Source organism: Bradyrhizobium genomosp. I (2014) (genome assembly GCF_000261685.1).
Taxonomy (GTDB): domain Bacteria; phylum Pseudomonadota; class Alphaproteobacteria; order Rhizobiales; family Xanthobacteraceae; genus Bradyrhizobium.
Window position 1 is genome coordinate 1 of sequence record NZ_AJQE01000364.1, and the last position, 50,903, is coordinate 50,903.

Annotated in this window: 54 protein-coding genes and 1 tRNA gene; 24 read left to right on the plus strand and 31 right to left on the minus strand. The window is 65.3% G+C overall.

What is annotated here, in order from left to right:
• Positions 1 to 291: 291 nt before the first annotated feature.
• The 4 genes from IC50_RS31850 to IC50_RS31865 all read right to left on the minus strand — a co-directional run bounded on the left by IC50_RS31850 (position 292) and on the right by IC50_RS31865 (position 4,004).
• On the minus strand, positions 292 to 534 hold the full coding sequence (locus IC50_RS31850) for a response regulator transcription factor (RefSeq protein WP_244429688.1): 243 nt from the start codon (positions 532 to 534) through the stop codon (positions 292 to 294).
• Positions 535 to 637: 103 nt separating this feature from the next.
• Positions 638 to 1,861 carry an ABC transporter permease gene (locus IC50_RS31855; RefSeq protein ID WP_035714676.1) on the minus strand — a complete coding sequence of 408 codons (1,224 nt, stop codon included), beginning with the start codon at positions 1,859 to 1,861 and terminating at the stop codon, positions 638 to 640.
• A complete protein-coding gene (locus tag IC50_RS31860; protein WP_035714678.1) occupies positions 1,858 to 2,583 on the minus strand; it encodes an ABC transporter ATP-binding protein in 726 nt (241 codons plus the stop codon). Before IC50_RS31860 ends, IC50_RS31855 begins: the two co-directional genes overlap by 4 nt.
• On the minus strand, positions 2,580 to 4,004 hold the full coding sequence (locus tag IC50_RS31865) for an efflux RND transporter periplasmic adaptor subunit (RefSeq protein ID WP_035714680.1): 1,425 nt from the start codon (positions 4,002 to 4,004) through the stop codon (positions 2,580 to 2,582). The genes IC50_RS31860 and IC50_RS31865 overlap by 4 nt, the downstream gene beginning before the upstream one ends.
• A 596-nt stretch (positions 4,005 to 4,600) precedes the next feature.
• Here IC50_RS31865 and IC50_RS31870 point away from each other — a divergent pair.
• The 6 genes from IC50_RS31870 (at position 4,601) to IC50_RS31895 (ending at position 7,596) form a co-directional block, all read left to right on the plus strand.
• Positions 4,601 to 5,275 carry a response regulator transcription factor gene (locus IC50_RS31870; protein ID WP_035714681.1) on the plus strand — a complete coding sequence of 225 codons (675 nt, stop codon included), beginning with the start codon at positions 4,601 to 4,603 and terminating at the stop codon, positions 5,273 to 5,275.
• 150 nt (positions 5,276 to 5,425) lie between these two features.
• Positions 5,426 to 5,824, plus strand: a complete 399-nt coding sequence (locus IC50_RS31875; protein WP_035714683.1) for a hypothetical protein — start codon at positions 5,426 to 5,428, stop codon at positions 5,822 to 5,824.
• A gap of 141 nt (positions 5,825 to 5,965) precedes the next feature.
• Positions 5,966 to 6,346, plus strand: a complete 381-nt coding sequence (locus IC50_RS31880) for a curlin (protein WP_244429689.1) — start codon at positions 5,966 to 5,968, stop codon at positions 6,344 to 6,346.
• A 45-nt stretch (positions 6,347 to 6,391) separates the two neighbouring features.
• Positions 6,392 to 6,805, plus strand: coding sequence for a hypothetical protein (locus IC50_RS31885; RefSeq protein ID WP_035714688.1), 414 nt, complete (start codon positions 6,392 to 6,394; stop codon positions 6,803 to 6,805).
• A 47-nt stretch (positions 6,806 to 6,852) separates the two neighbouring features.
• Positions 6,853 to 7,302 (plus strand): minor curlin subunit, encoded by a 450-nt coding sequence (locus IC50_RS31890; protein ID WP_035714691.1) that lies wholly within the window; start codon positions 6,853 to 6,855, stop codon positions 7,300 to 7,302.
• A 12-nt stretch (positions 7,303 to 7,314) separates the two neighbouring features.
• Entirely contained in the window at positions 7,315 to 7,596 is a 282-nt protein-coding gene (locus IC50_RS31895) for a hypothetical protein (RefSeq protein WP_035714695.1), read from the plus strand.
• Between the two features lie 53 nt (positions 7,597 to 7,649).
• Here the strand turns inward: IC50_RS31895 and IC50_RS31900 are convergent, their stop codons facing one another.
• Positions 7,650 to 7,928: a hypothetical protein gene (locus tag IC50_RS31900; RefSeq protein WP_035714698.1), complete on the minus strand. Its 279-nt coding sequence runs from the start codon at positions 7,926 to 7,928 to the stop codon at positions 7,650 to 7,652.
• Positions 7,929 to 8,211: 283 nt separating this feature from the next.
• Here IC50_RS31900 and IC50_RS31905 point away from each other — a divergent pair, with 283 nt between their 5' ends.
• Positions 8,212 to 8,658 (plus strand): hypothetical protein, encoded by a 447-nt coding sequence (locus IC50_RS31905; RefSeq protein ID WP_035714701.1) that lies wholly within the window; start codon positions 8,212 to 8,214, stop codon positions 8,656 to 8,658.
• A 1-nt stretch (position 8,659) separates the two neighbouring features.
• Here the strand turns inward: IC50_RS31905 and IC50_RS31910 are convergent, their stop codons facing one another.
• Entirely contained in the window at positions 8,660 to 9,502 is an 843-nt protein-coding gene (locus IC50_RS31910) for a GNAT family N-acetyltransferase (RefSeq protein ID WP_035714821.1), read from the minus strand.
• A gap of 115 nt (positions 9,503 to 9,617) precedes the next feature.
• On the opposite strand from IC50_RS31910, the gene IC50_RS31915 reads away from it, so the two are divergent.
• The 3 genes from IC50_RS31915 (at position 9,618) to IC50_RS31925 (ending at position 11,291) form a co-directional block, all read left to right on the plus strand.
• The gene (locus IC50_RS31915) at positions 9,618 to 10,322 is read left to right on the plus strand and encodes an SDR family oxidoreductase (RefSeq protein WP_035714705.1); all 705 of its coding nucleotides are present in this window, start codon (positions 9,618 to 9,620) and stop codon (positions 10,320 to 10,322) included.
• Between the two features lie 88 nt (positions 10,323 to 10,410).
• Complete coding sequence (locus tag IC50_RS31920; RefSeq protein ID WP_035714708.1) at positions 10,411 to 10,800, plus strand: ArsR/SmtB family transcription factor; 390 nt, start codon at positions 10,411 to 10,413, stop codon at positions 10,798 to 10,800.
• Positions 10,800 to 11,291 carry an SRPBCC family protein gene (locus tag IC50_RS31925; protein ID WP_035714712.1) on the plus strand — a complete coding sequence of 164 codons (492 nt, stop codon included), beginning with the start codon at positions 10,800 to 10,802 and terminating at the stop codon, positions 11,289 to 11,291. The genes IC50_RS31920 and IC50_RS31925 overlap by 1 nt, the downstream gene beginning before the upstream one ends.
• Positions 11,292 to 11,564: 273 nt before the next feature.
• On the opposite strand, the gene IC50_RS41635 is transcribed toward IC50_RS31925, so the two are convergent.
• Genes IC50_RS41635 through IC50_RS31935 form a run of 3 tightly spaced genes read right to left on the minus strand, consistent with a single transcriptional unit; the run spans position 11,565 to position 13,378 of the window.
• Positions 11,565 to 11,873 carry a hypothetical protein gene (locus IC50_RS41635; protein WP_157461136.1) on the minus strand — a complete coding sequence of 103 codons (309 nt, stop codon included), beginning with the start codon at positions 11,871 to 11,873 and terminating at the stop codon, positions 11,565 to 11,567.
• 55 nt (positions 11,874 to 11,928) lie between these two features.
• Positions 11,929 to 12,777, minus strand: coding sequence for an MBL fold metallo-hydrolase (locus IC50_RS31930; protein ID WP_035714716.1), 849 nt, complete (start codon positions 12,775 to 12,777; stop codon positions 11,929 to 11,931).
• 34 nt (positions 12,778 to 12,811) lie between these two features.
• Positions 12,812 to 13,378, minus strand: a complete 567-nt coding sequence (locus IC50_RS31935) for a NuoB/complex I 20 kDa subunit family protein (RefSeq protein WP_035714719.1) — start codon at positions 13,376 to 13,378, stop codon at positions 12,812 to 12,814.
• A 395-nt stretch (positions 13,379 to 13,773) separates the two neighbouring features.
• Here IC50_RS31935 and IC50_RS31940 point away from each other — a divergent pair, with 395 nt between their 5' ends.
• On the plus strand, positions 13,774 to 14,040 hold the full coding sequence (locus tag IC50_RS31940) for a hypothetical protein (RefSeq protein WP_081492565.1): 267 nt from the start codon (positions 13,774 to 13,776) through the stop codon (positions 14,038 to 14,040).
• 28 nt (positions 14,041 to 14,068) lie between these two features.
• On the opposite strand, the gene IC50_RS31945 is transcribed toward IC50_RS31940, so the two are convergent.
• From IC50_RS31945 to IC50_RS31960, 4 genes are all read right to left on the minus strand, one after another.
• Entirely contained in the window at positions 14,069 to 15,289 is a 1,221-nt protein-coding gene (locus IC50_RS31945) for an ABC transporter substrate-binding protein (RefSeq protein ID WP_035714722.1), read from the minus strand.
• Between the two features lie 19 nt (positions 15,290 to 15,308).
• Positions 15,309 to 16,295 carry a Bug family tripartite tricarboxylate transporter substrate binding protein gene (locus tag IC50_RS31950; RefSeq protein WP_035714725.1) on the minus strand — a complete coding sequence of 329 codons (987 nt, stop codon included), beginning with the start codon at positions 16,293 to 16,295 and terminating at the stop codon, positions 15,309 to 15,311.
• A gap of 65 nt (positions 16,296 to 16,360) precedes the next feature.
• Complete coding sequence (locus IC50_RS31955) at positions 16,361 to 17,557, minus strand: CaiB/BaiF CoA transferase family protein (protein WP_035714728.1); 1,197 nt, start codon at positions 17,555 to 17,557, stop codon at positions 16,361 to 16,363.
• Position 17,558: 1 nt separating this feature from the next.
• Positions 17,559 to 18,446: an IclR family transcriptional regulator gene (locus IC50_RS31960; RefSeq protein WP_035714731.1), complete on the minus strand. Its 888-nt coding sequence runs from the start codon at positions 18,444 to 18,446 to the stop codon at positions 17,559 to 17,561.
• Between the two features lie 211 nt (positions 18,447 to 18,657).
• Here IC50_RS31960 and IC50_RS31965 point away from each other — a divergent pair, with 211 nt between their 5' ends.
• Positions 18,658 to 19,500: a hypothetical protein gene (locus tag IC50_RS31965; RefSeq protein WP_035714734.1), complete on the plus strand. Its 843-nt coding sequence runs from the start codon at positions 18,658 to 18,660 to the stop codon at positions 19,498 to 19,500.
• A 66-nt stretch (positions 19,501 to 19,566) separates the two neighbouring features.
• On the opposite strand, the gene IC50_RS31970 is transcribed toward IC50_RS31965, so the two are convergent.
• The 4 genes from IC50_RS31970 to IC50_RS31985 form a co-directional block, all read right to left on the minus strand.
• On the minus strand, positions 19,567 to 20,778 hold the full coding sequence (locus IC50_RS31970; RefSeq protein WP_035714737.1) for an ABC transporter substrate-binding protein: 1,212 nt from the start codon (positions 20,776 to 20,778) through the stop codon (positions 19,567 to 19,569).
• Positions 20,779 to 20,819: 41 nt separating this feature from the next.
• Positions 20,820 to 21,671: a fumarylacetoacetate hydrolase family protein gene (locus tag IC50_RS31975; RefSeq protein ID WP_035714741.1), complete on the minus strand. Its 852-nt coding sequence runs from the start codon at positions 21,669 to 21,671 to the stop codon at positions 20,820 to 20,822.
• Positions 21,672 to 21,696: 25 nt separating this feature from the next.
• The gene (gene mhpA / locus IC50_RS31980; protein WP_035714744.1) at positions 21,697 to 23,202 is read right to left on the minus strand and encodes a bifunctional 3-(3-hydroxy-phenyl)propionate/3-hydroxycinnamic acid hydroxylase MhpA; all 1,506 of its coding nucleotides are present in this window, start codon (positions 23,200 to 23,202) and stop codon (positions 21,697 to 21,699) included.
• 132 nt (positions 23,203 to 23,334) lie between these two features.
• Positions 23,335 to 24,126 (minus strand): DNA-binding transcriptional regulator, encoded by a 792-nt coding sequence (locus IC50_RS31985; protein ID WP_035714747.1) that lies wholly within the window; start codon positions 24,124 to 24,126, stop codon positions 23,335 to 23,337.
• Positions 24,127 to 24,271: 145 nt separating this feature from the next.
• On the opposite strand from IC50_RS31985, the gene IC50_RS31990 reads away from it, so the two are divergent.
• Positions 24,272 to 25,255, plus strand: a complete 984-nt coding sequence (locus tag IC50_RS31990) for a VOC family protein (protein ID WP_035714749.1) — start codon at positions 24,272 to 24,274, stop codon at positions 25,253 to 25,255.
• 37 nt (positions 25,256 to 25,292) lie between these two features.
• On the plus strand, positions 25,293 to 26,255 hold the full coding sequence (locus IC50_RS31995) for an MBL fold metallo-hydrolase (protein WP_035714751.1): 963 nt from the start codon (positions 25,293 to 25,295) through the stop codon (positions 26,253 to 26,255).
• An 11-nt stretch (positions 26,256 to 26,266) separates the two neighbouring features.
• On the opposite strand, the gene IC50_RS32000 is transcribed toward IC50_RS31995, so the two are convergent.
• A complete protein-coding gene (locus IC50_RS32000) occupies positions 26,267 to 26,914 on the minus strand; it encodes a response regulator (protein WP_035714755.1) in 648 nt (215 codons plus the stop codon).
• Complete coding sequence (locus IC50_RS32005) at positions 26,911 to 28,293, minus strand: sensor histidine kinase (RefSeq protein WP_035714758.1); 1,383 nt, start codon at positions 28,291 to 28,293, stop codon at positions 26,911 to 26,913. The genes IC50_RS32000 and IC50_RS32005 overlap by 4 nt, the downstream gene beginning before the upstream one ends.
• 190 nt (positions 28,294 to 28,483) lie before the next feature.
• Here IC50_RS32005 and IC50_RS32010 point away from each other — a divergent pair, with 190 nt between their 5' ends.
• A complete protein-coding gene (locus IC50_RS32010; protein WP_035714760.1) occupies positions 28,484 to 29,341 on the plus strand; it encodes a DUF3280 domain-containing protein in 858 nt (285 codons plus the stop codon).
• 6 nt (positions 29,342 to 29,347) lie between these two features.
• Here the strand turns inward: IC50_RS32010 and IC50_RS32015 are convergent, their stop codons facing one another.
• The 3 genes from IC50_RS32015 to IC50_RS32025 are packed head-to-tail and all read right to left on the minus strand — an operon-like array spanning position 29,348 to position 32,385.
• On the minus strand, positions 29,348 to 30,379 hold the full coding sequence (locus IC50_RS32015; protein ID WP_035714826.1) for an L-idonate 5-dehydrogenase: 1,032 nt from the start codon (positions 30,377 to 30,379) through the stop codon (positions 29,348 to 29,350).
• A 26-nt stretch (positions 30,380 to 30,405) separates the two neighbouring features.
• Complete coding sequence (locus IC50_RS32020; RefSeq protein ID WP_035714764.1) at positions 30,406 to 31,173, minus strand: SDR family oxidoreductase; 768 nt, start codon at positions 31,171 to 31,173, stop codon at positions 30,406 to 30,408.
• Between the two features lie 12 nt (positions 31,174 to 31,185).
• Complete coding sequence (locus IC50_RS32025; protein WP_035714768.1) at positions 31,186 to 32,385, minus strand: mandelate racemase/muconate lactonizing enzyme family protein; 1,200 nt, start codon at positions 32,383 to 32,385, stop codon at positions 31,186 to 31,188.
• A gap of 177 nt (positions 32,386 to 32,562) precedes the next feature.
• On the opposite strand from IC50_RS32025, the gene IC50_RS32030 reads away from it, so the two are divergent.
• Positions 32,563 to 33,330 (plus strand): GntR family transcriptional regulator, encoded by a 768-nt coding sequence (locus tag IC50_RS32030; protein WP_035714772.1) that lies wholly within the window; start codon positions 32,563 to 32,565, stop codon positions 33,328 to 33,330.
• Between the two features lie 27 nt (positions 33,331 to 33,357).
• A complete protein-coding gene (locus tag IC50_RS32035) occupies positions 33,358 to 34,722 on the plus strand; it encodes an MFS transporter (protein WP_035714776.1) in 1,365 nt (454 codons plus the stop codon).
• Between the two features lie 46 nt (positions 34,723 to 34,768).
• Here the strand turns inward: IC50_RS32035 and IC50_RS32040 are convergent, their stop codons facing one another.
• The 3 genes from IC50_RS32040 to IC50_RS32050 all read right to left on the minus strand — a co-directional run bounded on the left by IC50_RS32040 (position 34,769) and on the right by IC50_RS32050 (position 39,088).
• Positions 34,769 to 35,005: a hypothetical protein gene (locus tag IC50_RS32040; protein ID WP_035714827.1), complete on the minus strand. Its 237-nt coding sequence runs from the start codon at positions 35,003 to 35,005 to the stop codon at positions 34,769 to 34,771.
• A gap of 121 nt (positions 35,006 to 35,126) precedes the next feature.
• Positions 35,127 to 36,377 carry an arsenic transporter gene (locus IC50_RS32045; RefSeq protein ID WP_035714828.1) on the minus strand — a complete coding sequence of 417 codons (1,251 nt, stop codon included), beginning with the start codon at positions 36,375 to 36,377 and terminating at the stop codon, positions 35,127 to 35,129.
• Between the two features lie 233 nt (positions 36,378 to 36,610).
• Positions 36,611 to 39,088, minus strand: a complete 2,478-nt coding sequence (locus IC50_RS32050; RefSeq protein WP_035714830.1) for a PAS domain-containing hybrid sensor histidine kinase/response regulator — start codon at positions 39,086 to 39,088, stop codon at positions 36,611 to 36,613.
• A 215-nt stretch (positions 39,089 to 39,303) separates the two neighbouring features.
• On the opposite strand from IC50_RS32050, the gene IC50_RS32055 reads away from it, so the two are divergent.
• The 4 genes from IC50_RS32055 (at position 39,304) to IC50_RS32070 (ending at position 44,062) form a co-directional block, all read left to right on the plus strand.
• Positions 39,304 to 40,395 (plus strand): zinc-binding metallopeptidase family protein, encoded by a 1,092-nt coding sequence (locus IC50_RS32055; RefSeq protein WP_035714780.1) that lies wholly within the window; start codon positions 39,304 to 39,306, stop codon positions 40,393 to 40,395.
• A 266-nt stretch (positions 40,396 to 40,661) separates the two neighbouring features.
• Positions 40,662 to 42,677: an acetyl-CoA carboxylase biotin carboxylase subunit gene (locus tag IC50_RS32060; RefSeq protein ID WP_035714785.1), complete on the plus strand. Its 2,016-nt coding sequence runs from the start codon at positions 40,662 to 40,664 to the stop codon at positions 42,675 to 42,677.
• A 222-nt stretch (positions 42,678 to 42,899) separates the two neighbouring features.
• Positions 42,900 to 43,766, plus strand: a complete 867-nt coding sequence (locus IC50_RS32065) for an isocitrate lyase/PEP mutase family protein (RefSeq protein WP_035714790.1) — start codon at positions 42,900 to 42,902, stop codon at positions 43,764 to 43,766.
• The gene (locus tag IC50_RS32070; protein WP_035714793.1) at positions 43,763 to 44,062 is read left to right on the plus strand and encodes an acylphosphatase; all 300 of its coding nucleotides are present in this window, start codon (positions 43,763 to 43,765) and stop codon (positions 44,060 to 44,062) included. The genes IC50_RS32065 and IC50_RS32070 overlap by 4 nt, the downstream gene beginning before the upstream one ends.
• A 43-nt stretch (positions 44,063 to 44,105) precedes the next feature.
• Here IC50_RS32070 and IC50_RS32075 read toward each other — a convergent pair whose 3' ends face one another.
• On the minus strand, positions 44,106 to 45,623 hold the full coding sequence (locus tag IC50_RS32075) for a PAS domain-containing sensor histidine kinase (RefSeq protein ID WP_035714795.1): 1,518 nt from the start codon (positions 45,621 to 45,623) through the stop codon (positions 44,106 to 44,108).
• Between the two features lie 123 nt (positions 45,624 to 45,746).
• Entirely contained in the window at positions 45,747 to 46,622 is an 876-nt protein-coding gene (locus tag IC50_RS32080; RefSeq protein WP_035714799.1) for a LysR family transcriptional regulator, read from the minus strand.
• A 114-nt stretch (positions 46,623 to 46,736) separates the two neighbouring features.
• Here IC50_RS32080 and IC50_RS32085 point away from each other — a divergent pair, with 114 nt between their 5' ends.
• A complete protein-coding gene (locus tag IC50_RS32085) occupies positions 46,737 to 47,159 on the plus strand; it encodes a tautomerase family protein (RefSeq protein ID WP_035714804.1) in 423 nt (140 codons plus the stop codon).
• A 50-nt stretch (positions 47,160 to 47,209) separates the two neighbouring features.
• Here IC50_RS32085 and IC50_RS32090 read toward each other — a convergent pair whose 3' ends face one another.
• Both IC50_RS32090 and lipB read right to left on the minus strand, forming a co-directional pair.
• Positions 47,210 to 47,923: a DNA helicase gene (locus IC50_RS32090; protein ID WP_035714807.1), complete on the minus strand. Its 714-nt coding sequence runs from the start codon at positions 47,921 to 47,923 to the stop codon at positions 47,210 to 47,212.
• 186 nt (positions 47,924 to 48,109) lie between these two features.
• Positions 48,110 to 48,871, minus strand: coding sequence for a lipoyl(octanoyl) transferase LipB (gene lipB, locus IC50_RS32095; RefSeq protein WP_035714812.1), 762 nt, complete (start codon positions 48,869 to 48,871; stop codon positions 48,110 to 48,112).
• 68 nt (positions 48,872 to 48,939) lie between these two features.
• Between lipB and IC50_RS32100 the strand changes: the two genes are divergently transcribed.
• Together IC50_RS32100 and IC50_RS32105 are read left to right on the plus strand one after the other, a co-directional pair.
• Positions 48,940 to 49,182 (plus strand): FliM/FliN family flagellar motor switch protein, encoded by a 243-nt coding sequence (locus IC50_RS32100; protein WP_035714832.1) that lies wholly within the window; start codon positions 48,940 to 48,942, stop codon positions 49,180 to 49,182.
• A gap of 162 nt (positions 49,183 to 49,344) precedes the next feature.
• Positions 49,345 to 49,429 (plus strand) — tRNA-Leu (locus IC50_RS32105).
• A 210-nt stretch (positions 49,430 to 49,639) separates the two neighbouring features.
• Here IC50_RS32105 and IC50_RS32110 read toward each other — a convergent pair.
• Both IC50_RS32110 and IC50_RS32115 read right to left on the minus strand, forming a co-directional pair.
• Complete coding sequence (locus IC50_RS32110; RefSeq protein ID WP_035714816.1) at positions 49,640 to 50,614, minus strand: tripartite tricarboxylate transporter substrate-binding protein; 975 nt, start codon at positions 50,612 to 50,614, stop codon at positions 49,640 to 49,642.
• A gap of 24 nt (positions 50,615 to 50,638) precedes the next feature.
• A partial coding sequence (locus tag IC50_RS32115) for an FCD domain-containing protein (RefSeq protein ID WP_035714818.1) occupies positions 50,639 to 50,903 on the minus strand: 265 nt, incomplete at its 5' end.

Consider the following 50,903-nt stretch of genomic DNA (forward strand, 5'->3'; position numbering starts at 1 on the left):
CCAGGACCACACGATTTTGCCGTACGCAAACCACACCCGTCGCTGGCACGACGCGTCCGCTCACGGTTGCCCGCCCTGCGAAGCTGTTCGCGCCGGTGTGACCCACGTCCACCGCCGTCCGGCCCGCGTGTCGTGACGATCGCGATACGCCCCTCTTCCTTGGGCCGGGTTGTCGCGACATATACGACAATTCCGAAATTCGGCAAAGTGGAATATTTTCGCTACCGCGCGTTGACCTAGAGCTCGCGTGTTTTGCCCGTCGGGCAACGCAAGGGATTGTGACCGGAACACTCAATCCGGCGCGGTTAGCGCCCGTGGATTTTGTGTTGCCGTCGGATAACGTTCGGCCTTGGCGAGATCTCGGCGTAGCGACGACGGCGCCGCGTGCAGCGCAAACACGATCGCGATCTGCGTTCTGTTCTGAAGCCGGTATTTCCGCATGATGTTGCCGATGTGCGCCCGCACGGTGTTCTCCGAGATACTGAGCTCGTAGGCGATGTTCTTGTTCTGCATCCCCCGCGCGATCAGCATCATCAGCTCCCGCTCGCGCGGTGTCGGTGTGATCAAATCCCTTGGATCCGAGCTCATGGCTAGTGCCTCCCTGGCCTTTGCTTGATGCGAACATCCCAGCATGTCCTCACTCCGTCTTGAGCGCCTCGATCGGGCTCAGCTTTGATGCCTTATGGGCGGGATAAAAACCAAAGATGAGGCCAGTCGCGATGGAGAAGACGAGGGAAAGGCCGATCGCCTGGCCGTCGATCGAGGTGATCCACCCCGCCATGCGAGCCACCGTCATCGAGAGCGTGATGCCGCCGGCGACGCCGATGGCGCCGCCGAGCAGGCAGAGGACGAGCGCTTCACAGAGAAACTGCAGGCGGATGTCGCGCATTCGCCCGCCAAGCGCGCGGCGGATGCCGATCTCCCGCGTGCGTTCGGTGACCGACACGATCATGACGTTCATGATGCTGATGCCGCCGACGAGGAGCGAGACCGAGGCGATGGCAACGAGCAGCAGCGCGACGGTGCGGATCGCTCCCTGCTGCGCCTCCATGGCGGCGGCCGGGTCCTGGACCTTGAAATCGTCCTCCTGGCCGGCGGGGATACGATGGCGCTGCCGCAGCAGGTTTTCGATCTCCGATCGTGCCCCCGCCATCTGACCATCCGAAGCCACCTTGGCGATGATGTAGGCGACCGAGTCGCGGTTGATGTTGCTTGCGCTGCCCAGAAAGCGCAGCTTGGCCGTGGCGAGCGGCACGAAGGCGACGTCGTCCTGCGCCGGGCCCTTGCGGTCGAGAACGCCGACCACCTCGAGCGGCACCTTCATGATCCTGATCTGCGTGCCGATGGGATCGTCGCCTGGCGCGAACAGCTCGCGCGCAACCGTGCTTCCGAGGATCACGACCTTGCCGGCACCGGCCTCCTCGGTGGCGGAGAAATAGCGCCCGGTCGCCAGCTGCCAGTCTCGCACCATGAAGTGACCGGTCGTCGTGCCGTTGATCGTCGTGTTCCAGTTCTTGCCCTCGTGGATAACCTGCGCCGTCCCGGCGATGGAGCCGGCCGCGGCCTGGATTTCCGGAATCTGCTCGAGAATGGCCTGCACGTCGCTCTCGGTCATCGTCAGCTTGCTGCCGTCCTTGAGGCGCACGCCGCCCTGGTAGACCGCGCCGGGAGTGATCATCAGCACGTTGGCGCCGATCGAACGGATCTGCTCCTTGAGACGGAGCTGCGCGCCGGACCCGATCGCAAACACCGTCACGATCGAGGCCACGCCGATCACGATGCCGAGCATGGTGAGGAAGCTGCGCAGCAGATTGAGGCGCAAGGCGTGCAAGGCGATCTGAAAGCCCTGGAGCATCGTCATGACGCAGCGCTCCGTTTCGGCAGAATCGGAGCCGGCGTCCTGTCGCCGACGAGCTCGCCGTCATGCAGGTGGATCGTGCGCCGGCACTGGGTCGCGATGCCGGAATCGTGCGTGATCATGACGATGGTCTGGCCGGTCCGGTTGAGCGCGGCGAACAGGGACAGGATCTCGGCGCCGGTGCGGCTGTCGAGCGCGCCGGTCGGCTCGTCCGCGAGCACGATCAGGGGGGAGGCGATCAATGCGCGCGCGATCGCGACGCGCTGCTGCTCGCCGCCGGAGAGCTGCCGCGGGAAGTGATGGGCCCGGTGCAGCATGCCGACGTCCCGAAGGCGCTGCTCGGCGCGCGCCAGACGTTCCTTGCGACCGACGCCGCAATAGACCAGCGGCAATGCGACGTTCTCGATCGCATCGTGCCGCGCGAGCAGATTGTAGGATTGGAACACGAAGCCGATGCTGCGGGCGCGCAAGGACGAACGGCGATCTTCCGTGAGCTCGGCGACGTTGGCCCCCTGGAGGTAGACCGCCCCTTCGCTCGGCAGGTCGAGCAGTCCAATCATGTTCATCAGCGTCGACTTGCCGGAGCCGGACGGCCCCATCACGGCGACGATCTCGCCTTGCGCGATGTCGAAGCTGACATTGCGCACTGCGGCCACCGCGACTCCCTCGGTGCGATAGGTCCTGCTGACCGACTGAAGGCTGATGAGGGGCGGAGAGGCGGTCATGACCCGAACCTGATTCCGAGAATTTCCATGCCTGCCGGGCGGATGGCCTGGCCGACGGCGACCTGGCTGCCCTCGACAAGGTCTCCGCTCCGGAGCGCAACCTGCTCGGTGCCGGCTGCGCCGACCGTCACGGCCACGTGCCGGAGCGCGCCGCTCGCGGTGCGCACCCACACGCCGCTGCGTGCCGTGGCGTCCGGCCGCGTGCCGGCCGGCTGGAAACGCAGCGCGGCGAGCGGCACCTTCAGCACGTCGTCCTGGCGTTCGATCACGATCTTCACCAGCGCAGTCATTCCGGGGAGCAGCGCGCCGTCGAGATTGGAGGTCGCCAGGACCACGGTGTAGGTGACGACATGCTGTTGGGTCTGCGGCGCCTTGCGCACCTGGCGCACCACGGCCTCGAAGCGGCGGTCCGGGTAGGCGTCAACGGTGAAATGCGCGCGCTGCCCGGGAGCGATACGGCCGATATCGGCTTCATCGACCTGCGCGTGAATCTCCATGTCCTCCAGGCGGTGCGCCACCATGAAGGTGGTGCGTGATTCCAGTCCGACTGCGAGCGTCTGGCCCTCGTTGACGAACCTGCCGACGACGACGCCGTCGATCGGCGAACGGATGACGGTGCGGTCCAGATCGGCGCGGGCCGCGGCGAGCACGGCCGCCTTTTCGGGCACGGCCATGCGTGCCTGCTGCAACTCCGCCTCGATGCGGCGGACGTCGGCTTGTGCCCCCTCCACCGAATAGGAGTTGAGGGACATCAAGACCTCGGCCTCGCGCTCCTGGGCCAGACGTGCCGTGAACTCGGTCTGCGCGTCGTCGACTGTCGTCGTCGCCACGACGTTTTGCGACTGGAGCGCCAGCTTCCGCTGCAGGGTCTTCTGCGCCGAGCTCTTGACCGCCTGGGCGCTCTCGAGCTTGGCGGCGAGCACGTCCCGGCTGCCCCTGGCGTTCTCCAGGTCGATCCTGGCGCGATCGAGCTTGGCCCGCGCGATGTCGACCAGGGAATTGGCGACGGCCAGGGAGGCTTGGGCCTCGTCGACCTTGGCCGCAAAGCTGCGCGGGTCGATCAAGGCGAGCGGCTGATCCCTGGCGACGGTGTCGTTGAAGTCGACATAGACCCGGGCGAGCTGGCCGGACAGCTGGGAACCCACCTCGATCGTCTTGACGGGCTGCAGGGCGCCGGTGACGGTGACGGTCTGCTCGATGCTGCCGCGCTGGATCGAAGCGTAGCGGAACATTGGCGCATCCGACCCGAAGGTCGGGGCTTCGCGACCGACGGGCACGAGCAGGCGCCTGGTCGATTCCAGGACGTGCGACGCCTTGTCCGCAGCGCTCCCGGCCGCGCCCATGACGACCGGCCCCGCGGTGGTGACCGCGACGAGGCCGCATGCAGTTCCGAGCAAGGCAATGATTGAAACGAATCGCATATCAAAAACCCGCCTCTTGAAAATGGCTTCGCTGGCGGCACGGACGTATCGCTCGCTATGGTTGTATTCTACCACAGCGATATCAATCGTCAGTATGTCGCTCCTGCAGGGGCGACGGTCGGGCGCGGCTGATGATCCAGAAGTAAAGTCGTCGGGGTGCGACTTTTCGTGATTTGCTGGAGATGCATACGGGGCGTATCGATATGGCGCGTGCGGCATCGAATTCGACAAGTTTACTGAACGTCCCGTCTGCTCCGGCCGAAGCGGCCGGTGCCCGGCGTTCTGGTCGGCACGTGAGTGATGATGCATGACGCAGCTGGCGATACAGCAGTCGATACACCGGATGGCCGCGTTCTCGACATCGCGCGCCGCCGCGATGCGCACAGTGGCGAGCTCAACTCTCTCCAATCACGAAGCTCGATATGTGAACGCCTTCACTGGTGGTGAGCGGATGTTGGCCCTAAGAGGTCGAACCGGTGGACGGATGCGACTCGCCCGATCCCTGCGACTTTACCCAAGCACCTTGTCTTCGCCTGCGAGAAGAATGGATGGCTCGTTGCTTGCCTATCGAGACCCAAGCCGGGGAGTCCGTTGCCATGAGTTCATGTCAAGCCATGGTTTATGTCGTTGATGACGAAATTCAGATTCGAACTGCGATCGGAAGTCTCTGCGAGGAAACTGGACACAAGGTGAAGTTGTTCGCCTCGACGGAAGAGTTTCTCGGGGAGAATATTTCCGGCGGGCCTTCGTGCCTCGTGCTCGATGTGCGCTTTCCCGGCACGTCGCCGACCGGCCTCGAGCTTCAGCGCCGGCTCGCCGAGACAGGCGTGCCCATTCCGATCGTCTTCATCAGCGGCCATTCCGACGTCCGCATCTCGGTCGAGGCCATGAAGCGCGGCGCGGTCGAGTTTCTGCCGAAACCCTTCCGCGAGCAGGAGATCCTCGATGCGATCAGGCATGGCATCGAGCGCGATCGCAGACGGCTCGAACGCGAAGATGCCATGCGCGAGGCCCGCCAGCGTGTTGAGACGCTGACGGCGCGAGAGCGCGAGATCATGCTGCTGATGGCTGAAGGGCTCATCGCCAAGCAGATCGCGGCGCGACTTGGCGTGAGCGAAGTGACGGCGAAGGTGCATCGCGCCAGGATGATGCGAAAGCTGGAGCTGCGGACGCCGATCGAGGTGGTGCGGCTGATCGACAGCATGGGGCTGGAGGCAGACGCTGCGCGCGTTGGCGCGGTGCATTCTTCGTTTCACGCCACAGGGCACTGAGGCCGCGCGAATCTAGTCGGTCCGGACTAGCATGAACTGCAGTCTGTCGCCTCGGGGCCAATCAGTTCACAGTAATCCCATGATGTCGGTGCGTTCGACGACCGGCATCGCCACTCCTGGTCAGATACTTTGGCAGAAAAGGGATTAGCCATGCGCAAATTGTTTCTCGCTTCCGTCGCCGTGTTCGCTCTCTCGTCCGCTGCTCACGCGGCCAACACCGCCACCACCGTTCAGGTCGGCGGCGCAAACTCCTCGACCGTGACGCAGAACGGCGTGACGAATGACAGCTCCAGCACGACCCAGATCGGCTTCTTCAATTCGGCGACCACCTCGCAGGGCCTCGGCATTCCGTCGCTCAACAACGTCAGCACGGTGAGCCAGACTGGCGGCATCGTGAACACGGCCACGACCCTGCAGAACGCCTTCGGCGGCAACAACAGCTCGATCTCTCAGAGCTCGTTCCCCTTGCTGCCGCCGAGCAACAGCGCAACCGTGGGGCAGAACTCGATCTTCCTCTTCGGCAACACCAGCGTCATCAACCAGCATTGAGCCAGCCCTGAACCGCCCTGGGCGCGCAGCAGCGCTGCGCGTCCGGGCGGCGCCTGGAAGACACCGCACAGCCGCCCGACCGGAGGCGGATCTACGGCCGCTATTCTTTGCGGAGGACATCCAATGCGTGTCAAATTTGTCATGGCGACGGTCATCACCCTCAGCGCGTTGACCGCTGGCGGAGCCCACGCCGGAAATTCGGCCAGCGTGCTGCAATTCGGCGGAGCGAACAGCTCCCTCATCTCCCAGAGCGGCGGCACCAGCAACACTGCCACCACCCTGCAGTTCGGCACGATCAACTCGGCGACCATCTCGCAAGCGGGGACATCGACTTCGGTCAACTCGCTGACGATCGGGCAGGGAGGATGGCTGGCGGGGGCCGCGATCAGCAATTTCGCGCTGGCGGGGCAGAGCGGAGGCTCGAACACGAGCCTGATCGGGCAGATCGGCGGCAACAACGCGGCCTTTCTGTCTCAACTCGGCGTCTTGAACGGATCGACGATTCTTCAGCAGACCCCGTGATCGCGGGGTTCATTCCTGGTATCGGCAACGTCGCAGAGGCCTGCCATGAAGCATCAGTTTTTCACAGCCGCAAGTATGGCGGTTCTTGTCGTCTGTTGCACACAGATAGGCTCGGTGCAGGCGCAGACCTTCGACTTCAGGAACATCGTGTCGGTTGGCGGTGCTCCCGTCACGGTGAACCAGAGCAGCCAGTTCAACATGGCTGGCCTGTTCATGGTCGGCGGTAGCACGAGCGGTACCGTCGTGCAGGCCGGGACCACCAACGTCGTCGGGATACTCCAGTTCGGCGGGACGACGTCAGCGTCGGTCAGCCAGATGGGAATTTTCAACTCCGCTTCGATTGGCCAGGTCGGCCAGTCGGCGTCGAGCCTGCTCTCCCAACTCGGCGCCATGAATTCAGGATCCGTCGCGCAGTTCGGCGCGGTCAACACGTCGACGGTCAACCAGAGCGGTCCGTAGGATCGGCGCGAACCGGAAGCCACAGAATCCGGGCGGGGCGAATTGCGATGAGACACGGCAGGCATGTTCTGGTGATGATGGCGGCACTCGCCGCCGGGAGCGTGGCGACGGAGGCCTCCGCCGGATCCGTCCAGCGAAGCGTGACCAACCGGAACGTGAGCATCGAAACGGTCGTGCAGTTCGGCGACAGCGTCCAGCCTGTCACGATCGAGGAGAACAGCCGCATCAACATCGCGCGGGTGATCCAGATCGGCGGGACCGGCACGGCGGACGCGACCATCGTCCAGGACGGCACGCGCAACTACGCCAACGTGATCCAGGTCGGCGGCACCACCAATGCCGTGATCGGTCAGTCCGGGGTGAGCAATACCGCCGGGATCACCCAGATCGGCAATTCCACCAACGCGCTCCTGCTCCAGATCGGAGACATGAACACGGGAACGGTGCGGCAGTTCGGGCGTTTCAACTGGCTGGCGATCTTCCAGTTCGGCCGATGATGGAGGCGTGACATGAAGTTGCTTGTGCTCGCATCCGGACTGGGACTCATGACCGTGGTGGCGACGGCGCCGGCCGGAGCCGGTGACGGTCACACCACGGTGGTCCAGGACGAGAACGGATCGTCGGTCATCACCCAGAGCGGTGATCCGGCGCAGGCCGAGGTGAGAATCGAGAAGGCGCCCGGGCGCACGACGGTCTATCGCCGCAGCGGCGGAAATACCGCCATCGTGACACAGGGCAGCGGAAGTCCGCAGGACATGTTCGACTGGCTGCGCAAGCAGCAGGGCCGCTGACGCACGAAGGCCCACCGCCCGCAGCGGGACGGTGGGCCTCGCGTCAGTCGGCCTTACCAGCGATAGCTGCCGGTCAGCGTGCCGTTGTTGTTGCCGTCAGGGCCGACATCGCCCTGCGTCGAGCTCGGCGTCGGATGGTTGGTGCCATTGAACGCGCCGTAGGGCCCCACGACGTCAGGATAGTACGCGCGCGGTTGAACCGGTTCGTAGGGGGCCGTGCGGTCCGAGCCCACGCGTGGTCCGTTCCAGTCGTAGCCCTGCGCCGAGGCGGCCGCGGTGCCCACGACCAGCGATGCCGTGATCAGGCATAGGAGTTTCGACTTGTTCTGCATTGGAGATGCTCCTTGCTTGTGCCGGGGCCAACGGTTGCGATGCGGGAGCGTTCCGGACGTATGGGCCGGGAGCGGTCAACTTCGATCAACTGGTTATGAAGCGCACGCCGTGGAACGGAATGGCTGAAACGAGATAGGAATCCCGGGCGTTCTGCCGCACCATGGTCCCCGTTAACCTCGTGCCTTAACCAATGATTAATTATACGTTTGCGGGTGGGCGTCGGCCGGGCCTAGCCTCTCGCGGGGAGCCGCTATCGCAGAGCCAACGAGTGTGGTGCGTATCATGATTGCCAGATCACATGGGGCGTTGTTCGCCTCGCTCAGCGCAGCCGCGCTGCTCCTTAGCTGCAGTGACAGTCTTGCCAGACCCGCTGGCGCCGCGTCGCCCGGCGTCGTAGCCGCCGCGCCTCGGGCTGCAGCACGTGCGCCGATCGGGCCGGGCGCCCGGTTCCATCGGCGGAGCAGCCCCTGGGTCTATTGGCCGGGCGGCGGCGGCTTCTTCTACGACGGCGCCGGCTACAGCCAGCCCTTCGCCGATCCAAGCCAGCCGCTCTCCACCGATGTGCGCTACACCTACACCTATGATGTGCCCTGGGACTGGACGCATCGCTATCCACCGAACGTCGTTCCGTCCGACCGCCCCTATGTACCGAGCTGCCCGACGGAGCAGGTGACGGTGCCCGGCCGCGGCGGCAGCGAGCACACCGTCAACATCATGCGCTGCTACTGAACTAGCCCAGCTCGAAGCTGGTCACGCCGAAGACGCGGTCGATGCGAAGCGGCGCGATCGGCCCGGTGTACATCCGCGCCGTCTCGAACACGGGCTTGAGGCCGAAAGAGGCCGCGAGCGCGATGGCCTCGCGATTGACGGCGGGGACATCGAGGAAGACCTCGCCGCCGCCCGCGTTTTCCAGCAGCGCCTGCACAACCGCCTCCGCCGCCGCGCGATCGTCGGCGACGAGCGGGCCGATCTTGTAGCCCGTCCGGCACGGACGGATCACGCCCCATGCGGCGAGCTTGCCGTCACGCAGCAACGCGCGGCCAACGTGACCGGGTGTGTTGATCCAGGCGCGCAGGAAGGCGCTGCGCCGGGCCGGGAAGACGGTGACATCATCGGCTTCAACAATTGCAAACGGGATCTTGTCGAGGGCGACGACCTCGGCAGACGGTTTCGGCCGCACGGTCACGACGCCGCCGTGGCGGATATTGGCGTAGGCAAGCTGGAAGCCCGATTTCCTGTAATTGTCCTGCTGCGCCACGACGCCGTCGAGCCCGATCACGCGCGCGCCCGCATGCGCGATCGCCGCGTTCCAGATGCGCAGGCCATGGCCCGCGCCGCGAAAGCGCTCGCGCACGATGTAGAAGCCGAGGAAGGCGAAGCGGTCGTCGTAGTTGACGCAGGAGACGGTCGCGACCGGCTCGCCGTCGATCTCGCCGACGAAGAAGCCCAGCGCATCGGGGATCGCGAAGCAGGCGGCATCGGCGAGGCCCGGATTCCAGCCCTCGGCCGCGGCCCAGTCGACGGCGAGGGCGATTTCGTCGGGGCGCAGGTTGCGGATCTGCAAATCACTCATCTCAAGTCGCTCATGATGGATGCCTTCGACCATGGACCTGCCGACAGGTCTGGCTGTAGAAGGCCTCATGATAGGCCGAGCCTGCGGCTCGCCTCAACAAGACGGATGATCGGTCATGGCAGCAGGGAAGGTCGCACTCGTTACCGCCGGCGGCAGCGGCATGGGGGCGGGGGCTGCGCGGCGGCTGGCAGCAGACGGGTTTCACGTCGCCATCCTGTCGTCCTCGGGCAAGGGCGAGGCGCTGGCCGCCGAGCTCGGCGGCTGCGGCGTCACCGGCTCGAACCAGTCGAATGACGATCTGAAGCGCCTCGTCGATGCTGCGATGGCGAAGTGGGGGCGGATCGACGTGCTCGTCAATAGCGCCGGCCACGGGCCGCGTGCGCCCATCACCGAGATCACCGACGAGCAGTGGCACGCCGGCCTCGACACTTATCTCCTGAACGTGATCCGTCCGACGCGGCTGGTGACGCCGCTGATGCAGGCGCAGAAGGGCGGCGCCATCATCAACATCTCGACGGCCTGGGCGTTCGAGCCAAGCGCGATGTTCCCGACTTCGGCGGTGTTTCGCGCAGGGCTCGCCGCCTTCACCAAGATCTTCACCGACGCTTATGCAGCCGACAACATCCGCATGAACAACGTCCTGCCGGGCTGGATCGACAGCCTGCCGCAGCAGGACGCCCGCCGCGACAGCGTGCCGATGAAGCGCTACGGCAAGGTCGAGGAGATCGCGGCGACGATCTCGTTCCTGGCCTCCGACGGCGCCGCCTACATCACCGGCCAGAACATCCGCGTCGACGGCGGGCTGACGCGCTCGGTCTGAAGCGCGCGTAGCTCGATCCGGGCTCCAAAACTGAGCCAATCAGCTAACAATTGTTGACACCCGTCGGTCTCCGTGTATAGTTAGCTTCATGGCTAACCAATCGTCCCGCCTTGACCAGATTTTCGCAGCGCTTGCCGACCCCACACGGCGGGCGATCGTGATGCGACTGTGTGCCGGCGAGGCGTCGGTCGGCGAGCTCGCCGATCCCTTCGACATGGCGCTGCCGAGCTTCATGAAGCACATCCACGCGCTGGAGACGAGCGGGCTCATTTTGTCGGAGAAATCAGGCCGCGTGCGCACCTGCCGTCTCAGCCCGGATGCGCTTGTCGGCGCGGAGGACTGGTTCCAGCAGCAGCGCGCGATCTGGGAGGCGCGGCTCGATCGGTTCGAGGCCTATGTGATGAAGCTCAAGAAAGAGAAGGAGAGGGCTGCCGCCAGGCGGCCGTCCCGAACAGCCAAACGGAAAGGTTCCGAGTGATGACGAATTCTGCCAATCCCGCCCTGTCGCAATGGTCGCTCGACCGCGAGATCGTGATGTCGCGCGTGATCGACGCGCCGCGCGATCTGGTGTTCGAGGCGTGGTCCGATCCGAAGCATCTGCCGCAATGGTTCGGGCCGAAGGGATTCAAGGTCGAGACGTTCGAGATCGACGTGCGCGTCGGCGGCGTCTGGCGCTTCAACATGATCGGCCCTGACGGAACGGTCTATCCGAACCGCATGCGCTTCCGCCGCATCGAGCGGCCGTCTCTGATGGAGATGGATCACGGCGTCGACCAGGACGACGATCCCGGCATGTTCCGCTTCACCGTCACCTTTGCCGAGCAGAGCAACGGCAAGACCGTGCTGATGATGCGCCAGCTGGCCTCGAGCACCGCGCAGCGCGACGGCATGATCAGCTTCGGCGCGGTCGAATATGGCTACCAGACGCTGGACAAGCTCGCGGCCTATGTCGCGGGGCTGAAGGACTGAGAGCCGCGCCGTCATTCCGGGCGCGCGACGAGGTTGCGCCCCGGAAATGCCGGGGCAGCGGGAGCCGGCGGATCGCGTGAGCGCGTTAGTACCCCCTGCATCTGCCGCACTCGAGCGGGACTGTCCAACTCTCGCAGCCAATATGAGACGTTTTGAACCCGGCCACAGCGGTTCGGACACGGATGCAGCCCCGGCTCGGGGAGGACTCGCCGGGGCTGCTCTCGCGCGCACGATTCGAAGAGGATCGGCCCGGGTGAGCGCGACCGCGCTCTTCTAGCGGCGCGTTGTGCCGTTGGATGGCGGAGTGGTTTCGTTGCGCATGCCCGGGGCGCTGGAGGCGCCTTGCCCGCCACGCTCCACATGCGTGATCCCACCACCGCCGCCGGCGCTCCCTGCACCGCCGCTGCCCGAGCCCGCTCCGGACCCAGCGCCGCCGGCACCCGCACCTGCGCCGGCACCCGCGCCTGCCCCACCGGCTCCGCCAGCGCCACCCGCGCCGCCAGCGCCCTGCGCGAACGCCGCGCCAGCCGTAGCGCCGGCGAGCATCGCCGCGGTGAAGATCGTCAGAACTGTCTTACGCATGTCGTTTTCTCCTTGAGGTTCACGATGATCCAATTGTGCGCGGCGGCGACTGTTCCTATGCTCGGCGATGTGGAGGCATCGCGACTTCGTCAAAACGTTCGGCAAGTGCATCGAGTGCGGAGCGCATCTCGGATCCTTGCATCGCCGCGCCATGGCCGGTCACGACGACCTCGGGACGGAGCGCGGCGAGTTGGCGCACCGAGCCTTTCGCGCTCGCCCAATCCGGCGTGAAATACATCGGCGGTCCGTGCATCTCCGGTGTTTGGGTCATCGCCGCGTAGACGGATTCCTGCCGTGTGGTGATGAAGGCATCGCCGGCAATCAGGACACGATCGCGCTCGCGCCAGAGCGAGACCTGGCCGGGCGTATGGCCCGGCGTAGGAACCCATCGCCAGTCCTGCATAAAGGGCACGGTGTGATCCACGGGAAGGTCGTAGAGGCGCGATGCGACGTCGACGGGCCGGGTCGGAAACAGCGGAGAGAGCAGGGCGAGCAGCCCGCCGCCGACGCTCGGATCGGCCGGCGGATAGTTTCGCGTGCCGTCGAGATAGGGATGCTCGGCGTGATGTGCATAGACCGGGACGTCCCATTCGTTCGCCAGCGTCTCGAGTGCACCGACGTGATCGAAATGCGCATGTGTCATGACGATGCAGGCCGGACGGCCCTGTCCACCGAATCGCGCGCCGGCGGCGGAGCGGATGGCGTAAGCTGATCCGGGAATGCCCGCGTCGACCAGCACCCAATTGCCGTCGCCGGCACCTTCGAAGCCGACGAAGATCACGTTGACGATGGCAAGCTGCCGGTATGCGACGTCGGGGACGATCTGCCTTGTATCGTCGTTGCGGTCGAAGTCGAACGCGGCGTGCTCGGCTTCCGCCGCGGAGGAGAGCGGGATCTGCGTCATGTCCGATCCGTTCGATGGCTGCAATCTTTGCCGTCTAGCGTTCGATGGTGCCCATGCGCCGGATCTTCTGCTGAAGCAGCAGCACCCCATAGAGCAACGCCTCTGCGGTGGGCGGACAGCCGGGCACATAGATGTCGACCGGCACCACGCGATCGCAGCCGCGCACGACCGAATAGGAATAATGATAGTAGCCGCCACCGTTGGCGCAGGATCCCATCGAGATCACGTAACGCGGCTCGGGCATCTGATCGTAGATCTTGCGGAAGGCGGGCGCCATCTTGTTGGTCAAGGTGCCCGCGACGATGATCACGTCGGATTGCCGCGGAGACGCCCGCGGCGCGAAGCCGAACCGCTCGGCGTCGTAGCGCGGCATCGACATCTGCATCATCTCGATCGCGCAGCAGGCGAGGCCGAACGTCATCCACATCAAGGACCCGGTGCGCGCCCATGTGATCAGCTCTTCCGCTGTCGCGGTGAAGAAGCCCTTGTCCGCGAGGTCGTCGCGGATCCGCATGAAGTAGGGATCGGAGGCATTGTCCGGCCGTCCCTGTCCGGGACGCGAGATCGAGAGATTGCCGGCGGTCGGGGGAGCGTTGGTCATCAGATCAGCAATTCCTTGGGCCGCGATGAGGGCCGCACGCTGCTGTGAACCAGCGGTCGAGCTCGACGTTCCTGCCGTGAACGACCTGCTTAATGTTTTGCTATCGCAGGTTAGCGTCGGGTCCTTCGGCGGAACACGCGCGGAGTCGCGAGGTCCGCTTCCGGTCGGATGACGTGAGGCGCGCGCGATGGGAGCGCGGGCGTTGACGATCGACGAAGCGCCCATCGGAGCCGCTAGAGGACCATCCTGAGTCGAATCAACCGCCAGCCCGCGCGGTTTCTCGCGCTCCTCGGCAGGAACAGACCATCGGCTGTCCAAGGCGGCTGATGGCCTTTCGCGCGCCCGGCCTGCCGCCGACCGGTAGGAACGATTGCCGCGCTCCGGCTTTGGCAGTGATGACGCACATCATCTTCAGCGACTACCGCAATCCGGCCGCGGAAGAGGCCTACGAAATCGCCTGGGACTTTCTCGCGCGTACGGGCGCCGTCCGCGACGAATTCGATGCCTGCGTGTTCCTGGCGCAGCGCATCACGGTGATGGTCGAGGAGGGACAGACGAACCGGATCCGCATGGCCAACCGTGCGATCTCCGAATACCAGCGCCATCTCGACGAGAGCGACGATCGTTTGCGCAGCGGCGGCCACCGGGTGGGAGCGTATTGAGCGGCCACCGAGCCGGCGTTTCGCCGTTTCACTCTTTCGCCTCGTCCGTCACGATCTCGCCGAGTTTCTGCCAGCGCTGGCCGTCGAACTGCACCATCTGGAACTGCTTGTTGACGCGGTAGTCGGTCGGCGTGGTCGTGACCGAGATCCCCGGCAGCGTCAGGTCGAGCACGACGTTTTTGAGATTGGCCGCCTGTCGCATCACGTTGTCGCGGGTGAGGTCGTCGCCGCACTGCTTCAGCACCTGCACCAGCAGCTGCGCGGTGATGTAGCCATAGACGTTCAGGTTCGAATCCTTGTCGCCGTCGGGATAGTACCTGGCCATGAAGGCGAGGTAGCGCTTCATGCCGGGGTCGTCCTTCCATTCGGGATCGGCGGCATCCTTGACGTAACCGACGCTGACCACGCCCTTGGAATTGTCGAGTCCCGCTGGCTTCAGCACGGCGCTGACGGAGGAGGCGTTGATGTCGATGATGTGCAGCGGCTTCCAGCCGATCTCCGCGACCTTCTTGATCGCCTGGGCCGCCTGCTTCGGGGTCGTCGCGCTGAACAGCACGTCGGCACCCGCGTCCTTCAACCGCAGGATCTGCGAGTCGATCGTCGGCTCGGTGATCTCGTAGGACGTCTCGGCTACGACCATGTTCGCCTTCTCGCCGAGGCCGGCTTTGAGGCCGGCGAGATAGTCCTTGCCGAGGTCGTCATTCTGGTAGAGCACGCCGATCTTCGCGTTCGGGTGGTTCTTCAGCAGGTACTGCGCGTAGATCCGCCCCTCGACGAGGTAGGACGGGTTGAAGCCCATGGTCCAGGGGAAGTTCTTCGGGTCGGTGAAGCGCGCCGCGCCGGTTGCGGCGAAGAGCTGCGGGATCTTCTTGGCGTTGAGATATTTCTGCACGGCGACGTTCGGCGCGGTGCCGATGATCTGGAACGTCAGCAGCACCTCGTCGCTTTCGACCAGCTTTCGGACCTGCTCCACGGTTTTCGGCGGCGAATAGGCATCGTCGTACTGGATCAGCTCGACCTTGCGGCCGTTCACGCCGCCCTGGTCGTTGATCATCCTCATGTAGGCGGCCTGGGTCTTGCCGATCACGGCATAGGCCGAAACCGGGCCGCTGAGCGGCACGGTCTGGCCGACCTTGATCGCGGTGTCGGACGCGCCGGTGTCGTATTTCTTCTGCGCCTGCGCTGCCGCGGTCGAGAGCGACAGAAGCAGCGCGGAAGCCGCGATGCGGGTGAGAACAGTGCTTTTCATGTCCGGTCCCTCTCGATCCTCATTCGCCTTTGAGACCAGCGTCGCGAATCAGCCTGGTCCACTTCTGCGTCTCGTTGTCGATGAATTGGCCGAACTCGGCCGCGGTGCCGGCTCGCACCTCGAGGCCCTGGGCGGTCAGCTTGTCCTTGATCGCGGGTTCGGCGAGCGTGCGCAGAACCTCGGCCTGGAATTTGTCGATGATCGCGCGCGGCGTCGTGGACGGCGCCATGAAGCCGTACCAGCCGGCGGCCGCCACGTTCGGAAAGCCCTGCTCGCGCAGCGTCGCCGCCCGCGGGTAGAGCGCGCTACGCTCGGGCGAGGCGACACCGAGCACGGTGAATTTGCCGCTCTGGATGTAGGGCAGGGCGGTCGGCAGCGCCGTCAGCGTGGCATCGACGCGGCCGGCAAGCAGCTCGGTGTAGGACGCAGCATCGCCCCGGAACGGGATGTTCAGACCCTTGACGCCGGCGTCGCGGAACAGGAGCTCGCCGGCCAGATGCGGCTGCGAGCCGGCGCCGGGCGAGGCGAAGGTCAGCCCATCCGGTTTCGATTTGCCGTAGGCGATCAGCTCGGGGAGCGTCTTGAACGGCGCATCGGCGCTGATGATGAGGAATAGCGGCGCAACCACGACCATCGCGACCGGCTGCAGATCCTTGCGGTCATAGGTCAGCTTGCCGAACAGCGCCTCGGCGGTCGCGTAGGGGGCCGCGACGTAGAGAAGGGTGTAGCCGTCGCCGGGTGCATGGGCGACCATGTCGTTGGCGATGCGGGTGCCGGCGCCCGGCTTGTTCTCGACGATGAACTGCTGATGCAGGCTCCGGCCGAACTCTTCAGCGAGCAGACGCAGCGAGATGTCGTTGGAGCCGCCGGGACCGTAAGGCGAGATCAGCCGCACCAGGCGCGACGGCCAGAGGTCCTCGGCATGCGCCGCCAGGCCTGATCCTGCCGCAAGGCCGCCTGCGATTGCGCCCAGCAGGGTTCGGCGTGTGACCTTGAACGATGCCACTGTTTTCGTCCTCCCTCTCGTTGTTTGTCTTCTATTGTTGGTCTTCTATTGTTGGTCTTCCCACCTCAGATCACCTTTCGTTGGGTGAGCTGTTCGATCTGCTGCTCCGAAAGGCCGAGCCAATCCCGATAGACCTCGTCGTTGTCCTGGCCGATGTCTCCGGCGGCGTGGCGCAATCGCGCGGGGTCAACGGTGAAGCGCGGAACGGCATTGGTCATGGCAACCGTGCCGAAATCCCGGTCGGCAACGCGGGTGATGACCTCGCGCGCTTTCACCTGCGGGTCGTCGGCGATCTGATCGATCGAATAGATCGGCGCCAGCGTTCCCTGCGCGGCGTTGAATTTCGCGAGCACTTCGTCGAGAGGATGCGCGGCGCACCAGGCCGCGAACATGTCGTTGAGCTCGGCGGCGTGCCTGACGCGCTGGTCGTTGGTGGCAAAGCGCGGATCGTCGACGAGGTCGGGACGCCCGATCGCCCGGCAGTTCGCTGCAAAGAGGGCGTTGGTCGAACCTGCGAGCGTCACCCAGTGATCGTCGCTGGTGCGAAACACGGCGGCCGGCGCCGAATAACCGTTGGCGTTGCCGATCCGCTCTCGAACGGAGCCGAGCTGGTCGTGCTCGATGGCGAGGACGTCGAGCAGGCGGAAGGTGGCTTCGGTCAGCGAAAGATCGATCTCCTCGCCGGGAGCGTTCGGGTCGCGTGCCCGCTTCCACAGCGCCGCCAGCACGCCGACGGCGCCGAACAGGCCGCCGATCGAATCCCCGATCGGGTATCCGGGATGGGTCGGTTCGCCGTCGCTCTCCCCCGTGATGTAGGTGAGTCCGCCCATGGCCTCGAAGATGCGGGCGAAGCCGGGGCGCTCGCGATAGGGGCCGTTCTGCCCGAAGGCGGTGGCGCGCAGGATCACGAGGCGGGGCTGGATCGACCACAGCACCTCCTTGGACAGACCCCAGCGGTCGAGCGTTCCCGGACGAAAATTCTCGATCAGCACGTCGAAGCGCGGAAGGAGCTGCTTGAACAGCGCAAGTCCTTCCGGCGTGCGCAGATCGAGGGTGGCGAACTTCTTGTTGCGGTTGGCGGCCTTCCACCACAGCGGCTTGCCGTCCTTGAACGGCGGAAACGACCGCACGCCGTCGCCGTGCCCGGGCATCTCGATCTTGAGCACGTCCGCGCCGTAGTCGGCCAGCAGCGTGGCAGCGAACGGCGCGGCGATGATCGTCGCGATGTCGAGAACCTTCAATCCTTCGAGCGGCCCAGCCATGTCATTTCCCGGCGCTTGTAATCTTCCTGGTCTTGCGCGACGGCGTCGTGGATTCGGCCTGCCCGACGATGGCGCGGATGCTGTCGGCCAGCGCCGCGATGCGCGGACCAATCTCGCTCTCGAGCTGTCCCGGCTGGAGCCGGAAGGCGGGGATGCCGCAATTGATCGAGAACGACTGCTTCGATTCGCGCGCATGAAACAGCGGCGCGGCGACGGCATGGATCGAGGCCATGTACTCGCCCCAGCAGGTGCAGAAGCCACGGCTTTTGCATTGCGCGATCCCGGCGCGGTATTTGTCGCGGACCGCTGACCACAGCCCGGCGTCCTCGGCGGCGATGTTCCGTTCCAGCCGGTCCGCATCGGCCGGCGGCAAGGTCGACGCAGCTGCGCGGCCCATGGCGGTCATCACGACGGGAATGGGCATGCCGATGTCGGGCACGTGCGGGCCGACATCGCCGGAGCGCGCGGTCTCGACATAGATCATCGAGGTGGCGTCGAGCAGGCCGATCGAGACCGTGCCGCGGACGCTGTGCGCCAGCTCCTGCATCATGGGCCGCGCCATTTGGCGGAATTGCATTCCGGCGAGCAGAGGATGCGCCATCCGCAGCGCCCGCGCACCGACCCGGTACTTCGCCCGCTCGGCGTCGTAACGGAGGTAGCCGAGCTCGGCCAGGGTATGGGTCAGCCTCGCCACCGTCGGGCGCGGGATGCCCGTCAACGCCGACAGCTCCATGTTGCCCAGCAGCGTGCTCCCGGTCTTGAACGCCTCGAGCACGACGAGCCCCTTTGCCAGCGTCGTGGCGAAGGCGGCGTCGTCGGCGCTCTCCGCCAGCACTGCTGCGGCGGAGGAGAGCGGATGTCGCGGTTTGGACGAGCCAGTCGAGATCATTCCTAAATATCAGACAACCTGGTTCAGGATGTCCAATAAATTCGGTTGCGATCGAAAAATTGTCCAGTATGTGGACGATACCGACTGCTGCGTTTCCCTGAACAATGCGCTGGAGACCATCCGAACACACAGATTTTTGTCGTGATTGCATGCCGTCTTGTGACAGGATTGTAACGACGACATGTCAGATGGATTATTTTCGGAGCGGCTCATGTTGCAGTGGCAGGCGCGGTCAAATCCCCTCGCGTGGTGGTGGGGATCCCTCACGCTTGTGAGCAGCGCCAATATCCTCGTCTGGTTCACGCTCTATCGCGAGTTCTATCCGACGCCTGCGGGCAGCCTCGGTGGCGGCTCGGACATCGGGCTGATGTTGCTGCTGTGCGCCGGCTATGTGTTCGGCTGTGCCTTCCGTTCGGTGCTGCCGCGCGCCGACGTGCAGCGCATCTGCCTGTTCGACACCTGGCTATCGAGCGTCTTCGTCGGCCGCTCGGTCGCGACCGTGGCCGAGGTCTGCTTCGCGGCGCAATGGGCCATCATCCTGCATCAACTCGGCACCATGACCGGCGCCGAGACGGCGCTGAACATCGCGTGGTTGATCGTCCCGGTGATCATCATCGCCGAGTGCTTCTCCTGGTACGCGGTGGTGACCACCAACTATCTCTACAACGCGATCGAGAATTCGCTGTGGGCGGTGACCTTCTTCCTGGCCGGCATTGCGCTGTGCCGCCTGATGCCGGAATTCCAGGGCGTGGTGCGCTGGGCGCTGATGTCAGGCATCGTCGGCATCGCCTGCTTCCTCGCCTTCCTCGTCACCGTCGACGTGCCGATGTATCTCAGCCGCTGGCGGGCAGGGCACGCCGAGGGCAACAATTTCCTCGGCCTCCTCGAAGGTCTGCATGACGTCTCGACGCGCTGGGTGGTGACCCACGACATCGCGCATTGGAAGGGCGAGCTGACCTGGATGTTCCTGTATTTCAGTGCAGCCGTCTGGTCGAGCCTTGCGCTCTGCGCGCTCTATGCGATGGAAGGCTATCTGACGCGCTATCTCGCCTGATGGTCAGATTCCCATTTCGACGCGTTTTCCCGGCGCGAAGCGGTATCCGCTTCGCTTGAAAACGCTCTACTTGCCGACCAGCCCGCACTTGCTGCGGTCGAGCGGACGAAAGGCCTGGTCGGGCGGGATCGTCGCGACCAGCTTGACGAAGTCCCACGGGCCTTTCGATTCCTCCGGCGACTTGACCTGCACCAGATAGAGATCGTGCACCATGCGCTGGTCCTCGCGAATACGGCCGTTGGGCGTGTAGGCATCCGACACCGGGGTTGCCTTCATCTTCGCCATCACGGTCGCGCTGTCGTCGGAATCGGTGTCCTTCACGGCTTGCAGATAGTGGCGCACGGCGGAATAGACGCCGGCCTGGATCTGCGACGGCATCGCCTTACGGCGAGCATGGAACGCATTCGAGAATTTCCGGGCTGCCGGCGAGACATCCTCGAAGAACGAGGTGACGATGAGATCACCGCGCGTGGCCTTCAAGCCCACGGCCTCGATGTCCACGTTCTGGAACGACATCGGCACGATCTTCATGCCCTGATCGGCGAGCCCGAATTCCTCGGCCTGCTTGATTGCAGTGGCATTGTCGCCGGCGACGTTGATCGCGAGGATCTTGGCGCCCGACGACTGTGCCTGGAGCAGGAATGAGCTGTAATCGGGCGTGCCGAGCTGCGCCTTGACGCTGCCGGCGACCTTGCCGCCGAGCGCGGCGATGCGGTCGCGCGCGGTTGCTTCGATCGAATGGCCGAAGGCGTAGTCGCCGGTGATGAAGAACCACGGCTCCCTGCTGGTCTGCATGATGCCGGAGACCACGGCGGTCGCCGTGGAGTAGGCGTCCTGGGTCCATTGCACGCTGGTTGGAGCGCACGCTTCATCAGTCAGCTGGTTTGCGCCTGCGCCGGAGATGAGGAATATCTTGCCATTGCCGCGCACGAGCTCCTGCACCGCCAGTGCCGCGCCGGAGCTGCCGCCATCGGCGATCGCCTGGACGCCGTCGCTGAACCACTTTCGCGCGAGCGATGCCGCAAGGTCCGGCTTGTTCTGGTGATCGGCCTGCAGGATCTCGATCGGCTTGCCGTTGATCCTGCCGCCGAACTCCTCCGCCGCCATCCGCGCCGCCTCGACCGAGCCGGGACCCATGGCGGTCGCGAACACGCCGTTCATGTCGGTGAGGACGCCGATGCGGATGGCGTCGCCCTTGATCTCGGCCTGCGCAGCGGAGCCCGCGAGCGCGAGTGTCATCAGCAGGATGGCGGCGGAGGTGGTGCGGGTCGTGCCCATGGCGTTTCCTGAGTTTATCGTTGATTGATCGGTCTTGACGGTCAGGCCGGTTCGGCGATCACCTTGTTGCGCAAGGTGCCGATGCCGGAAATCTCGACTTCGACGGTGTCGCCGGGGCGCATCCACAGCGGTGGCGTGCGCTTGGCGCCGACACCGCCCGGCGTGCCCGTGACAATGACGTCGCCGGGCACGAGCGGGCAGATGGTGGAGATGTAGGCGATCAGCTCGGGGATGGCGGTGATCAGGAGATCCGTCGTGGTGTCCTGCACGACGTTGCCGTTCAGCCGGGTCTGCAAAGTGAGCTTCGACGGATCGGGGATTTCGTCCGCCGTCACCAGCCACGGGCCAAAACTGCCGCTCTCGGCAAAGGTCTTGCCGGCGAGGAACTGGCTGGTGTGGCGCTGCCAGTCGCGGATGCTGCCTTCATTGTAGCAGGAATAGCCGGCGACGTAGTCGAGCGCGCGGTCGGCGGAAATGTGACGGCCCGCCTTGCCGACGACGAGTGCAAGTTCGCCTTCATAGTCGATATCGTCGCTCACCCTCGGCTTGACGATAGGCTGGAGATGGCCGACCTGGCTACAGGCGAAGCGCGCGAACAGCGCCGGCTTTTCGGTGACGGTGCGGCCCGTCTCCGCGACGTGGTCCCGATAGTTGAGGCCGACGCAGATGATCTTGCCGGGATCTGGGATGACGGGAGCGAAGGTGATGCTGTCGAGCGGATGATCGGGTGCAGCGGATGCGACCAGCCTTGCCGCCTCGGCGAGGCGACCAGCCTCGAGCAGCTGCCGCAGCGTGGTGCAGCCCGCCATCCGCGCGCCGAGATCGACGACGCCGTTGTCCTTGACGGCTCCGAAGGAGGCGCGACCACCGGCGATGAAAGAGAGCAGCTTCATGAGATGTCCTTGGAAGTGGGTTCGATCAGGCCGCGGACGGCACTTGGGTTGAAGGCTCGAGAACGGCAACGAGCCGGGCGAGCTCGGACTCGTTGCGGGCGGTGCCGCGGATGTAACGGTCGGGACGAACCAGCGCGGCGACGATGCCCTGCTCGCGGAGCCAGTCGCCGATGGCTTCCGCATCATCGTGGGTCAGGATCTCGATACCTGCCTGTGAAAGCGCGAGACGCGAGGAGAGCGTGACGTCCGCTACGAACAGCACATGGCTGTAGCCGGTTCGGTCGTCGCTGCGGCGGCCGTCGTTCAACGCAAATTGCGGCGCGAGATGGCCGGCGAGTGGCAAATCGCCGAGCGCGAGTCCGGGGCCGAGCAGGGGCTTTTTCACCTCGAGCTTGACCGGCGCATTGTCGCGGGGCTGGCCGGCGGCAAGGCCGGCTTCGATCGCCTTGGTGTTGATCACGCCGCCGAGGCGAATGGCGAGCTCGATGAATTCGCGCACATGCGGCAGCCGTTCGCTCTGATAGGTGTCGAGCAGACGGGGCGCTGCGCCCTCGCGGATGATGGCGCCGAGCTTCCAGGCGAGGTTGGCGACATCGCGGATGCCGGCGCACATTCCCTGGCCGAGGAACGGCGGGGTCTGATGCGCGGAGTCGCCCGCCAGCAGCAGCCGGCGGTTTCGCCATTGCTGCGCGATAACGGAATGAAAAGTGTAGACCGCCGCGCGCTCGATCTCGGCATCGTCGGGCCCGATCCAGCGCGACAGCAGCTCCCAGACCTGGGCCGGCTGAGTGACGGCTTGCGAATCCTCGTCCGGGAGCACCGTAATCTCCCAGCGGCGCCGCGTGCCGGTGCCGCGCACATAAGTCGCCGGCCGGCGCGGATCGCAATGCTGAAGGCTGTAATCGCCGAGATCGTCGCGGTCGCGCTTGAGCAGGACGTCAATCACCAGCCACCGCTCGTGGAAGCCGAGGTCATCCATGCTGGAACCGATGAAGCGGCGCACCAGCGAGCGGGCGCCATCGCAGCCGATCACATAGCCGGCGCGGACCTCACAGAGCTTCCCGCTGGAGAGGTCTTCATAGCGGACGCGCACGCTATCCTCGTCCTGATCGAGCGCGAACACATCGCAGCGGTTGCGCAGGGTGACGTGTGGCCAGCGGGCGAGCCCGCCGATCAACACGTCCTCCAGATCCGGCTGGTGGAAGCGGTAGCTGAGATGCCAGCCCATCGGCGTCAGCGTCTGTGGACGGGACCAATCCAGCAGCATGCGACCGGCGGCATCGAGAAAGAGCATGCCGGGACTGAGGATGACATGCGGCAGGATCGCGTCGGCAAGGCCGATGGTCTGGAACACGCGCATGCATTCATCGTCGAAATGCACGGCCCGCGGCAGATGATAGGTCCGCGCCTCGCGCTCCAGCACCAGTGTCCGCACGCCGCACAGGCCGAGCAGGTTGGCGAGCGTGGCGCCAACCGGCCCCCGGCCGACGATCACGACGTCAAACTCTTCAGGGGCGGATTTATCTTGCATGGGGCTATCTCTTCCCCAGGCGAGGCCACCCCTTCAATGCCGCCGTGCCAAGTGTCCGCCCAGCGGACGGACTTCCGCCGCTCGCCATGACCGGGACGAGCCCGGCCATGACGGCGTGGAGACGTGAGCGCGTTATATCTCGACCGGGATGGCTGAGGCCGTCTCCTGAAGCGGCACTGCAAACTGCGCAATCGCCTCGTCGATCCCCAGTGCCGAGCGGATCCAGATGATGGAGATGCAGCCAAATACGATGCCGTTGCGAACAATGGGCACGGCAATCGAGGCTGTCTTGGGATTGTATTCGCCCTCGCTGCGGATCGCGTAGCCTCGCGCGGCAGTCTCGGCGATCATGCGGTCGAGGCGGGCATCGTCGAGAAAGGGGCGGTCGTCGGCCTCGTCGATGCGGCGGAGGTGATTGACGATCAGATCGCGCTCGTGCGCGGGGCAGGCGGCGAGATAGGCGCGGCCGGCAGAGGTGCGCAGCATCGGCAGACGCCTGCCGATCATGCCGCGGTCGATCGAGAGCGGGCTGCGCGAATGCGTGGTCTCCTGCACCACCATCGCAGCGTTCTCGTAGGTGGACAGATCGACCGGCCAGACCAGGGTCTTGCTGAGCTCGGTCAGATAAGGGGCTGCCGCCTGGCAGATCACCACGCCGGGATCGTAGCCGTCGCCGAGGCTCAGCGCCCGCCGGGTGACGCGAAAGCGGTCGTCGCTGGCGCTGCGGGCGATATAGCCGAGTTCCTCCAGCGTTTCGAGCAGGCGGTAGACCGTGGGGCGCGGCAGGTCGAGCGCGCGGGCAACGTCCCCGGCGCGGATGCCGCCGGAGCGGTTGACCTCCTGCAGAACGTCGAGCCCGCGCTTGAAGGCGCGGACGCCTTCGGACTGCCGCGGCTGGCCGTTCCGCGTCCGCTCCTTGGACACTTCGTATTTCCTCCCTTGTGGCCGACGGCCCCGCGATTATCGTCTTTGCGAACGCGAAGCGATTGCGAACGCACCGTAGGATCGCGCGCGGCCGGTATCAAGCTCGCCGCGGTGCGGCGGTCGCGATGCCTTCGGGAGGAATTCGATGGAAATCACAGCGCTCGGCTATATCGGGATCAATTCATCCCAGCTCGATCAGTGGAGCCAGATGGCGACCGGGCTGCTCGGCATGCAGCAGGTCGATCGTGGCGGCAGGATGCGCGCCTTCCGCATGGACGACCGCAAGCAGCGCCTGATCGTCGACGGCAGCAACGATGCGGGGCTCGCGGTGATGGGGTGGGAAGTTCCTTCGACTGCCGAACTGGACCGGTTGGCAGGACGGCTCGAAAGCCATGGCATCAAGGTGGTCCGAGGCTCGCGCGCGCTCGCTGACGAGCGGCATGTCACCGAGCTGATCGCGTTCGCCGATCCCGCGGGCAACAGATTGGAGGCCTTCTGCAAGCCTGAGCTTGCGCGCGAGCCCTTCATGCCCGGACGACCGATCTCGGGTTTCCGCACCGGCGCGCTCGGCATGGGGCATGTCGTGCTCAATGTGGAGGATGTCGAGCCGCTGTTACCGTTCTATCGCGACGTGCTCGGCTTCCACGTCTCTGATTTCGGGCTGAAGCCCTATGGCCTCTACTTCTTCCACGTCAATGGCCGCCACCATTCCTTCGCGATGGTCGGCTCCGGCCGCAAGGCGCTGCATCATTTCATGGTCGAGCTCGGCAGCCTCGATGATGTCGGGCAGGGCTATGACCTCGCGCAGATGGACGAGGGGCGCATCGCCTACACGCTGGGCCGGCACACCAATGACCACATGACCTCGTTCTACGTGAATACGCCGTCCGGCTTCTTCATCGAATATGGCTGGGGCGGGCGCGTCATCGATCCAGAGACCTGGCAGCCGCACGAGACCTTTGACGGGCCCTCGCTATGGGGCCACGAGCGGCTCCATATGCCCGAGGAGCAGCGCAAGCGGTTGCGCGACATGCGGCTCGATGCGGCCGCGCGCGGCGTGCGCGTCGCCGACCCGCGCGTGCCGCCGCTCAACTGCGCGTGGCTGGACTCGGTGGTCGCGCGCGAATGATCCGCCGCCAATAATCCAACATTCAGGAAAAGAAGATATGCTCAAAACCCTCTTGCGGGCGAGCCTTGTGCTGCTCGCGTTCACCACGGTCGCCTGTGCCGAACCGATGAAGGTCACGCTGCTCGGCACCGGCGTGCCGACGCCGCGGCCGAGCAGTTTCAGCGCGTCGACTCTCGTGGAGGCAGGGAGCGAAAAATTGCTGTTCGATCTCGGCCGCGGCGCGACCATGCAGCTCTACAAGCTGAAAGTTCCGCTCGGCGCGATCACCGCGAATTTCATCACGCATCTGCACTCCGACCACATCGTCGGGCTACCCGACATGTGGCTGACAGGGTGGCTTGCCACGCCCTGGGCGTCTCGCAAGGGGCCGTTCAAGCTCTACGGGCCAAAGGGCACCGTCGCGATGACGGAGAATCTGACCAAGGCCTTCGTCGACGACATCCGCATTCGCATCGATGACGAGCATCTGGATCCCGTAGCGGTCACGTTCGCGGCCAAGGATATCGACGCCGGGCTGGTCTATGAGAACAACGGCGTGGAGGTTACTGCGATCGAGGTCAATCACGGCGAGAAGATCAAGCCCTCGTTCGGTTATGTCGTCGAATATGGCGGCCACAAGGTCGTGCTCTCAGGCGACACCAAGTACGACGAGCGTATTGCGAAGGCGGCCGAGGGCGCCGACCTCCTGATCCACGAGGTCGCGGTGATCGAGCCGGAGCTGCTCGTCAAAAATCCCGTCTACAAGGACATTCAGGCGCACCATACCTCGCCCGAGGAGGCCGGCCAGATCTTTGCGGCCGCCAGGCCAAAACTCGCGGTCTATTCCCACATCGTGTTCGGCACGGTGAAGCCCGCGCCCGATATTCCCGAGGAGCCGCTGATCCTGCGCACGCGCACTACCTACAAGGGGCCGTTGCGCGTCGGCCGTGACATGATGTCGTTCAGGATCGGTGACACCGTGGAGGCGTTCTCCCCTGACGGAGCGCGGTTGGACCCGTAAGGCAACGGCGATCAGACCTCGGTCAACAGTCCCTGGCGCAGCGCCAGGCGGACCAGCTCGATGTCGGAGCCGACGCCGAGCTTGTCCTTGATCAGGGAATGCAGGTTCGCCACCGTCTTTGGGCTGACATGAAGCGTTTCGGCGATCTGCTCCGTCGTGTTCTCGGCGAGCAGCAGCCGCAGCACCTCGAACTCGCGCGGCGTCAGCACGTCGGCGGCCGAGCTCTCGCCGCTGATGCGGCTGAGCGCAAGCTCGTGGTCGATGTCGGGGCTGATGGCGATCTTGCCGGCGAGCACGTCCTTGACCGCGCGCACCAGCGTCTCGGGCGGACTGGTCTTGGTGACGTAACCCCTCGCACCGGCGCGAATCCCCTGCACGGCAAAGCCGGCATTCTCGTGCATGGTGAAGACGAGAATTCGCGCCGCCTTGTCCCACTGCCTGATCCGCCTGACGGCCTCGATGCCGCCGATGCCGGGCATGCTGAGGTCCATGATAACGAGGTCGGGCGCCTCGGATTTGTACAGACGATAGGCCTCTGCACCGTCGGCCGCCTCGGCGATGACGCGCAGGCCGGGCTGCTTCTGGAGCACGGAGCGATAACCTTCGCGGACGACGGAATGGTCGTCGACCAGCAGGATGGTCGCATCAGTCGCGCTCATGCCGCGTGCTCCAGCGCCTGCCGATCGGCGCCCGCGAGGGGAATGAACACCCGCAGCGCGGAACCATGCGGGCCGGTCTCGAAGCTCAGCCGGCCGCGAAGCGCGGCGACGCGCTCGCGCATGCCGAGCAGGCCCATGCCGGATTTGACGGCAGCCTCGTTCGGCCGGCCGTCATCCTCGATCGCGAGCGCGATCTCATTGTCGGCCATCGTCAGATGCAGGCTGACCTTGGTTGCGCCGGCGTGCTTGGCCGCGTTGGTGAGCGCCTCCTGTACGATGCGGTAGAGATTGGCGCTGACCGAGGCTGGCACGCTCTCGAAGGCACCGTCGAACCGGATATCGAAGCGGGTCTGGCCGCGGCTGCGGCCGTTCCACCCCGACACCAGTCCTTCGAGGCTCGCGACCAGGCCGAGCTCGTCGACATCCGGCGGCCGCAACCGGAACAGCGCCCCGCGCAGCGTCTCCATCATGCCGGTCGCGGTTCGGGCAATGCTGTCGCACTCTCCAAGCAATCCGGGACAGTCCTGCGCCGCGGTCTGGCGGGCAGACGCGGCAAGCGCGCGGATCGCGGCGAGCGACTGGCCGAACTCGTCATGCAGCTCGCGCGCGAGATGGCGGCGCTCGTCGTCCTGCAGCGCGATCAGCTTCCGCGTCAGCTCGCTGCGCTCGGCAAGCGCGGTGTCGAGGCTTTCGGCGAGATGGTTGAAGACATCACGGATGGCAGAGAGCTCGGCGAGGTCGAACGGCGGTAGTCGCGCGGTGAGGTCACCGGCGGCGATCCGCTCGAGGCCGGCGCCGATCATGCGGGTCGGGCGCAGCGCGCGCGCCAGCGCGGCATAGACCAGCGCGCAGAGCAGCGGCAGCGCGATCGCAAGCGCGATCATCAGGCGGCCGGCCTCGTGCCAGGCCTCGGCCGTCTGCACGGCCGCATCGACCGAGACCACGGTCTCGCCGAGCTTCGCTCCACGCACGATCACGGGCCGTGCCGCCTCGCGACCGGGGTCGAACAGGCCGCGATAGAAGGCGGCGAAGGCCTGCGGCGGCGGGCTCGCCGGGGCAGGCGCACCGCTGCAGAACCGCTGCAGCATCTCGCCGCTCGCGCCGCGGAATGCCAGACACAAGCCGGGCGTCATCACATAGGCGGCGACGGGGTCGAGGTTGGGGAAGTCGGAGCGCGGACCGGCCACCCACTGGATCTTACCCTGCTGCAGCTCCAGCGACTTCGCCACGATCGCGGCGATGCCGTCGATGCGTGCATGGGCCTCACGATCGGCCGTGATCAGGAAATAGGCGGATATCCCGGCGAAGCAGGCGGCCGATATCGCGGCCACGCGCAACGTCAGTCGGACCTTGAGATCGAATCTCGGGCGGTTCCACATCGGGGGTGCCTTGCGCGAACGGGTCTGTCGCCCCTGCATTAAACGGCAGAACGCCAGCCGCGGAAAGCACCAGGTGTTACTGCAGTGCAATGGCGTGAAATTTTCCCGGCGCTCGCCGGGACGGTCCCCGTTGCGGGGCCGAGGGCTGCCGCCGAGATTTGCGAACCGCTTCATTTGCGAGGCCGCATTCATGCATCTCTTCCGGTTGGTTCTCTCTGCCGTTCTCCTGCTCCTCCTGCCTCATTCGCCTGCTACCGCCGAGGTGGCCATTGCCGTCGCCATCGACGATTTCAGCTATACCGATACCTCGGCCGAGCCGACCAACCAGACTGCCGCCCACGAGCGTCGGCTGGCGGCGTTCATGGCGGCGCTTCGAAAGGACATCGGTGCGGAGCAGCGCTACCGCCTGGTGCCGTCCACCCAGGACGGAGCGGCGTTCAAGGTCATCGGCGGCATCCAGAAGACGAGCACGCTGGTGCAATGGGCCAAGGTCGCGGTGATCGATGTCGGCGCCAGGAAGCTCGTGATGGACAAGCTCTACACCTTCCGCGGCGATAATGATGAATCATGGCATCGGGCGGAGGTCTTCGTGTCCCGCGAGGTCATGGCCGCGCTCGCCACGCCCGCGCTGGCCGTGTTCGACTTCGAGCTCGAGGATACGACAGCCGCCTCGGCGAGCGCTTCAGCCACGTCGGATGCGGCATACCTGGCCGAGGTCACCAGCAGCGTGCGTGACGCCCTCGGCCAATCCGGCCGCTACCGCATCGTCGACGTCGGCAGCGCGCGCGGCGCGGCCGCGGGGCAGGCATTGCGCGACTGCGGCGGTTGCGAGGCGGCGATTGCGCGGAAGCTCGGCGCGGATCGGTCGCTGCTCGGAGTGGTGCGGCGGGTCAGCCGCACCGAATACACACTCGGGTTCCAGCTGCGCGATGCCAATACCGGCACGGTGCTGGCGCGCGGCGACAGCGGCCTGCGCATGGGCGCCGACTATTCCTGGAAGCGTGGGGCCGTGCGGCTGGTCAGCGACCGGTTGATTGAGAGCCACTAGCGCGCTTCAGAACGTCAGCTGCACCTTCATCGACCGCGCGCGGTCGCTGGCGAGCTCGAAGGCGGCGACCGCGTTCTCGAACGGCATGGTCGCCGTGATCAGCGGTTTGACGTCGATCAGGCCTTCGCCCATCAGCCGCACCGCGAGCTCGAACTCGGGGTCGAAGCGGAAGGTGCCGCGGAGCTGCAATTCCTTCGCGACGATCGAGTTGATCGGCAGCGTCATCTCACCGCCAAGGCCGAGCTGAACCAGAGTTGCGCCCGGGCGCAGCACGTCGAGCGCGGCGCGCAGCGCAGCCTGATTGCCGGACGCCTCGAACAGCGTGTCGAACACGCCCTTTCCGGCGCGCCAGGGATCGAGCGCGGTGGCGTTGGTCGCGACATTGATGGCATGCGTGGCGCCGAGCTTCTTCGCGACCGCGAGCGGCGCATCGGCGACATCGGTCACCACGATCTCGGCGGCACCTCCGAAACGCGCCACCAGGATCATCAGCGCGCCGATCGGGCCGCAGCCGGTGATCAGCACGCGCTTGCCGAGCAGGGGACCTGCCTGCTTGCCCGCATGCAGGCACACCGCGAGCGGCTCCGCGACTGCGGCCTCCGCCAGCGAGAGCTCGTCCGCGATCGGCACCGCCTGCGTCGCATCGACCGTGATGAATTCGCGAAAGCCGCCCTGGACATGGGGAAAACGCATCGCACTGCCGAGGAAGCGCATGTCGAGGCACTGGTTGCGCATGCCCTCCCGGCAATGCAGACACTGCCCGCACGGGTTGCTCGGATTGACCGCAACGCGCGTGCCCGGCTTGACGGCGGTAACGCCGTCGCCGACGGCGGCGACCACGCCGGCAATCTCGTGACCGAGCGCCATCGGCTGCTGGATCCGTACCGTGCCGAAGCCGCCGTGATGGTAGTAGTGCAGGTCGGAGCCGCAGATGCCGCCATTGGCGATCTTGATGCGAACCTCGCCCGGGCTGGGCTCCGCATCCGGATAGCTATCGATCCGCAGGTCCTTCGGGGCGTGAATGACGACGGCGCGCATGGCTTGCTCCTTCGCTGTCTTCGCGGTCACATCGCGGCGATCATGCCGCCATCGACATAGATGATCTGGCCGTTGACATAGGTGGAGGCATCCGAGGCGAGGAAGATCGCCGCGCCCACCAGCTCGTCCGGCTTGCCCCAGCGTTTTGCGGGGATGCGGCCCATCAGCCAGGTGTTGAAGTCGGCGTTGTTGACCAGCGCCTCGTTCATGTCGGTCAGCATGTAGCCGGGACCGATCGCATTGGCCTGGATGCCGTGCTGGGCCCATTCCACCGCCATCGAGCGGGTCAGGTTCTTGATGCCGCCCTTGGCCGCGGTGTAGGGCGCGATGGTCGGGCGGGCGAGCTCGCTGCCGAGCGAGCCGATATTGATGATCTTGCCATGCTTGCGCGGGATCATGCGCCTGGCCGCTTCGCGGCCGATCACGAAGGCGCTGGTGAGGTTGGTCTCGATCACCTTGCGCCATTCGTCGGTGGTGAATTCCACCAGCGGCTTGCGATGCTGGATGCCGGCATTGTTGACCACGATGTCGACCGCAATGCCTTGTCTGTCGAAGTCATCGAAGGCAGCGACGATCGCGGGCTCGTCGGTGACGTTGAACGCGGCGCCTTCGGCCTGGTACCCGGCGCTGCGAAACTCGGCGACGGCCTGTTCGACGCGCCTGGGGTCGACGCCGTTGACGATGATCCTGGCGCCGGCCTTGGCCATGCCCTCGGCAATGGCGCGGCCGAGGCCTCGGGAGGAGCCGGTCACGAGCGTGGTGCGACCGGAAAGATCGAAGAGGGAGGTGCTCATCTCGAGAAATCCTCAGACGTTGGAGCGCCGCACGGTGAGATCGCTGCGCTCGAACACGGCAGGCAGGAGGTCGGCGCCAAGGCCGGGACCTTCCATCGGGAAGACATAGCCGTCCCTGATCGTGGGCATGGTGGTGACGAGCTCATTGTACCAGCCCTTGTAGAAGGCACGCACGGATTCCTGGATCAAGGTGTTGGGCTGGCTGAACGACATGTGGATGGCCGCGATGAAGCCGATCGGGCCGATGCAGTCGTGCGGTGCGAAGGGCCGGTGATAGGTCTCGGCCATCGCCGCGATCTTGCGGCCCTCGGTGAGGCCGCCGGTCCAGCAAAGGTCCGCCATCACCACATGCATGGCGTCGCGGTCGAGCATGTCCTTGTAGGGAAAGCGCGAGCCCAGCGTCTCGCTGGCGCAGACCCAGACGTCGGTCGAGCGCGCATATTCGGCCAGCGCTTGCGGCGAGTTCATGCGGATCGGGTCCTCGTACCAGGTCGGCTTGTAGGGCTCGAGCGCGCGCGCGATCTGCTTGGCGGTCGGCAGATTCCACAGCGAGTGGAGCTCGACCATGATCTCCATCCTGTCGCCGACCGCCTTGCGGATCTTCTCGAACGGCTCGATCGCCTGCTTCATCTGAGCGGCGGTGATGTAGAGGCCCTTGTTCTCCTGCGCCGCCGGATCGAACGGCCAGATCTTCATGGCGGAGATGCCGCTTTCCAAAAGGCTCTCGGCGAGCGCGTCGGCGCGATGCATGAAACCGTCGAGATCCTCGTAAGGCCCCTTGGAGGCGCCGAGATTCCAGTTCGCGACCGGGCTGATGTTGGTCGAGCGGACATATTGCGTGCCGGCGCAGGTGTTGTAGATGCGCTGCTTGTCGCGGCACAGGCCGCCAAGCATCTGGTGCACCGGCTGGCCGCAGACCTTCCCGAACAAATCCCACAACGCAATGTCGATCGCGGAGGCTGCACGATACTCGACGCCCGTCGACGACTGCGCCATCGGCAGGTTCAGCATGTCGCGGTGAATGGCTTCGATATGCAGGGGATTGCGGCCGAGCAGGCGGCCGGCAAAGGTGTCGTGAATCTGCGCCTCGACCGCGCCCGCGCCGTAGAACGTTTCGCCGAGTCCGATCACACCCGTGTCGGTGTGAACGCGGACCCAGATGACGTTGGAAAATTCCTCGGTACGCAGCGTCTCGATCGACGTGATCTTCACGGCAATTGTCCTCCCATTACAGACGTCGCGCGTCCGTCGTCTCATTTTGCGCTGCAACATGCTGCAGGCCGCGCGAGAGTCTTACGCCGGCTTGTAATATATCACAACATGTTTTAAGGCTCGAACCAACAGGGCGCCATCCAGCAACGAGAGCGCGGGCCAACGGGAGAGAACGACATGGCAAGGCGCAAGCGCGCACTCGAGGTGGTGAGAAGCGACGACGACGCCGAGGGCAAGCCCTCGCGGCGCAACCGGCTCAATTTCTTCGAGCTGGCCTACCAGAAGATCGAAGAGCTCCTCGTTCACTGCGAGCTCAAGCCCGGACAATTCATGACGATGCTGGAGTTGCAGCACATCACCGGCTTCGGGCGCACACCGGTGCATCACGCCGTCAATCGTCTCTCGGCCGATACCCTCATCATTATCCGGCCTCGTCACGGCCTGCACATCGCGCCGATCGATCTCGCGCGCGAGCGCATGTTGCTGGTCTTGCGCCGCGACATGGAGCGTTTCGTCGTCCGACTTGCCGCCGATCGCGCCAGCCTCTTGCATCGCAATCAGGCGCTGCACATCGAGCGCCTGCTGCGCGAGCGCCGCGCCAGCCTGACCCTCGACGAATTCAACAGCCTCGACCGTCGCATCGATGCGCTGGTGCTGGAGGCTGCGGGCGAACCGTTCCTGGTGCATACGATGCGGCCACTGCACACGCTGTATCGGCGCATCGGCTACATCCATCACCGCTTCATGCCGGGGCAGGCGGATCTGTCCGGCACGATCGATCATCATCTCGCCATTCTGGCAGCCGTCGCCAACCGCCGCGTCGAGGACGCGGTGAAGGCGAGCGATGCCCTGATCGACTACATGGACGAGATGTTCACGGGCATGGAGGCGGGAATCGATCCGCGCCTGCTCGACTGCAGCATCGAGCCGCTGCTCGACGCGTAGAGAGTTTCGAAGAGAGGACCAAGAAAAATGTCAACGATGGCCATGCCACAACCGACCGCGAGCGAAGCCGCGGTCCGCTATCTCATCACGAACTACAGCCCCAAGGGCAACAAGGTCGGCTGGCTGATGATGGCCTCGATCCTGGTCGAGGCCTGGGACCTCTATTCGATCGCCTTCGTGCTGATCTTCATCAAGGAGCAGTACAATCCCGATCCGCTGATGCTGGGCCTGGCCGCGGCCGGCACGCAGGGCGGCGCCCTGATCGGCGCGCTGCTCGGCGGCTGGCTGTCCGACAAGATCGGCCGCCGCGTGATGTTCCTGGTGACGATGGTGATGTTCATCGTGCTGGCGCTGGCGCAGGCCGTCGTGCCTGATGTCGCCTGGCTGGTCGTGATCCGCTTCCTGCTCGGCATCCCGCTCGGCTCCGACATCTCGACCGGCTACACCTACATCATGGAATCCATGGCCAAGGGCGAGCGCGAGGTCATGGGCAACCGCTGGCAGTTCATGTTCGCGGTCGGCGAGGTCCTGACGATCGGCGTCATCGTGATCTTCCTCCTGACCGACATGAACCACGAGATGCTGTGGCGCGTGACGCTCGGTCTCGGCGCTGTGCCGGCGCTGATCATCCTGATCATGCGCCACGACGTGCCGGAGACGGCGGTGTGGCTGGTGCAGAAGGGGCGCTACCGCGAGGCCAAGCAGGTCGCCCGCGAGATGTTCAACGACAATCTCGACATGCTGCCGGATCGGGACGTCGAGGTGCCGAAGGTCTCGACCCGCGCCTTCCTCGCCGACCTCAGGAAGGATCCGATCCGCTGGCGCGCCACTCTCTACGGCTGGATCGCCTGCTTCGCGCAAGGCAGCGAGTTCTCGACGTTTGCGTTCTACCTGCCGGTACTGTTCGTGATGGTCGGCGTGTCGAGCGTGCTCGGCAACAACCTGGTGACGATGGGACTGTTCTGCTTCGCCGCGCTGTCCGGCTGGGTCGGTCCGCTGCTGACGCCGAAGATCGGCCATCGCGGCATCGCCATCGCCGGTTTCGGCATCGTGCTGGCTTCGCTTCTGGTCGCAGCTTTCGCGCTCTACACCGACAACAAGATACTGCTGCCGTTCGCGGCCGCCGCCATGCTGTGGGGCCATTATTGGGATGCGTCGAACTGCATGACGATCCCGACCATGGTCGCCAAGCCGAAATACCGCGGCACCGCCAGCGGCTTCGCCTACATGTTCGTCAAGCTGCCGTCGTTCCTGGCGATCTTCCTGTTTCCGTCGCTGTTCGCGGCGATCGGGCAGGCCTACGCCACGCTGTTCGTCGCAATCTTCCCGCTGATCGGATTGCTCGCCGCGATCTTCATCCTTCCGGAAGTCTACGGCTACGAGAACGACTGAGGTGCGACCCGGTCGCGGCGTCGTGGCCGCGATCGGGCTCCTCCCGCTACGGGCTCAGGAAGACCGGATCGATCCCGGTGCCGTGGCCGAGCAGGCCGATGGCCTGAAGCTGGGCCGTGTGCAGGTCGATCTCCAGGATGGCGAACAAGGCCAGCAGCACCACGGCGGAGAAGACGAGCAGGGGATGGGACGTGTCCGTGCGGCTTTCGGCGGGCGCGACGAGGCTCTGAATTCCGCGACGCAGGGAGGAACTCTGCGGCAGCGACTTTGATCGAATCTGCATGATGAACCTTCCTTGCCGCGGCATGTCCGAAGCGCGCGACAAATGAACTCTAGCCGCGGCCGCACCGCCGGCATTGATGCACCGCAAACAATTGCACGTATTCAACCAGCGCGTTTTGCCGCTACCTGATGGCGACCGCCAGCGCAGCGATCAGGGCAGGCGGGGTCACCAGCAGGCCGAGCTTGAGGAACGGCCAGGCGCCGACCTCGATCTTCTCCCGCCGGAGCGCGACCAGCCAGAGGATGGTGGCGAGCGAGCCGGTCACCGACAGATTGGGGCCGAGATCGACGCCGATCAGGATGGCGCTGACGACTGGTGCGGGCAGATGATCGTTGGCGGCGACCGAGCCGGCGACGAGGCCGACCGGAAGGTTGTTGGCGATGTTGTCGGCGAGCGCGGTGGCGATACCGACGCTCCAGGCGGCCTGGGGCACCGATTGCGCGACCGCCTCCTGCAGCAGGGCGCTGAGCTGCGCGATCACGCCGGTCTTCACCAGCGCCTCCACCATGACAAACAGCCCGCCGACCAGCGGCAGCACGCTCCAGGAGACACCGTGCAGCACGGGCAAAGGCGATTGCCGGTTGATCAGCAGCACGATCGCCGCCGTCGCGACGCCGCAGATGAAGGTCGGCAGGCCCAGCTGCCGATCCAGCGCTGACGCAGTGACCAGCACGATGCCGATCGCGACGATGCCTGTTGCCGTGAGCTTGCCGCCGCGTCCAAGCTTCGGATGCGGCACGCTGCGGGCAATCGTCTCTTCCTTGAGCGCGCGGTGCTGGCTCAGGCGCAGCACCACGTAAGTGAGCAGGATCGAGGCCGCCGAGGGCAGGGCGAACAGGCGCAGCCATTCGGTGAGCTGCGGCATGCGCGCGCCGAACACGACGAGATTGGCCGGATTGGAAATCGGCAGGACGAAGCTCGCGGCATTGGCGATGAAGGCACAGACGAACAGATAGGGGAGCGGCTTGGCGCCCGCCGCGCGCGTCGCGGCGTAGACCGCAGGCGTCAACACGATCGCGGTGGCGTCGTTCGAGAGCAGCACGGTCACCAGCGTGCCGACGAGATAGATCAGCAGGAACAGCCGCTGCGGCGAGCCGCGCGCATATTCGACCGCGAGCGCGGCGAGATAATCGAACAGGCCTTCGAGCCGCGCCAGTTCTGCGATCAGCATCATGCCGATCAGGAAGAGATAGACGTCGACGCCCTTCTCGATACCCGTCAGTGCATCCTGCCATGGCAGCAAGCCGAGCAGCACCAGCGCGCCAGCGCCGATCACGGCCCAGATCGCCTCGGGTAGGCGAAAGGGGCGGATGATGACGCCTGCGGTCGCGACGATGATGATGCTCCAGGCCCAGATGGCGTCAGACGGCACGGTCAATCCTCGAATGCAGGGGATTCATTCGGCAGCGATAGCCGATGCGAGAACCGCTGTCTTCCCGTACGCCTGCAAGGCGCGATGCCGGGTCTCGGGACGGCGCGCCGGCGCCGTCATTGCGAGGAGCTCTTGCGACGAAGCAATCCAGGCTGCCGCTGCGGAAAGAAGCCGGATTGCTTCGCTACGCTCGCAATGACGGAATGCAAGGCGCCGCCTCATGCCCATGACACTCACCGTGCCACCGAGAGCTTCTCCGTGATTGCCTTGCGCAGTATCCGCGACAGCGATTCCACCGAATACGGCTTCTGGATCAGTTCGAAGCCGCGATGGGCGTTTTCGGCGAGCACGTTGCTGTAGCCGCTGGTGAGCACCACGGGCAGGCCGGGATAGCGCTCGCGGATGATGCCGGCAAGCTCGACGCCGTTCATTCCGGGCATGATGACGTCGGAGAACACGAGGTCGACGGCAAATTCGTTCTCGCCGAGGATCGCCAGCGCCGCGTTCGCGTTGGCGACGCGGCGGACGACATAGCCGAGATCCTCCAGGAGTTCGGTCGAGAAGCGGCCGACTTCGTCGTCATCCTCGACCACGAGCACGCGATAGCCTCGCCCGGTCGCCGCAGCCTCGTGGCTCAGCGCCGCGGCTTCCTTGTCCGTCGCCGGGCTTCGCGCCTGTGGCAGATAGATGGTGAAGGTCGCGCCTTTGCCTTGCGTGCTCGTCACCGCGATGTCGCCCTCGGACTGCTTTGCGAAGCCGAAGGCCTGGCTGAGGCCGAGCCCTGTGCCCTTGCCGACCTCCTTGGTGGTGAAGAACGGCTCGAAGATCGAATCGAGATGCTCCGGCGCGATGCCGCTGCCGGTGTCGGTGACAGAGATGGCGACATAGTCGCCGCCGCGCGCCGATTGTGCGCGCAGGCTCGGAATCCCAAGGACCTTGCGCACGGCGATGGTGAGGCGGCCTTCGCCATCCATGGCATCGCGGGCGTTGATGGCGAGGTTGATCAGCGCGGCCTCGAACTGGGCGATGTCGGCTACGGTGAAGCAGTCGGCATCGTGAACCTCCACGGCGATCTCGATGCGGGCGCCGACCAGCGGCCGGACCAGCTGCGCCACGCCTTCGACCTGGCTGCCGACGTTGAAGATCTGCGGCTTCAGCGGCTGCCGGCGCGCGAACGCCAGAAGCTGCGCGGTCAGCTTGGAGGCGCGCTCGACCGTCTCGGAGATGGCGTCGACGTAGCGGCGACGACGTTCCTCCGGCAGCTCGCGGCGGCGCAGGAAGTCGGTGGCAGAGCGGATGATGGTGAGGAGATTGTTGAAGTCGTGGGCGACGCCGCCGGTGAGCTGGCCGATCGCCTCCATCTTCTGCGATTGCCGCAGCGCTTCCTCGCCGCGGCGGCGCTCCGTGATGTCGACGGCCTCGGGCACGGCACCGGTGATGTTGCCGTGGCGGTCGAACACGGGGCGCATGCCGAAGTCGAAATCGCGCTCGCCGACGGGAAGGCGCAGGCGCATCTCCAGCCGGACCGCTTCACCCCTCAGCACGGTGTGGAAGGCTTCGCGCACCAGCGCGCTCATGCCCTCCGTCGCGCTGAACCAGGGCGTGTCCCAAAACAGCTTTCCGATCACATCCGAAGAGCCCGCCTTGATGCCGTCCAGCGCGGTCCTGTTGGCGTAAAGCAGCTCGCCTCTGAGATTGACCAGGCCCTGATACTGATTGCTGGTCTCCAGGATCGCACGCAGCCGTGCCTCGTTGGATTCGAGCTCGGCGGTGCGCTCGGCAATGCGCTGTTCCAGCGTCTCGTTGAGCTGCCTGAGCTCGATCTCGGCCTGCTTGGCGACGGTGATGTCGTGGGCGACGCCGATGAAGCCGATATGCTTGCCTGTCGGGTCCCAGCGCGGCTGCGATTCCGATCTAAGCCACCGCCATTCGCCGCTTGCGTTCCTGTAACGCGCTTCCAGCACGAAGGGTTTGAGGGACGCTTCGCCCTGGACGGATTGCTGGAGCACGTGCGGAAGGTCGTCGGGATGCAACACCTTGCGCCAGTCGAAATCGATTGCCTGGTCGTACGGCAGGCCGACGAAATCGACGTAGGCCTGGTTGGCGAAGGACCGCTTGCGATCGAGCTTGGTCACCCAGATCGGCACCGGCGCGCTGTCGGCGATCAGCCGGAAGCGCTCCTCGCTCTCGCGCAGCGTCTCGCGCGCGAGCATCTGGTCGGTGATGTCGATGTGGGCGCCGACGAGCCGAATGGCGCGGCCGTCCTTGTCGCGCTCGATCTTGGCGACGACCCGGATCCAGCGGGTCTCGCCGTCGCTGGGACGGATGATGCGGTATTCGGCAACGTAGTCTTCGCTCGTTCCGGCGAGAGCCTCGAAGAAATGCTTGACGGTTGCCTCGCGGTCGTCGGGATGGATACGATTGACCCAATCCTCGTGCGACTCCTCGGCAGCTTCCGGCGGCAGGCCGTGGATGATCAGATATTCGGGCGAGCGGCGGTTCTTGAAGCCTTCGCGGAAATCGACCTCGACGCCGCCGACCTTGCCGATGCGCTGGATGCGCGCAAGCTCGGCCTCGCGCTCCTGCAGCGCACGATAGGCGTTGTCGCGCTCGCGTGCGATGTCTTCGAGGTGCTGGCGCAGCCTTTCGGCGGCGATGGTCTCGGGCAAGGGATCGTTCAAGGCATCGGCCGTTGTGATGCGGGTGCGCACGTGCCGGACCAATATTCACACAGACGGAACGCGATGGCCATCGTTTAGAGAGGAAAGTGTCGGGAAATAAGAGCGAGCGTGCCTGAACGCGGAAAACTGCGCGGTGGCAACGTCTGGTCTGGCAATTTGTTCCGGACACTGGAACGATCGGCTGATCGAGGCGTCTTCGCGAGGTGCCAACTCTCATAAGAATCCCTTTCCAAAGAGGCTAGATCTTGAAGCTCTTCGTCTGTCAGGCCTGCGGCAACGTTCTCTATTTCGAGAATCGTGCCTGCGAACGCTGCGGCCATCGTGTCGCCTTCCTGCCGGAGAAGGAGACCATGTCGGCGATCGAGCCCGACGGAGAAGCCTGGAGGACATTGGCCGACAATGGCGAAGGCCGGATGCTGTGCCGGAATGCCGAGTACGATGCCTGCAACTGGCTCACGGACACAGGCGATACCACCGGCTATTGTCGCGCCTGCCGCCACAATGGGACGGTGCCGAACCTCTCCGATCCGGCGCAGCTCGCCGGATGGCGTGAGCTGGAGGTGGCCAAGCACCGATTATTCTATTCCCTGATCCGCTGGAGGCTGCCGCTCCAGTCCCGGTGGGACAATCCCGAGCATGGCCTGATCTTCAATTTCCTCGCCGACGATCCGCACAGCGGAGAGACGGTCATGACCGGCCACGACAATGGCCTGATCACGATCGCGCTGACCGAAGCCGACGACATCGAGCGCGAGCGGCGCAGGCTGGAGCTGGGCGAGCCTTACAGGACGCTGCTCGGACATTTCCGCCACGAGGTCGGGCACTATTTCTGGGACGTGCTGGTGCAGGGCGGCGGCAAGCTCGACCCGTGCCGCGCCGTGTTCGGCGACGATGCGGCCGATTACGGTCAGGCCTTGCAGCGCCATTATGCCGAAGGCCCGCCGCCCGACTGGCAGCAGAGCTACGTCTCGGCCTACGCCACGATGCATCCCTGGGAAGACTTCGCCGAGACCTGGGCGCACTACCTCCACATCGTCGACACCCTGGAGATGGCCGCCGAGTTCGGCATGGAGGTGCGCCCCAAGGTCGATCGCGACGGGGAGTTGACGGCGCGCATCCGTTTCGACCCCTACGAGGCAAGGGACGTCGAGGCGCTGGTCAACGCATGGCTGCCCTTCACCTTCGCCATGAACAGCGTCAACCGCGCCATGGGCCTGCGCGACCTCTATCCCTTCATCCTGTCGCCCGTGGTGGTCGCCAAGCTCGGCTTCATTCACGGCCTGGTCCGGGACGTGGCCAAGGCCGGGAAGCCCCTGGACGCGGCACGGCGTCCCTAAAGCATGATCCGGAAAAGTGCGCAGCGGCTTTCCGAAAAGATTATGCTTAAACAATAACCTGGAGCGCGATGACGCTTCATCCTGATCGCATCGCGCTTTAGGGCTCGCCGGGCCCATTTCGGTCTTGCGCTGGTACGCCAGAGGCCCCGGATTTAGACCGTTGCCTCCGGCCCATTTTGATGTACCACGGGGGCCACACGGCCCGTTCCCACAGGCCCCAACGGCCAGGAGACGGGTCCCGCCCAAGGTCGAGACTCAAGAAAAGCATGTTCAAACGCATTCTGATCGCCAATCGCGGCGAAATCGCCTGCCGGGTCATCAAGACCGCCCGCAAGATGGGAATTCAGACGGTTGCGGTCTATTCCGAGGCCGACCGCGATGCCCTCCATGTCGAGATGGCCGACGAGGCCGTGCTGATCGGCCCGCCCGCTGCGGCCGAGAGCTATCTGGTGATCGAAAAGATCGTCGAGGCCTGCCGCAAGACCGGCGCGCAAGCCGTGCATCCCGGCTACGGCTTCCTGTCCGAGCGCGAGGCGTTTCCGCGCGCGCTGGAGGCGGCCGGCATCGTCTTCATCGGCCCGAATCCGGGCGCGATCGCGGCGATGGGCGACAAGATCGAGTCCAAGAAGGCGGCGGCAAACGCCGACGTCTCGACCGTGCCGGGCTTTCTCGGCGTCATCGAAGACGCCAGGCACGCGGTCAGGATCGCCGACGCGATCGGCTATCCCGTGATGATCAAGGCCTCCGCCGGCGGTGGCGGCAAGGGCATGCGGATTGCCTACTCGACCCAGGAGGTCGAGGAGGGATTTGGGCTGGCGAAAGCGGAAGCGAAGGCTTCGTTCGGCGACGACCGCGTCTTCATCGAAAAGTTCATCGTCGATCCCCGCCACATCGAGATCCAGGTGCTGGGCGACAAGCACGGCAACGTGATCTATCTCGGCGAGCGCGAATGCTCGATCCAGCGCCGCAACCAGAAGGTCATCGAGGAAGCGCCGTCGCCGCTGCTCGACGAGGCCACCCGCCGCAAGATGGGCGAGCAGGCGGTCGCGCTGGCCAAGGCCGTGAACTACGACTCCGCCGGCACCGTCGAGTTCGTGGCGGGACAGGACAAGAGCTTCTACTTCCTGGAGATGAACACGCGCCTCCAGGTCGAGCATCCCGTCACGGAACTCGTCACCGGGATCGACCTCGTCGAGCAGATGATCCGCGTCGCCGCCGGCGAGAAGCTCGCCATCGCGCAGAAGGACGTCACGCTGACGGGCTGGGCGGTGGAATCCCGCCTCTACGCCGAAGACCCGTTCCGCAACTTCCTGCCCTCGATCGGGCGGCTCGTGAAGTATCGCCCGCCGGCGGAGGCCAGCAAGGACGGCATCACCATCCGCAACGATACCGGCGTGCAGGAAGGGGGTGAGATCTCGATCCATTACGATCCGATGATCGCCAAGCTCGTCACGCATGCGCCGTCGCGTGCGGCTGCGATCGAGGCGCAGGCCACCGCGCTGGACTCGTTCTACGTTGACGGCATCCGCCACAACATCCCGTTCCTGTCGGCGCTGATGCACCATCCGCGCTGGCGCGAGGGACGGCTCTCGACCGGCTTCATCGCCGAGGAATTCCCCAGGGGCTTTGCAGTGCGCGTTCCCGAAGGCGAGGTCGCACGGCGGATCGCCGCGGTCGGCGCCGCCATCGATCACGTGCTCGGCGAGCGCAAGCGGCAGATCTCCGGCCAGATGGGCGGCCGCATCGTGCAGCGCGAGCGGCGTCGCGCGGTCTGGCTCGATCGCGAGGAGATCCAGCTCGAGATCGCGCGCGAGGGCGAGGCGATCGCAGTGCGCTTCGTCGACGCCGAGGGCAAGACCGGCAACGCGCATCTGCTGCAGTCGTCGTGGAGGCCGGGTGATCCGGTCTGGCAGGGCACCATCGACGGTCAGTTCGTCGCCGTGCAGGCGCGTCCGATCGCCAACGGCATCCGCCTCGCGCACCAGGGCGTCGAGGTGCCGGTCTATGTCTGGACCGAAACGGAAGCGACCTCGGCGCGGCTGATGCCGGTCACGACGGCCTCCGACACCGGCAAGAAGCTGCTGTGCCCGATGCCCGGTCTCGTGGTCTCCATTGCGGTGACCGAGGGGCAGGAGGTCAAGGCCGGCGAGACGCTGGCGGTGGTCGAAGCCATGAAGATGCAGAACGTGCTGCGCGCCGAGCAGGACGGCACCGTGAAGAAGATCCATGCCAGCGCGGGCTCGACGCTCGCGGTGGACGCACTGATCCTGGAGTTTGCGTAACGAAGCCCACTCTCGTGTCCCGGACGCGATGCAACGCATTAGCGTTGCTTCGCAGAGCCGGGACCCAGATCGCTAGCATTTCGCTCAGCAGCATGGGCCTCGGCTCTGCAGCGCATCGCTGAAGGGCGCTGCGCTGCGTCCGGGGCACGAGAGTGCCATATTTCCGTCGCTCGCAATGACGGAGTATGCTGTGGCCTCCGTGACCTAACCGAGACAGCACCCATGGCCTTCCGTTCCCGCCGCGAGAAACTACGCTCCGTCCTGTCGGGCGGGGCTTGTGTCCATCCCGGCTCTGTGTACGACGCCATCTCGATCCGCATTGCCGAGGACCTCGGTTTTCCGCTCGGCATGTTCGGGGGATCAGTGGCCTCGCTGGCCGTGCTCGGCGATCCCGACGTCACGCTGATCACGCTCACCGAGCTTGCCGAGCAGATGCGGCGGATGTCGCGCGCCGCAACACTCCCCGTTCTGGTCGACGCCGATCACGGCTACGGCAATGCGCTCAACGTGCGCCGCACGGTGCAGGAGCTGGAGATGGCGGGCGCGGCCGGCCTCACCATCGAGGACACGCTGTTGCCGGCGGCCTTTGGCGAGACGAAGTCGCAGCTGATCCCGCTCGAGGAAGGCGTCGGCAAGATGAAGGCGGCGCTTGGCGGCCGCAGCGATGCCTCGCTGGTGATCATGGGCCGCACGGGCGCCGCCGCGATCACCTCGATCGAGGATGCGATCCGCCGCGCCAGGGCCTATGAGGCCACCGGGGTCGATGCATTGTTCTTCACCGGCATCAAGTCGCGCGCCGAGCTCGAGGCCATCGCATCCGCCACGCGCCTGCCGATCGTGCTCGGCGGCGCGCCGGAGGAATTGAACGTGCTCGATGACCTTGCGAGCCAGCGCGTACGCATCGCGTTGCAGGGCCATGCACCGATCGCCGCCGCGACGCAGGCCGTCTACGAGACGCAGAAGGCGTTGCGCGACGGCACGGCGCCGAAAAGCCTCAAGGGGCTGGCATCGTCGGAGCTGATGGCCCGCGTCATGCGCGAGAGCGAGGTCAGGACGCGCAGCGCCGACGTCCTGGAACCGAAAAAGTGAGCCGGGCGATTCTTCAGGTCATGATCCGCGGACGCGTGCAGGGCGTCGGCTATCGGGCCTGGGTCGAGTATCAGGCGACGACGAGCGGCCTCGAAGGCTGGGTCCGCAACCGCCGCGACGGCAGCGTGGAAGCGCTGTTCGCTGGCGCGCCGAAGCACGTTGCCGACATGGTCGCGCTGTGCCGCCACGGCCCGCCGGCCTCGCGCGTCGACAGTGTCACCAGTGAAACCGCGAACGCGGATGAACTCAATCTGCGCCGGGCAGGGGAGACATTCTCGGTGCTGCCGACGGCGTAGGTCTGCTCCCTCGCCCCACTTGCGGGGAGAGGCGAAGAGGAAATCATCGCGGCAATTTCGCGATCGCCTCGCTCAGCTCATGGATCTCGTAGGGCTTGCGCAGGATCGGGAAATCGCCGCGCACACCGGCGGCGACCTCGCTGTAACCGGTGGCAAGCAGGATCGGCAGGCCGGGGCGGATCTGGCGGAGGCGATGGGCGAGGCTGAGCCCATCCATCTTGCCCGGCATGACGATGTCCGAGAACACGAAGTCGACGCCGTTGCTCTCGATCTCGCGCAATGCCGCTTCGGCATCGGCGACCCGGCGCACCTGGTAGCCGAGCTGCTCGAGAAGACCGATACTGACCAGGGCAACGTCGGGATTGTCCTCGACCAGCAGCACCGTGCCGCTGCCGCGGAACGCGGCTCCCGTTGCCTCGCGCGACGGCGCATCTATGCCGCGCGGCAGGACGATGGTGAATGTCGTGCCTTTTCCGAGCTCGCTTGCGACCTTCACCGTGCCGCCGGCCTGGTGGGCGAAGCCGTGCACCTGCGAAAGGCCGAGGCCCGTGCCTTTGCCGATCGGCTTGGTCGTGAAGAACGGCTCAAAGATCTTGTCGAGAACGTCGGAGGGAATTCCAAGCCCGGAATCGGCGACGTCGATTGCGACGAAGTCGCCGGCGAGGGGCGTCTCGTTCAGCACGACATTGCGCGCCCTGACCGTCACGGTGCCGCCTTCCGGCATCGCGTCGCGGGCATTGATGACGAGGTTGAGCAGCGCGGTCTCGAACTCGGAGACGTCGGCCTTGATCGGCCAGGTGTCGGACTGGATGTCGAAGGCGAGACGCACGGAACTGCCCACGCCGGCGAGCAGCACCTCGCGGATGGCTGCGACGCGTTCGGCGAAATCGATCGCCTGCGGGTTGACGCTCTGTCGCCGTGCGAAGGTGAGGAGCTGGTTCGTCAGCGCGGCGCCGCGTTTGGTCGCGGTCTCGATCGCGGACGTGGCGCGCTCGAGCTTGGGGTCGTCGGCGGCGTTCTTCTTCAGGATGTGAAGGCTGCCGCTGATGATCATCAGAAGATTGTTGAAGTCGTGGGCAACCCCGCCGGTGAGCTGTCCGAGTGCATCGAATTTCTGGGACTCGGCGAGCTGCTTCTGCATCGCCTCGAGCTTGAGCTGGGAATTGCGACGCTCGGTGATGTCGCGCGTGATCTTGGCGAAGCCGATCAGCGTGCCGTCCTCGTAGATCGGGTCGATCACCACGCTGGCCCAGAAGAACGTGCCGTCCTTGCGGACGCGCCAGCCTTCCTCCTCGTATCGGCCCTTTTCCCGCGCAATACCGAGCGCCCGCGCGGGCTTGCCGTTGGCGCGGTCGGTTTCGGTGTAGAAACGAGAAAAATGCTGGCCGAGGATCTCCTCAGGCGAATAGCCCTTGATGCGTTCGCCGCCGATATTCCAGCTGGTGACGATCCCCTTGGGGTCGAGCATGTAGAGGGCGTAGTCGGCAACCCCCTCAACCAACAGCCGGAAACTGCGCTCGCTCTCGAACAAGTCTCTCTGTTGACTGAACTTTTTGGTCATTCGGACCCCGCCTCGACGGGGGCAAACGCCGCAGGGGGCGGATTTGTTCCGCTCCATGGGACATTTTTAGGCAATGTCTCGAACCCCATGAGGTGCGTCGCACAATTGCATGCCCGGGGGCGATCAGGCTCGGCGGACTGGCTGCTCGCTGGTCGCCACGCTTCTGAACATCGCGGCCACCGCGCGCAGCGCCGCGAGTCTGGCGGGATCGCTGACTCTCGAATGCAGCAGCACCTTCGAGCTGCCGAGTCCCGGCAGCTTGTACGCGGGCCCGATATCAATCAAACCCGGAGGTGCGATCCGCCGCGCCAGCGGTGCGATCGCGAGGCCGGCAAGCGCAGCTGCGACCACCGCCGTCACGCCGCCGCCGACGAATCGCTCGCGCCGGGCGATGCCGGCCTTGTCGAGCGCGCGTATGGCGATGGCGCGGACGCCGCAGGGCGGGGCAAGCGTTGCGAGCGGCAGTGCTTCGCCGCTTGGGAGTGCGAAGCGCCGTGACGCGAACCAGCCGAACGCGTCTTCGGTCAGCTTTTCGCCGCCGCGGCGGCTGCCTTCCTGGCGCACGATCACCGCATCCAAGCGGCCCGCGTCATACGCGTCCTGCATCTCGCGCGAGAAGCCGATCGTGACGGCGAGGGTGAGATTCGCGGACATCGCGTGCAGCCGTTCGAGCAGCGGCACCAGCTCTGGACCTGCGGCGTGATCGGAAATGCCGAGCGACAGCGACTGCACGGCGGAAGCCTCGCCGGAGAGCGCACGGTCATGCGCTTCCATGAGCGCGCGGGCGCGATCGAGGAACGCGGCGCCATCGGCAGTGAGCCGGACCGCGCGCGGCGAGCGTTCCACGAGACGTTTCCCCAGCAATGCCTCGAGCCGCTGCAGCTTGAGGCTGACAGCTGCCTGCGTCGTGCCGAGCGCTTCGGCCGCGCGGGTAAAGCTCTGGAGGTCGGCAACCAGCAGGAAGGCCTGGACCGTGGCGATGTCGAGTGCGGCTTTCATTATATATTGTTATCACTGGTATTATCATCGATAAGATATCAAAATGAGGCCCGCAGGTCTAGCTTCTCACCAACGCCCCGCAAAAACCCGCGCGGCATCCTGAGGAGAACCACCATGCCCCTGATCACCGTGTCCTACGCCACGTCCCGCCAGTCGCCGTCGCTGAAGGCCGACATCGCCAAAGCCGTGTCCGAACTTACCGCAAGGATCCTGCACAAGGATCCCAGAGTCACCGCCATCATCGTGAAGTCCGTGGATGCCAGCGACTGGTTCGCCGGCGGCAAGTCGCTCGCCGAACAGAAGCTTGCAAGCTACTGGATCGACATCCACGTCACCGAGGGCACCAACACCAAGGACGAGAAGGCGGCTTATCTCGCCGTGATGTTCAAGCGCATGGCCGAGATCCTGGGGCCGCTGCATCCGGAGACCTACCTGCATGTCGACGAGGTCAAGGGCGACGCCTACGGCTTTGGCGGCCTGACCCAGGAGCGGCGCTACATCGCCGGCAAGCTCGAGGTTTCGCTGCAGGCGGCGTGATGCCTGGTCGCGGGTGAGCAATCTCACCCGCGACCGGTTGCGAGGGATCGTCAGTTCGCCGCCCGGAACCGAACCTCGGAATTGTTGAGGAAGCACGTCTTGTCGAACAGCTTCAGGTCCAGCGGGTTCGGCAGCCTGACATCGCTGAGATCAGGACAGGGCTTGAGTGATGGGTCATAGGAGCGGTCGATCTGCGAGATGAAGACGAGGATCAGCCCCTTGTCGCGTGCGAAGGATTTCAGGGCGCGCACCTGAACGGTCAGGTCGGGGTTTTCCCGCCGCTGGTCGAGCAGTTGCAGATAATCGATCACGACGAATGTGCCGCGCGGGGCGGGCGCCATCTGCTTGACGATGTAATCGGCGCTGATCGCGTCGGAGCAATCGACCTCGAACAATTTGTCGAACTGTGCGGGGTCTGCGCCGATTGCCCGCAAGCGGTCCAGAACGTCTCTCTCGGTGTATTCGAGCGAGAAGAACGCGCAACGGCCGCCTTTCCTTATGGCCTCTACCGCAAGTTCGAGACTCATCAGGGTCTTGCCATGACCGGGGCGCGCACCGACCAGCACCAGGTCTCCCGGCCGGAATCGAGGAAACAGTTTGCCGGCCGGTGTCTCCGCCGCGGCTTTCGCCGCGAGCAGGCTCCAGGCGGAAAACCCTTCCGTTGTGGCGATGCGGTCAAGCGCGTCGTGGAGTGGAATGCCGTCCTCGCGGGACAGGCGCTTCGCCTTGCGCTTGAGATGATAGATCGGCGCAGACAGTCTCATCGTGAGAACCTCCCATTGCGAGCATGATCGCAATCCCTCCTTATGCCGAGCGCTCGAACAGTCGGTCCGATGATCAATTCGCCCGGCATGAAGTCTGCTTTCCCGGCGGAGGGGGGAGGCGCGGGCGACGCCGGAATCGAGCGTAGCCGATTCTGCATCTGCGGAGAACGGATCGGTGTGTGTCCGTCAGGCGGCGGGCTCTGGCACCAGAGCCGTGGTCGGCCCGAACAGCTGCTCGAACGCCTGCTTCAACGCGATGTCGACGTCGGCCATGGTCACGATCCGGCCGAGGTCGACCAGCGAGGTGACGCCATAGCGGGGATCGGCGACGCCGCAAGGAACGATGCCGGCAAAATGCGACAGCTCCGGCTCGACATTGATGGCGATGCCGTGGAAGGACACCCAGCGCTTCAGGCGGACGCCGATCGCCGCAATCTTGTCCTCGTGATCCGCCCCCTTGTCGGGCCGCCTGACCCAGACGCCGACCCGGTCCTCGCGCCGCTCGCCGCGAATGTTGAAGGCGGCCAGCGTGCGCAGGATCAATTCCTCCAGGCTCGCGACATAGGCCCGAACGTCCGGCCGGCGGCGCTTGAGGTCCAGCATGACATAGGCCACCCGCTGGCCCGGCCCGTGATAGGTGAGCTGCCCGCCACGCCCGGTCGCGAAGATCGGGAAGCGGGCATCGAGCAGGTCGGATTGCTTGCCCGAGGTGCCCGAGGTGTAGAGCGGGGGGTGTTCGAGCAGCCAGACCAATTCCGGGGCCTCGCCCGCCGCGATCGCGGCGACCCGGGCCTCCATGGCGGCGACCGCGTCCGGATAGGGCACCGGAGCGTCCGAGATAAGCCATTCGACGGGCTCGCCGCCCGCGGCGGAAAACGAACTCAAATCGAGCTCGTGGCGCTGGTCTTGGCGCTGGTTTTGGCGGGGGTTTCGAGGCGAATTAACCATTGGCTAACCATAACGTGGTGATGATCGCAGGCGCAAATGAAGAGTCCCAAGTTGCGGCGGTCCTGACAGTGCCCACTCTCGACAAAGTCACCGTGGATCTCATGGTCGTCCTCGGGACGACCACCATGCCGATCCATCAGGTATTACGTCTTTCCCGCGGCGCCATCATCGAGCTGGATGCTACCGAGGCCGACGAGGTCAAGGTCCTGGCCAATAATCTGCCCGTTGCTTCCGGCGTCGTGCTGGTGGACCGCAACCGGATCGCGGTCGAAGTGAAACAGATGCTGCCGCGCACGGCCGGCACGCGCTAGCGGGCGGGCACCGATAGGCCCGATCCCTGGGAGAAGGGCCGGAACTTTCCTGCCAAGCTTGTGGAATTCGGGACCTTTGCGGGCTTGTATCCCCCTGATGGATTTGTTAGATCGGCGGCCGCTGATCCGGCCAGCCTAAAGACCTCAGGCCGGCATCTCCTAGCGCTCGTGGCGGAACTGGTAGACGCGCTGCCTTGAGGTGGCAGTGGGTAACACCGTGGGGGTTCGAGTCCCTCCGAGCGCACCAAACCTCATATTTCTCTGAAATCATTGAGATTTCCGGTCGCGGCCCGGAGATGACGGCGTTCCGACGCAAGTCGGGAATGGACCGGGCGCATGTCTCGGAACTGCGCCCCATCCTTCATATTTCGAGCGGCATCGCAGCAGCCGGATTTGCGACCATCGATTGTCTGAGCAGTGCTTTCGCGAGCCGCTCGTCGCCTGCTTGACGCCCGCTCTACTGCGCCTCGATTCCAGCCGCCTTGATGATCCGGTCCCATTTGCCGATCTCAGCTTTCAGGAAGGCTTCGAGGGCTTCGGGGGTCGCGCGCTCGGGCTCGACTGGAGCCATGCTGAGCTCGGCAAAGCGGCTGACCAGCGCGGGATCCTTCAGCGCCGTCTGCAGCGCGCTTACGAGCTGGTCGACGACAGGCTTGGGCGTCCCGCGCGGCGCGTAGAGACCATACCACGTCGTCACGTCGAACGCCGGAACGCCGGCTTCAGCCGAGGTCGGCACGCCAGGCAGCGTCGCCACGCGCTTCTTGCTGGTGATCGCGTAGCCTTTGATCGTGTTCGACTGGATATAGGGCGTCGGCCCGGTCGCGGGATCGCAATAGACATCGATGTGGCCGGCGATGACGTCGTTCAATGCCGGCCCGCCGCCCTTGTAGTAGATTGGGGTGAGCTTGGTATCCGTCGCGCTCATGAACATCAAACCGCAGAGCTGCGAGGCTGAGCCGAGACCGACATTGCCGAAGGTCATCTTGTCGCCGGCGTTGCGGATATGTGCGATGAGCTCGTTGAGGTCCTTGGCTGGAAAGGTCGGCCGCGCCACGAGGATCATCGGGACGTCGGTGACGAGCCCGATCATCGCGAAATCCCCGACCGGATCGAACGGCAGCTTGGCGTAGAGGGCAGGCGCAGTAGCCTGGCCGACATGCATCAGGAGCAGCGTGTAGCCATCAGGGGCCGCCTTGGCGACGCGGTTGGTGCCGAGCGTGCCGCCGGCGCCGACGACATTTTCAATCACGATGGACTGTTTCAGCGTCGCGCTCATGGCGCTGCCGAGGATGCGTGCGATCACGTCGCCGGGACCACCGGCGGAGAAGGGCACGATGATCGTGATCGGGCGGGCGGGGTAGTCGTTCGCGATGGCCGCGCCGCCGGAATAGAGCAGGAGGAACAGGATCAGCGATCGTACGAGATACGTCATCGAACACTCCCTGGCGGCAATGTTTCAGTCGTCGGAAGGCGCCGCCTCCTTGGCTGCCGACGATTTTTCGATCATGTCGAGCGCGGCCACCGCAGCCGCATTGATGTGGTCGACGCAGCAGCGCTCGGCGAGGTCCGCATCGCCGTTCTGGATCGCGCGCCAGATCGCGGTGACCTCGCGCAGGCTCTTGTTGATCCGCTTCGGCTGCGACATCGAGGTAATCCGCAGCAGCTGGATCCGGTCGTGGAGCGGCTTGAGCATGCGCTCGATGAACGCGTTGCGGCAGCCG

What these genes read in the sequence shown, in the direction of transcription:
- IC50_RS31940 (WP_081492565.1), top strand. Translation starts at nt 13,774, where the DNA reads ATGACGCACATCATCTTCAGCGACTACCGCAATCCGGCCGCGGAAGAG.
- IC50_RS31970 (WP_035714737.1), bottom strand. Translation starts at nt 20,778, where the DNA reads ATGGGCACGACCCGCACCACCTCCGCCGCCATCCTGCTGATGACACTC.
- IC50_RS32000 (WP_035714755.1), bottom strand. Translation starts at nt 26,914, where the DNA reads ATGAGCGCGACTGATGCGACCATCCTGCTGGTCGACGACCATTCCGTC.
- IC50_RS31935 (WP_035714719.1), bottom strand. Translation starts at nt 13,378, where the DNA reads ATGACCAACGCTCCCCCGACCGCCGGCAATCTCTCGATCTCGCGTCCC.
- IC50_RS32005 (WP_035714758.1), bottom strand. Translation starts at nt 28,293, where the DNA reads ATGTGGAACCGCCCGAGATTCGATCTCAAGGTCCGACTGACGTTGCGC.
- lipB (WP_035714812.1), bottom strand. Translation starts at nt 48,871, where the DNA reads ATGGTTAATTCGCCTCGAAACCCCCGCCAAAACCAGCGCCAAGACCAG.
- IC50_RS31880 (WP_244429689.1), top strand. Translation starts at nt 5,966, where the DNA reads ATGGCGACGGTCATCACCCTCAGCGCGTTGACCGCTGGCGGAGCCCAC.
- IC50_RS31865 (WP_035714680.1), bottom strand. Translation starts at nt 4,004, where the DNA reads ATGCGATTCGTTTCAATCATTGCCTTGCTCGGAACTGCATGCGGCCTC.
- IC50_RS32010 (WP_035714760.1), top strand. Translation starts at nt 28,484, where the DNA reads ATGCATCTCTTCCGGTTGGTTCTCTCTGCCGTTCTCCTGCTCCTCCTG.
- IC50_RS31860 (WP_035714678.1), bottom strand. Translation starts at nt 2,583, where the DNA reads ATGACCGCCTCTCCGCCCCTCATCAGCCTTCAGTCGGTCAGCAGGACC.
- IC50_RS31955 (WP_035714728.1), bottom strand. Translation starts at nt 17,557, where the DNA reads ATGGCTGGGCCGCTCGAAGGATTGAAGGTTCTCGACATCGCGACGATC.
- IC50_RS32090 (WP_035714807.1), bottom strand. Translation starts at nt 47,923, where the DNA reads ATGAGACTGTCTGCGCCGATCTATCATCTCAAGCGCAAGGCGAAGCGC.
- IC50_RS32110 (WP_035714816.1), bottom strand. Translation starts at nt 50,614, where the DNA reads ATGACGTATCTCGTACGATCGCTGATCCTGTTCCTCCTGCTCTATTCC.
- IC50_RS31995 (WP_035714751.1), top strand. Translation starts at nt 25,293, where the DNA reads ATGCTCAAAACCCTCTTGCGGGCGAGCCTTGTGCTGCTCGCGTTCACC.
- IC50_RS32020 (WP_035714764.1), bottom strand. Translation starts at nt 31,173, where the DNA reads ATGAGCACCTCCCTCTTCGATCTTTCCGGTCGCACCACGCTCGTGACC.
- IC50_RS32035 (WP_035714776.1), top strand. Translation starts at nt 33,358, where the DNA reads ATGTCAACGATGGCCATGCCACAACCGACCGCGAGCGAAGCCGCGGTC.
- IC50_RS31990 (WP_035714749.1), top strand. Translation starts at nt 24,272, where the DNA reads ATGGAAATCACAGCGCTCGGCTATATCGGGATCAATTCATCCCAGCTC.
- IC50_RS32065 (WP_035714790.1), top strand. Translation starts at nt 42,900, where the DNA reads ATGGCCTTCCGTTCCCGCCGCGAGAAACTACGCTCCGTCCTGTCGGGC.
- IC50_RS32060 (WP_035714785.1), top strand. Translation starts at nt 40,662, where the DNA reads ATGTTCAAACGCATTCTGATCGCCAATCGCGGCGAAATCGCCTGCCGG.
- IC50_RS31910 (WP_035714821.1), bottom strand. Translation starts at nt 9,502, where the DNA reads ATGAGTGATTTGCAGATCCGCAACCTGCGCCCCGACGAAATCGCCCTC.
- IC50_RS31875 (WP_035714683.1), top strand. Translation starts at nt 5,426, where the DNA reads ATGCGCAAATTGTTTCTCGCTTCCGTCGCCGTGTTCGCTCTCTCGTCC.
- IC50_RS41635 (WP_157461136.1), bottom strand. Translation starts at nt 11,873, where the DNA reads ATGCGTAAGACAGTTCTGACGATCTTCACCGCGGCGATGCTCGCCGGC.
- IC50_RS31915 (WP_035714705.1), top strand. Translation starts at nt 9,618, where the DNA reads ATGGCAGCAGGGAAGGTCGCACTCGTTACCGCCGGCGGCAGCGGCATG.
- IC50_RS32080 (WP_035714799.1), bottom strand. Translation starts at nt 46,622, where the DNA reads ATGAAAGCCGCACTCGACATCGCCACGGTCCAGGCCTTCCTGCTGGTT.
- IC50_RS31960 (WP_035714731.1), bottom strand. Translation starts at nt 18,446, where the DNA reads ATGATCTCGACTGGCTCGTCCAAACCGCGACATCCGCTCTCCTCCGCC.
- IC50_RS31945 (WP_035714722.1), bottom strand. Translation starts at nt 15,289, where the DNA reads ATGAAAAGCACTGTTCTCACCCGCATCGCGGCTTCCGCGCTGCTTCTG.
- IC50_RS31895 (WP_035714695.1), top strand. Translation starts at nt 7,315, where the DNA reads ATGAAGTTGCTTGTGCTCGCATCCGGACTGGGACTCATGACCGTGGTG.
- IC50_RS31905 (WP_035714701.1), top strand. Translation starts at nt 8,212, where the DNA reads ATGATTGCCAGATCACATGGGGCGTTGTTCGCCTCGCTCAGCGCAGCC.
- IC50_RS31850 (WP_244429688.1), bottom strand. Translation starts at nt 534, where the DNA reads ATGATGCTGATCGCGCGGGGGATGCAGAACAAGAACATCGCCTACGAG.
- IC50_RS31925 (WP_035714712.1), top strand. Translation starts at nt 10,800, where the DNA reads ATGACGAATTCTGCCAATCCCGCCCTGTCGCAATGGTCGCTCGACCGC.
- mhpA (WP_035714744.1), bottom strand. Translation starts at nt 23,202, where the DNA reads ATGCAAGATAAATCCGCCCCTGAAGAGTTTGACGTCGTGATCGTCGGC.
- IC50_RS31885 (WP_035714688.1), top strand. Translation starts at nt 6,392, where the DNA reads ATGAAGCATCAGTTTTTCACAGCCGCAAGTATGGCGGTTCTTGTCGTC.
- IC50_RS32085 (WP_035714804.1), top strand. Translation starts at nt 46,737, where the DNA reads ATGCCCCTGATCACCGTGTCCTACGCCACGTCCCGCCAGTCGCCGTCG.
- IC50_RS32015 (WP_035714826.1), bottom strand. Translation starts at nt 30,379, where the DNA reads ATGCGCGCCGTCGTCATTCACGCCCCGAAGGACCTGCGGATCGATAGC.
- IC50_RS32040 (WP_035714827.1), bottom strand. Translation starts at nt 35,005, where the DNA reads ATGCAGATTCGATCAAAGTCGCTGCCGCAGAGTTCCTCCCTGCGTCGC.
- IC50_RS31965 (WP_035714734.1), top strand. Translation starts at nt 18,658, where the DNA reads ATGTTGCAGTGGCAGGCGCGGTCAAATCCCCTCGCGTGGTGGTGGGGA.
- IC50_RS32030 (WP_035714772.1), top strand. Translation starts at nt 32,563, where the DNA reads ATGGCAAGGCGCAAGCGCGCACTCGAGGTGGTGAGAAGCGACGACGAC.
- IC50_RS31900 (WP_035714698.1), bottom strand. Translation starts at nt 7,928, where the DNA reads ATGCAGAACAAGTCGAAACTCCTATGCCTGATCACGGCATCGCTGGTC.
- IC50_RS31855 (WP_035714676.1), bottom strand. Translation starts at nt 1,861, where the DNA reads ATGACGATGCTCCAGGGCTTTCAGATCGCCTTGCACGCCTTGCGCCTC.
- IC50_RS31975 (WP_035714741.1), bottom strand. Translation starts at nt 21,671, where the DNA reads ATGAAGCTGCTCTCTTTCATCGCCGGTGGTCGCGCCTCCTTCGGAGCC.
- IC50_RS31930 (WP_035714716.1), bottom strand. Translation starts at nt 12,777, where the DNA reads ATGACGCAGATCCCGCTCTCCTCCGCGGCGGAAGCCGAGCACGCCGCG.
- IC50_RS31920 (WP_035714708.1), top strand. Translation starts at nt 10,411, where the DNA reads ATGGCTAACCAATCGTCCCGCCTTGACCAGATTTTCGCAGCGCTTGCC.
- IC50_RS31890 (WP_035714691.1), top strand. Translation starts at nt 6,853, where the DNA reads ATGAGACACGGCAGGCATGTTCTGGTGATGATGGCGGCACTCGCCGCC.
- IC50_RS32075 (WP_035714795.1), bottom strand. Translation starts at nt 45,623, where the DNA reads ATGACCAAAAAGTTCAGTCAACAGAGAGACTTGTTCGAGAGCGAGCGC.
- IC50_RS31870 (WP_035714681.1), top strand. Translation starts at nt 4,601, where the DNA reads ATGAGTTCATGTCAAGCCATGGTTTATGTCGTTGATGACGAAATTCAG.